The sequence below is a fragment of the Brevibacterium sp. VCM10 genome, from assembly GCF_000583215.1.
GTDB classification, from domain to species: domain Bacteria; phylum Actinomycetota; class Actinomycetes; order Actinomycetales; family Brevibacteriaceae; genus Brevibacterium; species Brevibacterium linens.
The window spans coordinates 1-57,671 of sequence record NZ_JAJB01000038.1 but is presented as its reverse complement, the minus strand read 5'-3'; the positions used below and the strand labels follow the sequence as shown (position 1 = coordinate 57,671).

The following is a 57,671-nucleotide window of genomic DNA, read 5'->3' as shown; positions in this document are numbered from 1 at the left end:
CAGAACAGCCTGGGCGATGATGCCTGCTTCGCCCTCTGCCGCCTCGGCGTCGTCGAGCAGCAGGGTCGCCACCGCACCGCGCTCGACTGCCTTCGCGACTTCGGCGTGGCCTTCGACCGCACGGTCGTGGGCCTTGCTCTCGGCCAGCCGTTCGGAGTTCTCAGCCTCGCGCTCGCCGGCGAGTCTGGTCACGAGTGTTCGGACCGCCACATCGATCGCCTCTTCGGCACCGTCATCGTCATTGCCGCCTTCTGATATCTCGTGCAGCAGCTCTTCGGCCCTCACCGACAGTTCGGCCTTGACGACAGTTCTGCCCTGCACTTCTCCTGCCAGGACGACGGCGTCCGGTGCATGATCGGTGATCAATCGGTCGATGAAGTCGGCGACCGCGCGCGCGTTGTCTTTGATGATCTCATCGACGCGGCGCCGGATCTGGTTGTGTGAGTAAGCTCCTCGCCGCGGCTTGTTGATGTCTTCGTCGTTGTCGCCGGTCACATGGACCGACTCTTTCTCGGCTCGTTCGCGATCCGGGGTCACGCTCAGCTCACGCACGGCCGCTCCATCCTGCCCGGCGATGACGAGAACGACATCGAACTGCCTGCATTCCTGGCGGAGGTAGGCTCCGAGTTCGGGCACGTCTCCGTAGTGCGCCGCGTCGCCATCTCCCAACGCCGCGTCCCAGTGTTCGTCCAGCAGAACTCCTTGGGAGTTCGCAACGATGGTTCGACCGTCTGTGTGCACCTCGGTGGGTTCGTCGGCGAGGATGATCGCATCGATGGACTCGAGGAGCGACTCCTCTGCCCCGCTTTCGGACAGCTGGTCTCGCAGCTCCGACCACCGCAGGCGCAGCTGCGTATCGGCATCGGCTGATGGGGTTCGTCCTTCAAGGTAGACGGTGGCATATGGCCCGCCGCTCTCGACGACCGTGCGCAAGTGATTGTGGTTCATCCCCTGTTCCTCCTCAGCGTCTGTGGCTGTCTGACCCGCCCCCGCGGGGACCCGCCGCGGTGTGCGCGGACTTCCTAGCCTGGCATTGTGCGGAGACCCCTGTAAACAGTCTTGACAATCCGTGCCAGTCCCTTTACTTCTCCAGGACGGCTCCGACGTCTGAAGTGGCACAATGGGGCCATGAACACCGAAACGATGATGCGCGCCGTCAGTCAGCAGACGTTTGGAAGCGCCGACGTCCTCGAAATCACCGAGATCCCACGACCGAAGCCCCGCACCAACGAAATCCTTGTGAAAGTCCACGCTGCGGGTCTCAACCCGACCGATTGGAAGCACCGTTCCGGCCACGGCTTCGTCGACGATCTGCCATTGGTGCTCGGCTGGGACGTCTCCGGAGTGGTCGAAGCCGTCGGCATCGGCGTCGCGACGTTCGCGCCCGGAGACGAGGTGTTCGGCATGCTGTCGTATCCGTTTGGGCTCGGCTCCCACGCCGAATACGTCGCCGCCCCGGCCAGATTCTTCGCGTCGAAACCCCGATCGGTCGATCATGTGCAGGCGGGAGCACTCCCCCTCGTCTCACTGACCGCCTGGCAAGCGCTCGTCGAGAATGCGGACGTGCAGTCGGGACAGCGCGTGCTGATCCACGCGGCCGCAGGCGGCGTCGGGCACATCACTGTGCAGATCGCGAAGGCGCGGGGCGCATACGTGATCGGAACTGCGAGCGCGGAGAAACACGGCTTCCTGCGCGAGCTCGGCGTCGATGAGGTCATCGACTACCGTACGGACGACTTCGCCGATCGAGTGCGAGACGTGGACGCGGTGCTCGACACGATCGGCGGTGACACAGCGATGCGCTCCCTGCACACTCTTCGCAAAGGCGGGTGTCTCGTGTCGCTCATCCCCGTCGGCTCCGCTGATCTCCTTCGCGAAGCAGATCAGCTCGGAGTGCGAGCTCTTCGAATGCTCGTGGACTCCTCGCGCAGCACGCTGGAAATCGTCTCCGGGCTCGTCGACGACGGTGCGCTGCGTGCCACCATCGCCGGGACTTTCCCACTCTCGAAGGCAGCAGAAGCCCATCGAGAGGGCGAGACCAATCGCACCACCGGCAAACTCGTACTCACTATGGACGAGTAGGCCAAGCGCAATCTGGTCAGTTCCTCAGTCGAAGCGGCACTATGCTCACTGCCGCGACGCAGGGCCCGGCACCTGTGCATCGGTGCCGGGCCCTGCGATCACGGAAGTCAGTAGTGTGCTGGCGGATCGCTCGCGGGGAACGACTCTTCCTCCCACTCATCGACCAATACGTCCTCTTTCTCCTTCGACGCGGAATCCGTGCCGGGCTTTTCCGCAACGTCATCCCTGGCTCCCTCGGGGGCCACTTTCGGATCCTTCTCGTCTTCGCTGAAATCGCTCATCACGATCATCCCTTCTCTATCGAGTGTACGAACCTATGCTGACACCGTTTGAGGTAACTCGAAAGGGGTGCCGCTCGGCAGGGGCCCCACGTAGACTGATCACCTATCCGCGCTCTCCAGCGAAAGGTGACCAGAATGTCAACCGACGACAACAGCACCGACAGCAGCACATCAGACAGCATGCGCAAGGCTGCGGAGAACCTCGATCACAGTGCCGGTGCCGCACCCTCGTCGGAGTACCTCGACAAGGTGGGCACCGACGATTTCGGCCGCTCCGACGACACCGTTGATGATGAAAAAGCCGACGAGGAGGACGTATCGACCCCGGCGGCAGATCGCTGATCGCCTTCGTCGTCACTGCGTCGCGGGAAACATGTCCTCAACGATATCGAGCAGAGCCATCGCCTCATCGTAGTCGCCGCGCATCGACCAGTACGGGAGGTCGTGCACCTGGCCGGTTTCGAAGGCAGGGACGCGATCGTACGGCGTTTCGTCCTTGAGGTCGTCGACGCCGATGCTCGCATTGTTGAAGCCGACCACGAAGACCGTCTCGGAGCGGAGGACGTCGAGCAGCACCTCGAGCGATGGCCCGAACATGTCTCCGCCCGCGGTATAGGGTTCGATGTCGTTCTCTTCGAAAAGCGGAGGAGTTGTGAAGCCGAGCGGCTCGAGCTCCGCCAACAGACTCTTGCCCTCGATGAGGATGTAGGGCGTGTCCTTGCTGTCGAGTGTGAGGATGGAGATCTCCCCCTCGGGGATCGAGATGGTGTCCTTCACCTCGGCGACTCGATCCTCATATGCGGATTCGAACTTCTCAAAGTCCGCCTCTCGACCCGGCACTTCGCAGGCGATGAAGGAGAACTGGTCCTGCCATGTCTGCTTGTCTCCGGACACGAGCACCGTGGGCGCAAGTTCAAGCAGCCTGTCGTGGGCATCGGTCGCATGCTTGAGCGGGAACCCGATCCCGGCGATGTTGAGGTCAGGATCGGCCGCGATGATGGCCGCCAAGTCGAATCTGTCGTTGCTCCATGGCAGGAACTCTGTCTTTTGAGCCTCAGCTTCCTCAGACCAGAACGGCGAGAACTCCCCGTCGGACTCAGTCACCTGGGGAGTCGTGGCGACGACCGGCACATCGAGGTCATAGAGGTAGCCGGCGAGGGCGTAGTTGAGCACGACTACCCTCTTTGGATCCTCGGGAACTTCGACCTCTCCCCTGGTCGGTTGCGACCACTCGGGTCTCGCATCCGTTCGCCGAGGGACCATTGCCAGAGGCATCCGAAGGTCCAGCACAGGCGCCGATGAGCAGGAGACTTGCGCCCACAAGGAGCGCACTGGTTCGACGCGCCGATCGACCACCATCCGCCAAACTGCTCTGCTCATCCTCGCCTCGTCCACGAGCTGCGAGGCCGAGCGAGCGCAGGCCACTCAGGGAAGCGCTCGACGCAGAGCTGAGCACCTTCGCCGTCGATGACTTCCCCATCCCGGAACCCCACCACCACTCGGTAAGCGCGATCATGGACGACCCCGTAAGCCTGATGGTGCCGCTGACCGTCGTCGCCGAGCGCCATGCGATGAGCACACGACACGTCGAACGGATCGTCAAAAACGATCTCGGCATATCGTTCGTACAGTGGAGGAGGCGAAGACGACTCAACCTGGCCCTGCGCAGAATCCGCGCGGGGTCCACGGTTGCCTCCGCCGCCCGGTCCGTCGGCTACGAAGGATCAGATGGTCTCATCAAGGCGGCAGCTCGGCTCACTCAGCTCGCCCGGCCGGAGCTCGCGGGTGACCTGGCGGGCGCCGTCAGAGGCTCTCGCAGAAGGTGACCTGAGCGCACGAACTCGAACGCAACAGCAGATCACCGACGGCAGCGCACCGGTGCCCTGCCGCGCTGAGGCCACGGCGTCTCGCAGCAGGCGTCGGGCTGCAGCCACCACACGCAATTCGAGCAGCCGCTGAGCCAGAACGTGAACCGATGCGAGAGTGATAGCGTAGGCGAGCAAATGAGCGTTTACATCATTAACATCACCCACACTCACCCAGTGGCCCGCAAAACTTAGCCGCTGAAGCCGTGGTTGTGATCTCAGCGAAAGGAGAGCGATTTTGGATTCTTCTCCGCAGGCGCTAAGAGTGCTTCTGGTGGCCGACCCGGGCCTGCCCAGTCGACGCGTGACATCGATCCGAGATGACTTCGAAAGCCTGCTTCAGAGGGCATACAGCGTACAGACAACCCTCCGCACGCGTACGAATGCGCTTCGCCTCACGCCAGACCAAGAACTCGACCTCGATGCTGTCACCGAACTTCGCGAGGACTATGAGGACACCGATATCCTGCTCGTGCTCACGGAGATTCCTCGACACACCCAAGGCGATCCCCTGGTCGCCGAAATCCATGCCGACAGCAATCTGGCCATCGTCTCATGCCCAACTCTGGGTGCCTGGGCGACGAAGAAGCGCTTGCTCAAGGTACTTATGTCGTCGATCAACAGACTCGTGCCCTGGGACCCGGCCAACGACTCACGTAAATATCTGCTGAACTGGAGCCATTGGTCGGATCGCAGCGACCAGGATCACCAGACCCTGCATGCGCACACTTTCACCGGTGGGCCCAGAATGCTCCTCGGCATGACAATCGCTAACGATCCCTGGCGGACCGTGCCGAAGCTCTCCGGAGCGCTGGCGGCTGCGTCCGCGACCGGAGCCTTCGGCATCTTCTACAGCTCGATCTGGCAGATGTCGACGTTCCTGTCCACGGCCCGGCTATTGTCGATCGGGCTCGCTGCCATTGTCGTGATGGTCGGATGGTTGATCATCAGCCACAAGCTCTGGGACAAGCCCGTCACTGAGGGCCTCGCCACCGTCATCATGTACTACAATCTGTCGACTGTACTGACACTGCTGATCACGGTCGTGGCCCTGTATGCGACTCTGGTGGCTCTCATTCTCCTTGGCGGCGTCGTCGTCATCGATCCTGAATTCATGACTCAGCAGATTCAGTCCGAGGCTTCATTTGCGAACTACTTGGACATCGCCTGGCTGAGCGCTGCCATGGGTGTCGTGGCCGGCGGCATCGGTGCCAGTTTCGATTCGGATGTTGACGTGAGAAGCCTCACCCATGGTCAGCGCATGCGGCAGCGTGTCTATGCTGAACAGAAGGATGAAGACGACCGGATCGACGACACCTGAGCGATGCTCAGTCGGGGGCTGGGCGCCACCCCATCGCAGACACCCGTCCCACCGCACAGCCCACCCCCTCAGAACTTCGGCACGTCGGCGATCAGCGCCCGCGTGTACTCGTGCGATGGATCCTCGAGCACCTGCGCGGTCGGCCCGTAGTCGACGATCTTGCCCTTGTTGAGCACCGCGAGGTTATCGGCGATGTGCCGGGAGAGCGCGATGTTGTGCGTGACGAAGAGCATCGCCAGCTGCCGCTCCTCCCGCAGGGTCCGCAGCAGCGCGACGATCGAGGCCTGCACGCTGACATCGAGGGCCGAGGTGATCTCATCACAGACCATCACCGACGGTGCGTTGACGAGCGCTCGGGCGATCGCGGCCCTCTGCCGCTCACCGCCGGAGAGGTCACCGGGACGCCGGTGATAGAACGACCGTCCCAGCCGCACGGAATCGAGTGCTTCCTCGACGATGGCTTTCCGGCTCGCGGCCGTCCCCTGACCGCTCATCTCCAAGGGTACCGTCAGCGACTGGCCGATGGACCGCCGCGGATTCAGCGATGAGAACGGCGACTGGAACACGTACTGGATGCCCACGCGCTGCTCGTTCGTGCGTTTGCGCGTCGACCGTGCCAGCTCTGTGCCGCGCAGTCGAACAGACCCCTTGTAGTCGTCGTTGAGCCCGGCCACGCACTGCGACAGGGTCGTCTTACCGGAACCGGATTCGCCGAGCAGCATCGTGCACTCCCCCGGCTCCAGGGTCAGGTTGATCCCGTCGAGGATCTGCGCCTTCCCGTAGGCGAGCGCCACATCCTTGACTTCGAGCAGAGGTGCATTCGCGGCCCCGCCGTCCCCGTCCTCCGCCGAGGCGGCCGCCCCGTCAACACCGGACCGATCCGATTCCGAATCGCCGGGCTTCTCCCCCGTCGACACGAGAATATGTGTCTTCTCGTCGGCCTCGGCGACGGCTTTCGCTTCCGCGGCCCCGTCGCCGATTGTCTTGCGTCCGGCAAGATCGGGCACCGCAGCCATGAGCATCTGCGTGTACTCATGCTGCGGACGTTCGAGCACTGCCGACACCGGGCCCTCTTCGACGAGGTTGCCGCGCAGCATCACGGCGACCCGGTCGGAGATATCCTTGATCACCGCGAGGTCGTGAGTGATGTAGAGACCGGCGACGTTGTTCGCCACCGTCATCTGCCGGATCGTGTCGAGCACGACCGACTGGGTGGACACGTCCAGACCGGTCGTCGGTTCGTCGAGGATGAGCACGTCGGGGTACATGGCGAAGGCCATGGCGATGCCGATGCGCTGCTGCTGTCCGCCGGAGAGCTGATGGGGCCACCGTCGCTGATAGGCCCGATCCCCGGGCAGGCCGACGTCGACGAGCACCTCGGCGACGCGATCGGCTCGCTCACGGTCGGAGGCTCCGAAGCCGTGGATGTCGAGGACTTCCCGGATCTGCTCACCCACGCGCATGGCAGGGTTGAGCGAGAGCGCCGGATCCTGCGGGATGTACGCGATTCGGGATCCGCGCAGGTCTCGCAGGGCCACCTCGTCTAGGTCGCCGACCTCAAGATGGGAAGCATCACCGCGCGGCCAGATGCTCACGGACCCGGATCCGAACTTCAGACCTTCTCGGAAGTGTCCCATGCAGGCCAGGCCGGCCGTGGTCTTACCGGAACCGGATTCGCCGACGAGTCCGAGGATCTCACCGCGGGACAGGGCGAAGTCGACTCCGTGGAGGATTTCGTCCCCCGCGTTCGTCAGCACGCGCAGGTCGGACACACGCAGGACGATCTTCTCGTTCGGTTCGTTCGCATCATCGTGGCGAACGGTCTCTGTCTTCGTGCTCATCATGCCTCCACGGATGTTGATGCGGTGGCTCGGGCGAAGGAGTCCGCGAGCAGGTTGGTGCCGATGGTCAGCAGTGCGATCGCGATGACCGGCAGCAGCACACCCCAGGGTTGGATGGACAGGGCGATGCGGTTTTCGTTGATCATCAGACCCCAGTCAGCCGCGGGCGGCTGCAGGCCGAGTCCGAGGAAGGACAGCGAGGCGATGTAGCCGATCGAGTAGGTCAGGCGCAGGCCTGCCTCCACGCTCAGCGGTCCGGTGATGTTGGGCAGCAGCTCACGGATGAGCACCTTCCACCGGGGCATCGCGTACATCTCCGCTGCCTTGATGTAGTCCTCGGTGATGACGCCCAGGGTCGCGGATCTTGCGACACGTGCGATGCGCGGTGCGTGGGTGAGACCGATGACGGTCACGAGCACCCATCCCTGCGGTCCGAGCACGGTGATCGCCAGGAGGGCGAACACGAGCTGCGGGATGGCGAGGATGACGTCATTGAGCCGCATGATCACGGCGTCGAAGGTTCCTCCGACGTAGGCGGCGAGCATGCCGATGATCGCGCCGACGACCATGCCGAGCGCCGTGGCGAGCACACCGTAGACGATGAGTGTCACACCGCCGGCGAGGAACCGGGAGAGAACATCGCGGCCGAGGTTGTCCGAGCCGAACAGACCATAGGGACTGAACGGCTTCGTGACGAATTCGGTGGCGGTATTGCCCGTCGCCCAGGGCAGCAGCAGCGGTCCGCACAGGGCGAGTGCCACGACGACCACGGTGATGATCAGACCGATCTTCCCCTGTTTCTGCGCGAGCACCCGCTTGTAGAAGGGAACATAGGTGGTCTGGGATTCCTTGGGCACCTCGGCGGCATCGGTGGCCGCGGACTTGAGGTCATCAAGACTGTTGGCGTCGGTGCTCATGCTGCGCTCCTGAGTTTCGGGTTGGTGAGGATGCCGACGACATCGGCCGCCAGATTCACCACGACGTAGACGGCGGCGACGAGCATGGAGATCGCCTGGACGACCTGCACGTCACGGTAGGTCACCGCATCGATGAGTGCTTGGCCGAGTCCCGGATAGCGGAAGAGGAACTCGACGACGACCACACCGCCGGCCAGCCAGGCCAGCTGGATAGCGACGACCTGAGCGACCGGTCCGAGAGCGTGCGGCACGGCGTGGCGTATGATCACGCGTTTCTCCGGGACGCCTTTGAGTCGCGCCATTTCGACGAAGCCGGAGTCGAGGACTTCGATCATCGTCGCTCGCATCATCCGCACGATGTAGGGGGTGACGACGAGAATGAGCGTCAAGGTCGGCAGAATGAGCTGCTGAGGTCGGTTCCAGACGGGTTCGCCCGGCGGTGCCAGGGTCACGGCCGGCAGGATCTGGAACACCGAGGTGGCGAAGATCGCGATGAGTCCGATGCCGATGACGAACTCGGGCATGGCCGCAAGCACCAGGCTGATGCCGGTCATCGCCTGGTCGCGCCGCTTCCCGCGATGTAGGGCCTGAAAGACACCGAGTCCGATGCCCAACGGCACGGAAATGACCGCGGCCAGGCCCATGAGGACGAAGGACGCCCACACACGATCACCGAGGAGTGCGGCCACGGAGCCGCCACTCGCCGAGGAGGTGCCGAAGTCACCGACGAAGAGGCCTCCCAGCCAGGTGAGGTACCGCTGCCAGGCGGGTTGGTCGAGTCCCAGCTGTTCGTTGAGTGCCGCAATGCGCTCCGGCGTGGCCTGCTGGCCGAGGATCGCGCGTGCCGCATCACCGGGCAGCAGCAGGGTGGCGCCGAATACGAGCAGAGACACGGCGATGAGGATGAAGGCGGAGAAGAGCAGCCGCTTTCCGATCACTTTTCCGAACATGTCACACCTCTCCAATCCACACGCGGTCGAATCTCCACCCGCTCAGAGGTCGCCCTGTGGAGTTCGGGACGAGCCCGCCCACGTACTTCTGGAAGGCATCGACTTGGTTGGCGAAGCCCCAGACGATGTATCCGCCCTCGTCGTAGAGCATCTTCTGCAGTTCGTGTTCACGGTCACGTCGGTCATTCGCATCCGGGATGGCCCGGACCTCGTCGAAGACCTTGTTGAATGTCGGATCGTCCCAGTGGGTTTCGTTGAATGGTGATTCCTCGAGCGAACAGGCGATGACCTGCGGCAAGAAGTCACGGGTGTACCAGAAGTCCTGAGCGAAGTCCCATTTGAGGTATTCGTCGCCGAAGAACGTCGTCGCATCGACCTTGCGGATCTTCACCGTGATTCCGGCGTCGGCGGCCTGCTGGGCGAAGACCTGCGCGGCTTCGACGGCTCCGGACTGGATGGGGGCGGTGACGAGTTCGACCTCGAGCCCGTCGGGATAGCCCGCCTCGGCGAGGAGCTTCTTGGCCCTCGGAATGTCGCGTTTGCGTTGCGGGAAGTCCGGGTAGTTCTCGCTCAACGGTCCGAACATGTCGTTGCCCAGGGTGCCGTAGCCGGAGAGCACCTGTTCGATCATCTGTTCGCGGTCGACGACGAGCCGGAAGGCCTGTCGGACCTTGGCATCGTCGAAGGGCTTCTTGTCCACGCGCATCGTGAAGGGCAGCCACATGCCTGTCTTCGAGTTGAGGATGGACATGCGCTCATCGGCGGCGATGACTTCGACCAGGGCAAGTGGGATGCCGGCGATCGCGTCCACCTGGGTGGACAGGAGGGCGTTGATGAGGGCGTCGTCGTCGTTGAAGTTGAGCACCTCCACCTCGTCGAGGTACATCTTGTCGAAGTCGAAATAGTGCTCGTTGGGCACGAGCACCGTCGACTGGGCGGCGGTGAAGGATTTGAGTTTGAACGGTCCCGAGCACACCGGGTTCTCCGGGTCGTAGCCGACGGGGACGATGGCGGCGGTGTATTCGGCGACGGCGTCCTTGAACAGGCCATTGGGTTCGCTGAGTCGGAACTCGACGGTGCGCTCATCCTTGGCGACGACTTTCTCCAGCATGGAGAAGTTCGCGGCCGCAGTCTTCGGATCGTCGGGGTCGTTGATCCGCTCGAAGGTGAAAACGACGTCTTCGGAGGTGATCGGCTTGCCGTCGGAGAATTTGATGCCCTCCTTCAGCGTGCACGTCCACACGGTGGAGTCGGAGTTGGCCTTGATCGATTCGGCCAGCAACGGCACGACCTGGGAGTCGTCGTCCCAGCCGTACAGGGCGTTGTAGAGGTTGACGGCACGGCAGACATCGCCATTGTTGACGGGGATGTGGGCGTCGACGGTGTCCGCGGAGTTGCCGCCGGTGACACCGACGCGCAGGGTCCCGCCCTTGACGGGCTTGCCGGCGTCGGCGGCACCGACTTCCGCGCCGCCGCAGGCGCTCAAGCCCGCCACTCCGGCCACGGCAAGGCCTGCCCCCAGCGCTTGTCTTCGGTTCGGTGTTCTCATGTGCCTTCTTCCTAGGACGTCGGTACGGGTCCGCCGGCTGCGGCGGCTCGTTCTGACTTCGGGGTTCGGGTGTCGGTGAGGATGTGCGCGGCCAAGTAGTTCTCGAGCATGGTCAGCGCTTCGTCATCGGTGATGGGCATGTGTTCGGTCGTGCGTGCGACGCCGAGTCCGTCGATGAAGATCGCCAGTGCCCTGACCATGAGAGCGCTGTCGCCGGTGCGGATCTCGCCCGATCTCTGTCCGGCGTCGATGACCGCCGTGATCATGTCGAGCCATTCGCCGTAGACAGCGGTGAGGTTCGCCCGGGCTCCTTCGTCGGTGGAGGCTCGGGCCCAGCATTGGAGCCAGATCGACCAGACGCGGCGGATCTTCGAGTCGACGCCAGCATGGAGCCGTGCGAAGTGGCGGAGGACAGAAATGGGGTCGGACGCGTCGTTGAGGTGGCGGGTCTCGGCGATGATGTCGAGCGAGTAGCGCAGTGCCGCCTGCAGCAGTTGGTCTTTCGTCCGGAAGTGGTAGTTCACGGCCGAGGCGGTCACCCCGGCCGCGTCCGCGACGTCTTCGGTGCGGACTTTGTCGATGCCGACGTCGGCATAGAGCTCCCATGCGGCGACGATGATCGTCACACGGTTGCGGGTGCCCTTCGACATCCATTCCTTCGTCGGCGCCGGACCGGCGGCCGCTCCCCCGGCAGCCTGTGCGTCTGCGCGCGCGCCGTCATCGACTACGTCCGGTACTTCACGGTGCTGGGCGGGTGCGTCGGTGACCATCACTCGCCGAGGCGGCCCCGCCCTGCGACCGGTCGTGAGCCAGTCGGTGGTGACACCGGTGAGTTCGGCGATGCCTGAGATCTCCTCGACCCGGAACTTGCGGGTCCCGGCCAGGGATTTCGAGAGTTTGGACGCGTCGAGCCCGATCCGTCGGGCGACTTCACTGTGGTTGATTCCCGCGTCTTTGATGGCGTTGCGGACACGGAGCACCAGGGATTTCTGCGTGCTGTCCGCACCTTCGCTTGTCGTGGCCACCTGTACAGTCTGCACACAAGTTGCGATTTTGGCAATACTTACTGGCATATTGGGTAGTTTCAGGACGCAGGAAATTTCGAGGAGAGCCACCAGGAAAAACATTTGTTAGGGTCAGGAATCGGAAGTCCAGCCCACAACGCGGTGAGGGGACCGATCTATGACAAACCAGCGTATTCAACGGGACTCGTGCGTGCAGACTAGCCAGATAGAACTTAGACGAGTAGCGATTTCCTCACTATTCGAGACTGCTATGGAATAGTATGGCTACTTCGTCTACCGAAACTTCGCCGCGCTCATTTTCGACGAGCTGTTCTTTCCTGGACCTCCCGGGGAACGCGCTCGGCAAAGTCGCTGTTGACCTTCGCAATCAGATTCGTCGCCCGTCCGCTGGGCAGATTGATCTTTGGCCACCTCGGCGATCGAGTCGGTCGCAAGTCAACACCCATCATTGCACTGACGAATATCGGCGGGCAGACCGAAATGTTCGGCTGCCTACTAACGCATGAGCAGATCAACGTAGCTCCACCAATCTTCCTAACGCCTTTGCGATTCATATAAGGATTGTCTCTTGGCGGCGAACGGGCACTTCAACGATAGAGCGGCGGGAAGGGGTAAAATTCCCCGTCGACACCTTTGAATCCATCAATGGTCAGGCCATCGACCTGGTCCGTTTACGTCACTTACTCGCTATTGGCGATTCTATGGGGTTTGGTGGTCGCGCGGTGAGAGCAGCGGGCCATCGCAACGAAATGTACGCAGGAGTATGCCTGAACAGCATGGGATAGGCCGGGCTGAACCGATAGTCAACCATAAGCAGGAATACAATCACTGACCGCATTCACTGCCGGGTGTGTAAGCAATCCCGCGCTACTACCGCTACCGGATACTCACAGACCGCTTCGTTGTACGGAAGTGCCCTTCTGTAGCACCTGTGTAACGAAGTGGTCTGTAACCTCACTGCATCGTGGACACTGAGCCTCACCACTTCAGAGACACTCGTTCTCAAAGCTTTGTATGTCCACAGGTACTACCGAAGGGCTCCTCCACAAACTCATTCTTCCACGGTGAAGCTCAAACTAGCTACCCAAATCCGATATTCGCAGCCTCCTAATCGGAAAGAATACGCGCGGAGTTCCTGACGACTTCACTCACCTACGCGAGTGAGGAGAGAAGCAGGGACTTCCGCACTAAGGCAGCAGACCCCCGCGCAATTACCGACGACGAAGCAACGAGGAAAGACTTGACTTCGATCCCTTCAGCTTTTCCCACTGAGCGACTAGCACGACCACATCAATATGATTTACAGGAATATGCGGGATCGCTGAACCTTCGGAGAGAACAGCCTTTTCCCCATCCAGTACTCCGTCGCCAACGTTCGACGCAGCAACAGAACCATCCTTTTTGAGCCAGAACCACCGATTGTCGATTCGGAACCTCAAAGTCCAACCCTTAAACGAATGCTCCGAAAGCTCGAACATGGGAGCCTCGACCACTGTCGTTCCGTCATTCGCATACCTCTTGCCGGAATGAATGTATTCGACGCTTCCGCTAGACAACCGCCGAACTTCGATCTCGTCCGGCTCGCCCTCCGGGAACGTCAACCCCTCTCGCTGTCCAGCGCTATTGAAGTGGATTGAATAGGTTAGTTCACGACGACGGAGCTCATGGGCCGAGGTGTCAGCCTTGCCGCCCTGTTTGAATCGGCTTTCGGCGTCACTAATCGCGTTGAGAATCAGTTCAGTTGACTCTGACTTCAGCTGTTCCAGAATTTGGTACGCCTCGGTGAAGTCGAGATCGACTGAAAACGAATGCACGTCTGAGTCCGGACCAAAACGCTGCGATTCAAGGCCAAAAGTTCTCAAGAAATTGGGCACTTTCTGACCGTTGCGCTGCCCAGCGAAGAAAGGTGTCCCATAAAGGAGCGAAAAGCAACAACCATGAAAAGAGTTCGTGAAGACCGCTTCCGCATTCGCCAAATAGCCAAGCCACTCTTCCATTCCGACGTCATAACGCGAAACATGCTTTACGTCCGGGTCTGTGATCTTACCGTACTTTAACGGGCGATCAGAAAGTTCCACAATAGTAAGATCATGCAATTTAGCGTATTCAACTGCTTTATCAATTGTATCCGAAGCACGTTCCATGACATAGTACAGAGCGACGTACTTTTCTTCCTTTGGCTTCACAGCTATGTTTTCCCAGAACTTCGTATCGTGAAGAAGGACTGGGTCCAATACCAGTGGGGCCTCAAGATTTGAGTTCTTTTCAATGTATTCGCCGAAGTCGCGCTCGCGCACGGTAATCGTGTCGATATCACTCAGATAACGGAAGAAGATCTCTTCCTGCTTCGCGCTGAAGTCCTTAGAAGCTCCGCGACTAGCGGCGTAAGCGATCTTCTGCTTGCCCTCGAAGGCCTTACTGCCCAGCATGAAGCCACGATCGAAATTGTACCGATTGAGTGACTGCCAGATAACATCCGTCACACAGATATAGCAGTCGAAGCCCGGATCCTCGACCTCGAGAAGATCAGAATCGTACTTCTCTTCTGTGAATTTCATACGCTCATCTGCGAACGCTTCAAATTTGTCAAATCGCCGCTCTCGCTCGATTTCCACACTGCGATAGCCGACAGCCAACTCAGCCAGCTTCTGCAAAGTGGCAGTGTCCGCCTTTTTGACTACAGCATCACGATACTTCTTCTCGGCACCCGGCGCAGGATGACGCATGTCAAATTTTCCGTAATAGACGGGGGTGTAATCTAGGAATATGGCGTCGTGTCCATTTTGCGCCAAGAATTGCTGAAAGGCATAGGCGTGCAGATCGCAAGCAAAATTCAAAAACTTGGCATACTTGTTAATTCCGATGAGCCCAATTCTCATTACAAGACCTCCGTATTGGCCGAAGAATTATAACATCGGCTGAAAATCAACATTTTATCATGCGCTCTGATTGCTTCGTGAGTTGCTCTCCGCGGTTGCCTGCGTTCGCTTCAGGCTCTTCCGGCAATAAGAGGTCCCTCTTCAAATGATTGAACACACCGTGAAACACCGGCTTCAATACCCGTGGCTGCGCTCCACCCGAGCGCAGTTAGCTTAGCAGCGTCCAGACCGAGTGACGCCACCGGAGAAAACGATCGACCGTCCTCCGGGTTGACGAAGTTCAACTCGAGTTTCATCTCTGGCCGAGCCGCGGCGAATGTCTGGGCCAACTCACGAATACTGATGTTCCCGGAAGGATCGGCCACGTTATAGACCTGTTCCTCACCGCACAGATGGGCGAAGAATAGCCCTTCCACCGCGTCAGCGACATAAGTGTAGGTCCGGGTTGCGGCACCCGCGCTCATCATCCGCACATTGCGACCGCGGACGACGTCGGCGAGGAAGTCCGCTTGGACCCGTCCGTCGTCGAGAGCCATTCCCGGGCCATAGATGTGCCCAAAACGCAGACTGAGCCCTTTGATACCGAACTCGTCTGCATATGCTGCCAGCGCGGTCTCGGCGATTCGCTTGCCTTCCGAATAGCTGGCCCGCGGCGCGAAATGCTGCAGAGTCCCTTCGTCATCTTCGCCGATGAGTTCACTGCCCTGGACCGCGCCGTAAACCTCCGACGAGGACAGGAGGACAAATGACTTCCCGCCGGCTTCGACAAGCGCGTCGAGGAGGTTGATCGTCCCGAGGGTGTTCGCCTTCAGTGTCGTGACAGGTGACGACTTATGCAGACTCGGCCGAGCTGGCGAGGCGCCGTGGAAGATCGTCGAGAAGTCCTGTTCGAAACTCTTCGTGTCGATGACATCACCCGCCAGCAGAGTGAAATCTGAGCGTTTGAGCGCGGAGCCGAATCTCTGTTCGGCCTTTTCCCGGTTGCGCACCATTCCCGTGACATGAAGTCCGAGGTCGTAGGCATCGTTCACTGCCAGCAGCGAACCGACTATGTACATCGGAATCATGCCGGAGGCACCGGTAACGAGAATCTCCGCATTCCGATATTGTTCCCATGGCAGCCGAGCCGCAGCGATGCGTGCGACGTCCTCGGAGAACACCGGCGTATCGAAGAGAACGACGTCAGTGGCTTCCGAAACTGAGTCGACTGACCGGTCCTCATTCGCCACCGAAGGCCTCCCGATCTTCGATGAGAGTCAGGAATGTGCGGCAGACGTAGTAGTCCGAGGCAGTGGTGATCTTGATGTTCGTCCGTGGACCCTCGACCCGATGAACCTGATACCCGAAGCCGTTCATCAGAGTGCACGTGTCAATGGAATCGTTCTCGCCTTCGGCAACCGCACGATCATAGCCTGCCAAGACATCTTTGAGCGGGAACGTCTGAGGAGCCTGAGCTGTCCACAGCGGGTCACGGGGAATGACTTCCTTGATTCCCGATCCTTCTTCGACGACAACCGTCTCAGTCATCTTTGTGCAGGTGACTGCCGAACCGAATTCACGAGCACTCTCGATGTTCCGCGAGACGAGGTCGGCATCGATTAAGGGACGGACACCGTCGTGGATGAGCACGATGCTGTCCGGGTCGTTGTGTTCGGCAACGACTTTGAGCGCGTTATGCCGTGACTCCTGTCCGGTGGATCCGCCGTCGACGATCCATTTCACCTTGGTCAGTTCGTATCGTTTCACGAGCCTCTCGAGGTGCTCCCGATACTGAGGCAGGATGGCCACAGCGATGGCATCGATCTCCGGGTGCTGCTCGAATACGTCGAGAGTGTGCACGATCACCGGACGGCCGTGGATCTCAAGGAACTGCTTGGGGCGGGAACTGTGCGCCATTCGGGCGCCGACGCCCCCGGCGAAGACTACTGCGATGTTTGCCATTGGTTCTCCTCGTCCTCTGCTTCGTTCTTATCGCCGCTGTCGGTGTAGTCGTCTGTGGGCTCGTTGAGCTGATCCTCTTGACCGGGTGCTCCAGGATCTTCCTCACCCACGCGGTTGGAGAGCTCGTCACCGACCTCTGAGTCTGCCGATTCGAATCCGCTGACGGGCTCGCTGAGGATCAGCGAGTCGATGACTCGATCCGAGTTGTGAGTATCGACATAGTCGAAGTTCTCTTTGACGAATTCCTTCGTCATCGCATTGCTCAACTCAGGCATGCGGATGAGTTCGACCAGCTGATCGAAGGTCGTGGCAATGCTTCCTGGTGCGGCTTCCCGATAGTCCTTGTGCATTCCGCGAGTCGCCGAATACGTATCGAGGTCATAGGCGAAGAAGATCATCGGACGCTCAAGAAGCGCGTATTCGTAGATGACAGAGGAATAGTCCGTGATGAGCACATCGGAGATCAACATCAGATCGTTGGTATCCGGGTACGACGCGACATCGATCAGTCGATCTGCGAACTTCGGGGGAATCGGGGCAGGATCCGGAACGAAGTGATGCTGGCGGAACAGGATGACCGTATCGGGTCCACATGATTCGTAGAGTTCACGGAAATCGATCTGGTCGTAGTCGTAGCGTGCATCCCCAGAACCGCGCCCGCGGAACGTAGGGGCGAAGAGGATCTTCCGCTTGCCTTTCGCCAGGGGGAACTGCTCGTCGAAGTCGACGAGCACCTCCTCTGCACGGCCATCACGCAAGAACCCATCGATACGTGGAAGGCCCGTGGCGATGACGGCTTCCCGCTCGATTCCGAAGGCTTCGCTGTAGACGTCTCGCAGATGCTGAGAACCGCAGATCGCATACGAGTACAGGCGGTGAGCGTTGCGAAGATTCGGCGAGCCGTACTGACCGAAACGGCTGTACCCCACGGACTTGAAGCCGCTGCCGGCGTGCCAGAGCTGGATGATCTTCTGCTCGTCTCGGTTCCCCAGGTCTTTGAGAATGGCGAAGTAGTCGTCGATGAGGATGGTGTTCGCCTTGCCCATCTCCCAGGCGAGGGCGAATGCGCTTTGACGACTGCTCGTCCGACCCGTGCGGAACGAGTAGCCGAAGTTGAAGTCGGAATCGAGTCCGCGTTCGAGCATGCGGTCGTGGACTGCTTTGAGGTTGCCCTGCATGTTCGGACGAGCTTCAGACGCGAAGAGGATATTGCTGCCATCGGTGGGCCGCCGGAACGATGACAGGGCGAAGACGCTCCGCAGTGCCCTGCGCTTGGTCGACGTCCACTTCTTTTTGGCTTTCGACTTCAATCGTGCCACTGTCGACGACGGCTTCTTTCCCGAGCGCCCGAAGGAGTAGGTGCGCATAAGAAAGAATGGCGCGGCTTCGTCATCGGAGACGCCGAAGGTGACGGTGTAGGCGGAGAAATTCTTGTTGTAGACGAACGCGCGTGAGGCGTCGCCCAGCTCGTCGGCCCGTCCAAGCGGATATGAGGCCGGGTAGACAACCTCCCCGCGTCGAGCGACGAGATAGTAGGTCCCGTTCGGAACCTGGGCCCGACGGTTGAACTGCGTGACGTTGATGGTGAGTCGAAAACGCTCATCGCCCAGCGGCTCAGCACGAATGGGCAGCTCGACCTCATACGGCCTGGAGTTGGGGGTCAGAAAGAACGAGTCGGGAGCACCGCCGGGAAACCTGACGACAAATGTCAGAATCACACGTTCCCACGAGATTCCTTCAATTGTCAGATCGTCTACCACAGATTCCCCTTACCGAACCGGCTACACACAACCGACATTTCTCATCTACCTTTGGTTAACGTAGTTAGCCTAGCAGTTGTCATTGGAGCCGCTGAAACTCTCCGACACGGCGGCTGTCAAGCAGACGGAAGCAGAGAACCTGAGCTCGATGTTGAGGCCGAGGGGCTATTCTTACTCGGGAGCGTGGGCCGTGCCCAAGGTGTCCCACCAACACTTCCGAGACCATGAGACCACGAGGAGTTCGACCCGTGATGAACCCCGTCCGTTCAATCGCTCGCAGCGCACTGCAATCAAGGGCCTGGAAGAACACAAGCAAGTGGATCAGGGGCACCGAAAGGTGGAACCGACTCGAGGACGAATACGACGGCAGCTACGTGAAGGCCGAGGTGGTGGTCTACTTTGGCGATCGGAGCTCGAAGTTCTATCAGCTTGAGCAGTGGATTCCCGTGCTCGAAGAACTCCACAAAACCCATAGGGTCGTCTTGGTCATGCGTAAAGGCTCTGCCCTGCTTCGCACGCTCGAGACCACGCGTCTGCCAGTGGTGTTCAAACGTCGATTCGACCCTTTGCACACCTTCTATCATGCCAACAACTTCAAATTGGCTCTCTACGTCAACAACGGGATGACGAACTTCCAATCGCTGGCATTCGCACCGATGGTGCACGTGCACGTCAATCACGGCGAGTCAGACAAACTGAGCATGGTCTCAAACCAGGCCAAGTCCTATGACAAAGTGTTCGTCGCCGGTGATGCCGCAATTGAACGGCACCGCAGAGCGCTCATCGATTTCGACGAGACCTCTCTCGTCAAGATCGGACGGCCTCAGCTCGACATCGAGCGCCCTCTGGAACTCGAACCCTCTGCTGCACGGACCTTCATGTATGCGCCCACGTGGGAAGGTGAGAACGAGTCCAACAACTACACGTCGGTTGACCTCTTCGGACCGCAGATCGTCGAAGCCGTGCTGCAGATTCCCAATACCCGAGTGATCTACAAACCGCACCCGCGTGTAGAGACATCCAACGATCCGGCGATGACCGAAGCGAACTCTCAGATCCTCGCTCTCCTCGAGGCGGCCAATGAATCGATCACGGACGAATCCAAACAGCATCAGGTGCTGATGCAGGGCGACATCCTCGCCATGTTCGATACTGTCGACCTGCTCATCACCGATATCTCCAGTGTCGGGCTCGACTTCCTCTACCTGCATCCGGAGAAGCCGCTCGTGCTGACTGATCGCCGAAACGACTCGGCTGCTCTCAACGCAGACGCACCGATCAGCCGTGCCACTCCGATCATCGACCGTTCCACGATCGGCAGCTTGGAGCAGATGTTCCAGGAGATGCTGTCCGAGGATTCAGCAGCCGAAGCTCGGCTCGACCTTCGTCGACACTACTTCGGTGAGGGAGGAAAGGGGACGTCGACAGTCCTCTTCACCGACGCGGTCTCGAACCTGATCTCCGCTCGTGCCGCCGATCTGGAGCACTTCCATTCCGACGACAGCATCAATGCCGAATCCGAGGACGAATCCGACCGCGAGTGATCATCCGGTCCAGGACGTCACCCGTTGGTGATGTCCTGGACTCAGTCACCGGCCCTACGGAGTTGTCAGGGGACGGACCGAGAGGTTCCCATACTTCGTGGAATACCATTCCCAGTTCCCGGTCTGCATGGCACGGCGCATCCGCGGGAGGCGAATCCTCCGCTTCGTCGTCCACAGATCGCGAGGCAGTCGCAGGTAGACATCGAAGGTCTCATCGGGAGACTCGGAGAAGCGCTCAAAGTCCACGTCGAAAGTCGCCACATGTCGCCGGCCAAACCGATGGGATGAGGTCGATGAGTTTCCGCAGACGAAGAATGTATTGACCCCGCGCGCGGAGACGACCAGCTCCAGTCTTTCGATGACCTCTCTGTGGAGATGAGCGAATTCGAGTTTGATGCGGCACCCATCCGGCAAAGCCTCGCACTTGGCGCGTTTCACCTCGACAGGGGCACCCGATGTCTCGATGCGGTCATCATGCACGTGTGCGGCAGGCAGTTCCTCGATGGCCGACTTCCAGCGCCGGTATCCGGCCTCCGGCAGATAGTGCTCAACCGTGTCCAAGGCAGAACTGCGCATCGCCGCAACGGTTTCTGCGCTCAGAGAGAGAAACTCCTCGATCTGATCGGCCAGTGCGTCGACATCGTTCCGCGAAGTGATGAATCCGTTCTGTCCCTGTTTGATCAGATCGCGCGGGCCATATGTGATGTCGTAGACGATCGGAATGCAGCCGGCACCCATCGATTCCATCATCGACAACGGCAGTCCTTCGCTGGTGCTCGTCAGCATGGAGAATGAGGCCGATTTCAACCTGTCTGAGACGTCATTGACATAGCCGGGCAGCTCCACTCGATCACGAACGTCAAGAGCGTCGATGAGCTTCTCCAGTTTGGGCCGTTCGGGCCCCTCCCCCAGGACCGTCAGAGAGACGTCAACGCCGCGGTCCCGCAGTTTCGCCACTGCCCGAATCGGATGGTCCACGCGTTTGAGCTCAATGAGGTTGGCGATCATCACGGCCTTACCCATCGACCGTTCCTCCGCACCCTCAGTCAGCACCGATCCCGCCGGCAGCTCTCCGGTCAGAAGCCTGATGTTGTCTTCAGTGAATCCGCGAGCTCGAACGGCCTCCGCCTGCTGACCTGTCTGCACACCGACCACGTCGAAGCGGTCCAAATTGCGTACGGTGTTTAGTCTGCGGGGCAGCACCTGGCCGTGGTTGCCATTCCACGGATAGCGTAGGTGAGTCCCGTGGAAGAACAAGATGAGTGCGAACCTCCGAGCCGAGATCTCGTGGATGAACTCGCTGACCTTTTTGTCATCGACGATGACGACAGCGGGTTCCTGATTCACAGCTGCCTTGATCCAGGCGTTGTAGAAATCTCGCGGACGTCGCCATTCCGCCATCGGCGTTCCGTTCGGAGAATGGAGGATGAATCTTCTGCCCAGTTTCGGATCCCGGACGTCCGCGACCAGCAGGCTGCCGTCTTCCCGGAAATAGTTGCGGCGGATGATCTTGCCGCTGCGCGCATTGCGGACGACATCATAGAAGGCTGTGATGTTCTCGATTTCACCGTCGATGTCCGGAATCGGGTTCCGCGGCCGTTCGCCTTCGAGCTGCGCGAGTTCGTGCTCAGGTCTTTTCCGCAGGTCCTGCCAGATGTTCACCAGCTCGACGTCGTCACTCATTCGTCCCGACGAGACCAAACGATCTCGAACCTCGTCTGTGTCCATTCGAGGGCTGAACGTCAGGATGGTCTGCGACAGCGGCCTGCCAAATTTCTGAAAGCTCCGAATCCGGCGGAGTGCCGCAGTCGTCATTCCGCCCATCGATTCGGGGATCCACCACAGGACGTTGTAGACGTGCACTTCATCGGTCCCGAGTTTCTGGTCGGGCTCGTTCTGGACCTGAGTCTTGTCGTTGACGTCATGCGTACGTCGAGCCATGAAACTCACTGGTGGCATCCTTCTCAGCTCTTCTCGTGCGGCGGTCTCAGCGGCGCTGATCAACGTGTCAGTGTCATGCGACCGAAGTAGCGTGTCTGGCGCCGCCAGTTGACGATCTTGGGGCTGTCCGACGTCTCCCACTGGGCTCGGACGTTCCATTCGTCGCCGATGTCGGAGTACCGTCCGCCGACGATCGTCTGCATTGCGTCAACGTAACTGAGTTTGAGCTCCTGCATCAGACCGATGATCTTGTTGACAAGGCCTTCGCTGCGTATTCCGCTGAGGTTGAGGACAGCAGTCTGCGGGTCGAAGGGAACGAAGTCCTCGGTGAGGTCGGCATGACTTGCGAAGACGAAGTTGAGTGCGCCGACATGATCGTCGCCGAATGAGCTCGCGATCCTCCTCATCAGCGTGAGACCGCTGGAGCGGTTCTTCCTCACATCATGTTTCGCGGCGAGCAATGTGCTCCCGAGTTCGGCCCTCGAAAGCTCGACTATGTCGGCTGAGAACTCACCGGCTGCGGGAACGACGACGAGGCGCTCATGGTCGGGGAACAGCACCGGAAGCAGCGCCTGCACCAGGTCATTCTCGTTCGCGATGTCAGCATAGGACACCGGTCCCAATCTCACGACTGTGCCGCGCGACAGCTGTGCCTGGATCTCATCGGCGGCCTCCGCATTCACTGCTCCGGACGGCAGCCAGACGCGATACCGACCGGAGGCGTGGGCGTCGATGGACGTGACGGCCGTTGCAACCAGAGACTCTTCGCCCTTCTCAACAGTCATGAAGACGTCTGTGACATGTTCTTCTGGAACCGGTCGGTCGGTCGTGTTCACGGCGGCGGAAATGGTTGTGCTCTCTGCGCTCGGCAACGTGGCAGTCGCGAGATACTCATCGGCCGCAGCCATGTCATCGGCAGTGATCTCGACCCACTTCGAGTAGATCTCGTCGTCGGTTGCACCCGTCGCGATGAGCGGCAGGAGCACTGAGAGTTTGTCTAAGATCCCGTCTCGAATGGCGTCGAACTCGGTTTCATCGATGCCGATCAGCCCGCCGAATCGTGAATCCGATTTGTTCTTCGGTTCGAATTCGACCTCGGCGCCCACCGACCGCGCGGGCAGGTTCGCATGCAGTCGCGAGGTGAGAACTCGCTTGTACTTGTAGGCGTAGTCGGCGACCCAGTTGCGGGCCAGTTCCAGGTTCTCCGGGAAGGTCTTGTCGCGGATCGCGGTGACCGTCTGTTTCTTCTTCGGCCCTTTTCCGCCCTTGGTCCAGTCGATTCGCACCGTGCCGGACCGCCGGTCAGCCGACGGAGCAGGAAACAGGGTATCGACCGTCGTGGTGAGGCACCCGGAAAAGAATGCCGGAACACCGACGGCTCTGAGCACGGCGACCGACTGCCAGTCACGGCACCCGACCGGACCGTACTTCTTCAGGTAGGCGATGGCATCGGGGGTGAGCATCTCCGGGTAGCGGACGAAGACGGAGAGCAGAATCGGCCGCAGGTTCGGGTGGAACGGAATGTTGAACGACTTGCCGAAGATGTCGTGCATGTACCACCCGAAGGCGATGTACCAGGTGTCTTCCGGAATGTCCTGATAGACGTTGCCGTCCCTGTAGACCTCGACGAGGTTGAGTTCAGCCTCAGGGCCTGCGTACTTTCGTTCGTCTTTGACCGTCGTGCGGAGCTTTGTGAACAGTTCGGTCAGGCCCGCGTCGCCCGAGAAGCTGAGGTTCTCGTAGCGCAGCAGGTGGCCGATGGAGGCAATCGTCTGGATGTAGTCGCCGATGTTGCGGGACCGGATCCCCGGCTGGTCATAACTGAGCACACCGAAGTTGCGTTTGCCCGGTGTGGTCGGAAGAGGCTCGAGGTGCTTTCCACCTGGAAGCCAATCGAGCATGCGGTTGAGCTCGTAGCGCACCGCCGTATCGATCTGGTCCAACGGCCTCTCGAGGCGTGATTCGATGAGGGTGCGCACATGGTCGAAGGCTCCGATGCAGAAGGCCGATTCAGAGGTGCGCAGCACTGCCTTGTCGCTCCAACGGTCGGTTTCGCCTGCGTCATTCGAGCGGTCGAGCAGCGGCAGGGCTTCCTGCCCGAGGGTGTCGATTGCAGTAGGGAAGTACTCTTCGGCGGCGGCGACGATGATGTCGCGGTCGTCGATCTTCGCAAATTCTGCCCACGACACTTCCGGGTCCGATGACCGCTGATATGCCATTCCGAGGATCACCCTGCCGGCTTCTTCGGTCGACGCACGGCCGCGGAGATTCAGACCGATGGACGCAGCCTCCGCCAGGTGTCCTTCTGCAACGAGAACCCGTGCCGCGTCGACCGCCGATTCCCCGAGAGCTTCACCCTGTGCCAGAGCTTCCGAGAGCGTCGCATGAGCCTTCACCCGCGACAACTGGCGCGATTTTGCGTCGACTTCTCGAGTCGAGGGCGCAACCGTCCAGCCGTCTGTGTCTTCGGCTGTCTTGCCTTTGAGCCCTGAGGCCAGCTTTCGATACGCGCGAGCGGTGTCCGTCGCGATCTTCTTCGCCGATCCGGCGGGCTTCCCAGCTCCGGGCCCTCCGGCGGCTCGTTCGCGCACGTACTTCGTCCCGGACGCTCGTTCCACCACAGGCAGGGCACGTCGGGCGATTCCGTGGACGACGGGTTTGACCAGTTCTCGTCCCTTGCTGAAGTATCGGTCGGCGGCGTTTCGTCCAGTGGTCACTCGCTCAGTCCTTTGCAGAGGTATCGGTCGTTCGTAGCAGTCGGCGGTCAGGGCAATCAGGCACACGGTATCCGACTTGACTGTCAGTTCGATGAACCGCAGCAGTCTCAGTCGAAGGTGCCGAGTCCTGTTCTGCGCAGGCTCGCGTCGAATTGCGGGGCAAGTGTCTGCGCATAGGTCGCGGTGATATGGGCGGTATCGAAATAGGTGATGACTCCGCCGATGACTGACTCGCAGCGCCCCTCAGGGCAGAACCAGTCCTGCGGGTAGATGATCGACAGCCGCTTCGAGTCCATACTCCTCGCCGAGGCGGCCAGCGGGTCCATCCAATGCCACGACTCCGGGGTTCCGGAGCACTGCTCGAGGTCGTCTTCGTGCTTGGCGACGCAATCCGGCACGGTGATATCGGCTCCACCGGGGTATGGGGTGTCCCGAATGACCACAACGTCCAAATCAGCATCGACCCAGCGCTGCAGGATCTCATGGTGCCCGGCGGGTGCCTTCTTCTCGGTCTCTTCCCAGTCCATGCCTTCCAGCGGAGTGGATTGCCGTTCCGAGGTGATCACTGCGTCGAAGCCGCCTTCGGTCGTTCTCTTCGAGACCCAATCGGCGTAATCCTGACATCCCTTTGTTTCCTCCGGCGTCGACAGGTCCTGAGGCAGGGTCGAAATGCTGCAGTTCGAGGCGAGGAACGTGGTGATCGTCAGATCATGCTCGTCGGCCAATCTCTCGAGCGTCGGCAGCCAATGTCCGGCATGCGAGTTTCCGACGAGTGCGACATGCTTCGACCCGTCTCCGTACGTGCATTCCGGTTTGCTCGCATATGGTGCGCTGGCCCAACAGCCATCAGCATAGGCTTTGGACTTGTCCTTCTTCGCCGCAGCGGGTTCCATCTGCAGCGAATCCTTGTCTTCGCAGTTCGGGTTGTCCTTCGCGTTGGGAAGAAGAATCCCGGCACCGAGACAGGAATCGGGGTCATCCAGCTGGGCCTGCAGCTTGTCCTCGTTCTGCTCGACGATGGTGTTGGCGACGACCATCTGGCTGAGCCCCAGAGCCGCGACGAGAGCCATGGCAAGTGCCGCAAACGCAAAGGTCTTCTTCGAACTGCTGAAGAACGACGACTTGCGGAACCGGTTCTCGACCCAGGTCGTCGACGCCCACGCGGCAATGATCGAGACCAGAATGATCGCGATATTGTCCAGTACGCCGAGGCTCTCCGAGCGTCCAAGCTTGGCCGAAAGGTAGGGCACGAGAACGATGAGGGGCCAATGCCAGAGATAGACGGAGTACGAGATATCGCCGAGGAAACGAACGGGCCGCAATGACAGCAGCGCAAGCACGGAGGTCGGGCCGCGCGAGTCAGCGAGGATGACGAGTGCCGTCGAGAGGACCGGGACCAGCGCAATGTAGCCGGGGAACGGCATGTCTGCGCGGATGAGGAAGGTGGCTGCCACAATTCCGGCGAGTCCGACCCACCCGAGCAGAGAGCTGAACGGAAGGCGCTCAGGTCGAACGTAGATGACGAAGACGGCAACCAGCCCGCCCATGGCCAGCTCCCACATCCTGGTCGGGGTGATGAAGTAGGCCATCGCCGGTTCGTTGGCCGTGTAGACGATGGAGAAGATGAGTGAGGCGAGGAAGATTCCGAGAACGGTGAAACCGACGATCTTCTTGGATCGGCCGAGCTTCGCCCCGACCAGGAACGCCAGACCGATGATCATCGGCCAGACGAAGTAGAACTGTTCCTCGACGGACAGTGACCAGAAATGCTGCACCGGCGACGGAGCATTGTCCGCAGCCAGGTAGTCGACGCTGGATACGGCGAAGTCCCAGTTGACGACGTAGAGCCCTGCGGAGAGGATCTGGCGTCCGGTATCGGCCCAGACAGATTGTGGAGCAACGAGGAAGGTTGCGATTCCGACGAGGAAGAGGACGAGCAGTGACGCCGGCAGCAGCCGCCGGACTCGTCGCGCCCAGAACTTTGCCACATCGCCCCAGCTGCGCGGAGGGGACTTGATGAGGTGGCTGGTGATGAGGAAGCCGGAGATGACGAAGAAGACGTCCACTCCGACGAACCCGCCGACGAAGCGGTCGGGCCACAGGTGGTAGAGGAGCACGATGCCCACAGCCAGAGCTCGCAGCCCCTGGATATCGGAACGAAAACCCGAGGGTTGGGGAGGAGGAGTACTTCGCTGGGAGTTCTCAGCAACGGTTGCTGTCGACTGCATCAAAAGGCTCCACTTGGTTTCTCAGTCGGTTGGTTCGGACCCGACTGCTGTCGCTGTCATTGCTCATTTCCGTCGTGCGCAGCCGACAGCATGCTCTCCGGAGACTCCCCGGTCTGATTTCTGCTGTCATGACGCACATCGTTCGCCATGGCGGCGTGACGTCACACGATCGGCGGCCGGCCGTGCCGGGACATTCGAAGAACGCCCCTCCTCGACAGTTTCTGCCTGTCTTCGTCTTGACCCCACGGGTCGAGACGCCATCCGGCGCGCCACCCTTCCATCCACGCTTTGAGCTGGTGAGGCTTGTTGGCCCACTTGATGAACTGCATCAATGTCCAGGAGCCCACATAGGCCCAGCTGAAGGGCCAGGGCAGGTTGCGCCTGGCCAGCCAGACACGGTTCCTCGCGTTCATGTAGAAGTATTCGTCATGGCGTCTCGGGTCGATCACCGGGTGGGCGACGGCGAGGTCGCCCATATACCAGACGATGTAGCCGGCGTCCCAGACCCGCCAGGCGAGTTCGATGCCCTCATGCGCGTACCAGAACGGTGCCGGCCATCCACCGCACTCGTCGAATGCCCGGCGTTGCATGCAGACTGCGCCCTCCCACACGGAGAACACATTCGATGAGTGGTCGGCGCTTCCCTTCTTGAGTCTGGGAATCCACCGTTTCGGCGCGTCCGGCCCGCCAGGTTCTTCGACCCTCGGCTGAATCAGACCGATCTGCGGCTTCGTGCGCATCAGCTGGGCCATACGCATGAGCGAAGTGTCATCAGGCAGCCATGCGTCATCGTCGAGGAAGAACAGGAACTCACCGTCGACATGGGGGACGCCTGCATTGCGCCCGGCCGGAATGCCGAGATTCTCAGGCAGTCCCAATTTCTTGACCTGGCCCGGGATGCCTTCCGGCTCCCACCCGTTGCCCACACAGACGATGTCGAGGTCGACGCCCTTCTGTGCGAGCAGCGACTCGAATCCGCGGTTGAGGTCCTCCAACCGCTTTCCCTGGCTGAGAACCACAACGCCGAACGTGTAGCGTCGATTGTCGTCGAAGTGCTGAGAGAGTATGCGCGAGGATTCGCTCATGACAGCCTCCTCGACGCCATGATCGACAGGAAGTGGCCGATGACCGATAGCAGGCACAGCGGTGCCATGATGAGGATGAGCCAGCGCTCCCCGAACAGCGGGTCGGCTCCTGCCGATACGGCAATCGCAGTGACGATGCTCGAGGCCAATGCCATCAGAGACATCTCGACCGAGTGGAAGATGCGGTGGAACGGAACGAACCGAGCGATGCGCTTGAGGGTAGAAATGACTCCGGGATTGAGTGCTGTCGCTTCCTTCGAGTCCGCGAGCTTGTCGAGTCCGTTGAAGGCACGGGAGACGTGGACCATGTCGTTGAGTGCTTTGTTCAGCAGCACCAATCCGGCCAGAACGGTCCCGGCAAGCAGGAACGGATACGAACCCGCAGGGTCGTCGATGAGGGCATTCCACTCCCCCACGGCCCGCACGCCGAGCGCGACCGCCACCAGACCTTCAGTCGTGTAGTGACCGACTTTGTCGAGGAATACGCCTTTCGCTCCGCTGGTTCCCCGCCACCGTGCGACCTCACCGTCGCAGCAGTCGATGTACATCTGCACCTGTGAGAAGAACACGGCGAGGACCGCTCCCCAGATTCCGGGGATGAGCAGACTCGCGGCGATGCACCATCCTGCCAGGATCATCAGGCCGGTGACTCCATTGGCGCTGATCCTCGTGCGCACGAGGAGCATCGTGAAGTAGATCGAGATATGGCGGAGATAGAGCTGCGCCGTCCAGTGCTCGGCATTCTTGCGGCTGCGGACCTCCGGCGGCTGTGCCTTGGCCCGAAGCTCCGACAGCGTCGGATGTTTTGCCGAAGGCTTTCCGGGCACGTCCGTTCCTCTCAGATCCATGATGATGTCCAGTCACGATAGCGCGGGGGCCGCGCCAGTGCAGTCAGGACTTGCCCAGCTCGCTCTTGATCCGCGTCGTCGAGATCTCAGGAGTCCGCGGCAGGTAGACGACTTCGCACTTGTCCTTGAGGAAGTCGAATTCCCCTGTCCAGTCATCGCCCATGACAAAGGTGTCGATGTGGTACTTGTCGACGTCAGTCGACTTCTGCTCCCAGTTGTCTTCGGGAACGACGAGATCGACGTAGCGGATGGCTTCGAGCATGTGCTTGCGCTCTTCGTAGGAGAAGTACGACTTCTTTCCCTTGCCGGCGTTGAATTCGTCGCTCGAGAGCGCAACGACCAGGTAGTCTCCCTGGTCTTTGCAGCGTTGGAGCAGTCGAATATGCCCGTAATGGAGCAGGTCGAATGTTCCGTACGTGATGACTCGTTTCATGACTGATTCCGTTCAGAGGTCGAAGCTCACCTCGTGAGCCGCAGAATAAGTTCCGCGTTAGTTTATCATTTTGTTACTTCCGGTTAAGGAAGTGTTACACGGCTCACTCGTGGTGCTTCAAGCGGCGTTCTTCGGACCGGTTGCTGATCACTTGTTCGCTCGATCGGATGAAGCGAGCGGTCTGCGCTCCCGCCGCGGTGTCGCCCAGATAGAACTGAGCCAGTTCGGCGACCGAGCCGGTTCGAGAGACGGCTTCGTCGATGAGGTCGACGACGCTTTCCCGACTCGCCGGATCCACGGCCGGACACCGGTCGAGCAGACCTCCCTCGAGCACTTCTGCTTCCGGCTGCTGGGGCTTGACCATCACCAGCGGTTTGCCGGACGCAAGCCAGTCGAATGCCACCGATGTCATCTCGACCACGGCCAGGTCGGCCTCATCCAGCTGCCACGACACGTCCGGACTCTCATCGAGGAATCCTCGTGGATCGGCCTCGACGATCTCCGCGACGTTCTCCGCTGCCTTTTCGAACTCGTGGCGCATCACCCCCGTCCGCGGATGGGGTCGGAAGATCACACAGTACCCGGCGTCGAGCAGGGAGGTGACGATCTCCTCCCCGTTGTAGGCGATGGTTCCATATGCCATCGACGGAGAGTCGCCTTCCCACGTCGGGGCGTAGAAGACCGCCTTGCCGTCGGTGTTTTCGGCCTTGAACTCTTCCCACTCGGGCGGAACCGATCGCGGTCGATCCAGTTGGGGCCGCCCTACGTCGAACATGCGATCATCGCTCATGCCGTACAGAGTCTGCTCGATCCGCTCTCGTGCCGCCTGCCCGGCCGTGAATACGTAGTCGTAGCCCTTGAGCTGATTGGAGATCATCGAGATCTTCTCACTCTCACCATGGCTGAGGTGCACATGAGCCGGTTCGGGATAGCGCAGGGCCTGAAAGTTGCTCGTGCCCTGGTTGACATAGAATACGGCCCGCAGACTCGGTGCCTGCATGAACTCGTCGAGTCCCTTCGTCAGGCGTGAGAAGCGGACGGGAAAAGAGGTGACGCCCTTGAGGTGTCTGGCGACGAGCGAGTTCCGGACGATGATGCCGAAGGGACGATCCCCGTAGCCGAGGTCGTTCAGTCGGGACTCGAGCTGCTCGAACGGCCACAGCCACTGTTCGAGTTGGTAGACCGAGCTGAGGTCCCCGGCGAAGTACGCGGCCACGACGAACGCGTCGTCGTCCTGCGGGTTGAAGTCATCGGGCAGCCGAGACTCACGAACGCGTTCACGCAGTCGTCGCGCGGCGAGCTTGGCGACTGACTGCGCAAAGGAGGCACCACGAACTGCGGTATGCGGCAGATCTGCCGGTAGGAAGGTCATGGAGACTATTGTGCATGCCTATCTGTGTTCGACCTGAACTCGACCTCCGTTCCCAATGAACTGCGTTCCGGTGCGCAATCGCTGCGCCCGGCTGCAATCGGCTAGTTTTGGGTGAGATTCTGCGAAAGGGAGCACATGTCATCACACAGCCGGCAGCGGTTCGATCGACCGTCATTGCGAAAGCGCACGATGGGAGCGTCCGCAGCGACCGCCCCTCGCGTGTCATCGGTGTTCAGCCGCAGGATCGTCGACAGCGAGCCTCAGCAGCTGCAGGTCACGGAGGCTTTCAGCGACGCCCTGAGCGCGCACGCCGCCGATCGCTCCGAAACTCAGGCGACGGGATCGATCACACAGGTGGTGATTCCGCATTCGACACCCGAAGTCCTCGCGGAAGTCGCCTCGGCGTGGGACCTGCATCCGGTTCTCGTCGATGACCTCTTCCACGCGAACCAGCGGGCCAAGGTCGAACGCTACGGTGATGTGCTCTTCGTCGTCCTCAAATCGGCGGTCTACATCGACGCGAAGGAGGAAGTCGAATTCAACGAGTTCCACCTGCTGATGAAGGACGACGCGCTCGTCATCATCTGCCAGGGAGACCGGTTCATCGACGGCACTCCGATTCCACCGGACACAGATGGAATCCAGGAGTACTTCTCGAACGAGAAGCGCAGCTGGACGAAAGACCGCGACCTGCTCGCCCTCGGCCCCGAGGCTCTCATCTACCGCCTCCTCGATACCGCCGTCGATGGCTACTTCCCCGTCCTCGACGGACTGCAGGATGACAAGGACGGGATCGAACGTCAGGTGTTCAGCGGGGACACCGCCGCAGCCGAGCGCATCTATCTCCTCAGCCAAGAGGTCATCGATGTCCTCCACAATTCGACCCACCTCAATCGCCTGACGCAGGCACTGGGCAATGGTGCAGCCAAGTACGCGATCCCCGATGAGCTGCGGGCCTACCTCGATGACGTCACCGACCACCTCACTCGGGTTCTCGCCGAGGCGGGCGAGCTGCGTGAGTCCCTGTCGCAGATCCTCAACGTCAACTCCACCCTCGTCGCTCAGCGGCAGAACGAGGACATGAAGAAGATCTCCGGGTGGGCGGCGATCCTCTTCGCGCCCACCCTCGTCGGAGCGATCTACGGCATGAACTTCGACGATATGCCCGAACTCCATTGGGCCTTCGGCTACCCGATGGCGTTGGGGCTCATGCTCGGGCTGGGCATCGTGCTCTATGTGGTCTTCCGGGTCAAGAAGTGGATGTGAGTTCGGGCGCGTTCGCGGCCGAGTCCGCCTCGGCGTCGAGCACGTGGCCGCTGAGATTGCCGTGCTTGGTCGTGTACAGCCGAATCCGATCAGTGTTGTTGCCGATGGCGTCATCCCGGCTGGAGATGCGTGCCCGTCCGAAGCCGCGACCGCCGGCGACGTCGACCGAGAGATCCAGATAGCCGGTGACTCCACCGCCCCATGCTTCCGGCGGGATCGTGGCCGAGGCAGTGCGCTCATCCGAGTTCGCTCGCACTCTCCCATAGTGACTTCCCACTCGAGACGTCCATGACACGTACACATCGACCGGTGCGATGGTTCCCATCCCTGACAGTGCCACGGACAGGTCGATGCCTTCGCCCGTCACCCGGGCGTCCAGCAGTTCCGCGCGCAGCTCGGAGAATTCGCGTATGGGAGTGAAACGCTGTCTGCTCAGCACCTGCCCCCATCTGTCGACGATCGCGGGCGCAGCGAAGTCGGCCGCACGATCGATCGCGTTCCGTCGCATCGCCTTCACCTCGGCTTCCGGCATGGTCAGGAACGTCGCAATGGTGTCCGACAGTGCCGCGACATCGCCGGCCGGAACGAGGAATCCGTTGACGCCGTGGTCGATGATGTCGGCCGGTCCGTATTCCACCGCGTAGCAGATGGGGATGCATCCGGCCGACATGCTTTCGAGTACGACCAGCCCTTGGCCTTCGTAGCGGCTGGTGAGCACGCTGAATGAGCTCGTGTGGAAAGCCGATTTTGCGCCGGAGACGTGACCGCGGAGGCGGACACGCTCGGCGAGGTCCCGGTCAGCGATGAGGCCGGTCAGCATCGCGCGGTCCTCACCCTCGCCGTAGACGTCCAGAGTCACCGCGGACTCGGCGTCCGAGATCCCTGCGATCGCCTCGATGGCGTCTTCGACCCTCTTCTGGGGCACGAGTCGAGCGATCATCGCGCCTGTGCCGCGAGGCCGGGATGCTGCCGGATCGCCGTTGAGCTGGTGTGTGAGGTTCGATACCGTACTGATCTTGCCGGCCGACAGCTCCAGCTCGTTCATATCGTGCCTCTGAACGTCGGTGAGCGTCGTGACCAGATCGAAGGCATCGAGGCTCCGGAGGAAACCGAACTTCTCTGCCGAGAGCTCACCGTCACCGTCGACGTGCGGCGAATTGAGATGGTGATTGTGCACGACTTGGCAGAGGATGATGTTCTCGCGGCGATATCCGTGGATGAGATTTCCGACGAATGCTGAGTCACAGATGAGGTATGACGGTTTCGTCCCGATCACCACGTCGAGCCAGGCCTGGTAGAACTCCCGGGCTGTCGCCCACTGTGCAATGATCGTCTGCTCACGATCGAACAGAGTGATCAGACGTCCGCCTCGGCGGCCTCGCTTCTTCACGTCCTGGCGGTCGACGACGAGCAGGTGCCCACGATCATGGTAGCGATCGACTTGGAGCAGCCGACCGTCAGGATCGTTCCTCTGCTCAGACCATTCCCGCCCGGTCCGCTTCAGCGCATCGTCGGCGGCCGCAGGGTCGGGGTCGAGCGTGCCGACCATGCGTCGCAGCTTTCGGTCGGACCACGCGGTGAGGTCCTGCCACAGGTTGCTCACCTTCACACGACGGTCGATGCGGTCGGCCACGCGGAGTTCCCGTTGTCGGTCGCGCCCTTTGAGCTCGGGGCTCAGGGTGAGGATCTCGACGGTTCTGTTGTCGAGGCGGGCGAAGGCCGAGCTGCGTTCGAGGGACACCGTGGTCATACCGCCGAAGTCGTCGGTGATGCCCCAGGTCAGGGTGTAATAGCGGCCTTCGGGAAGGATGCCGCGGTGGGGAAAGCGGTGGGGATGAGGGTGCGCGGGCTTCGCTGTGGGGATGACGTTCACTACAGAAATATAGGCCGAAAGCGCCGGCGGCGTTCGCCGACACGCCACTGCGGCACGTTCCTCAGCTCGATGCCCGCGAAGCGGGGGTACGGCAGTTCACGGCCGCCTCGGCGAGGTTTTTCATTTCCCACCCGTTCGTCCACTGGGCCGATGACGTTCACGGCGGCTTCGCCACACGATCACCTGCCCTCCATAGCGTCGAGGGCGTGATTACACAGAGAGCAGCATCCAAGCGCACCCGTCCATTCACCATCCTCGCCACCGCGGCGCTCACCGCCTCCGCCACCTTCGGCGCAGGCCTCGCCCCAGCGGCAGCCGCCGGGCTCGGCTCCGCCAGCGACGCACCAGGGCTCGGCTCCCCCAGCGATTTCACCGCCCCGGACAAGGTCGCCGACATCGAATTCCCGACCACGATCTCCCACCGAGGCGGCGCCGACGTCTACCCAGAAGAATCCATGGAAGGATTCACCGCCTCAGCGAAGGACGGCTTCCTCCCCGAAATGGACATCCAGTTCCTCGAAGACGGCACCCCCGTCCTCATCCACGACGACACCGCCGACCGCACTCTCAACGGTGCCACCGGACCCATCCGCGACCTCAGCCGGGAGGAATGGGACGCCGCCACGATCAAGCATCCCGCCGGCGGAGAAGACGCCGAAACCGTCACCCTCGACGAACTCCTCGACGAGATGGGAGGCGAGGTCGTCCTCGTGCCCGAGATCAAGCCCGGAGCCACCCCAGAGGAGGTCGACCGAGTCCTCGACGAATTCGACGAACGCGGACTGAAAGATTCCCTCGTCGTCCAGTCCTTCGACTTCGAAGCTGCGAAGACGATCGCCGAACGCGGATACACCTCGCTCTACCTCATGGGGTCGACCATGCCGAAGGAATCACCGGCAGAGATCAAGGACGCCGGCATCGAATGGGTGGGACCGAGCAAGAACCTGCCGACGAACAAGATGCGCGAGCTCGACAAGGCCGGCTTCCACGTCGCCCCGTACACGCTGGCGACCGCGAAGGACGGGAGCCGACTGCCCGGGTTCATCGACGGCTACTTCACCGACGACGCCTGGACGGACTGAGCAGACTGCACGGATTCCGTTTGATTTCGTGCCCGGACGGCTTCGGTCGTCCGGGCACGGTCGTGTCTGAGTGCATGATCGAGTCTGGATCGGCGCTCCGGCGGGCTGTCAGTTCTGAGGCCGCCAGAGCAGGACCTTCAGACCCCAAGCAAGGGCACCGGAGAGTGCTCCGACCAACACTCCGGTCAGAAGGCTCGAGCCGACTGCGAAGGTGCGGAATACCAGTGCCTGCGCCCCCGGGTCGAGGGCAGCGAGATTTCCTCCGAGCTCCGGCGGGTTGTCGCCCATCGAATGGTTCCACAGGATCTGGTGACCGAGCGCCAGGAAGACTCCATAGCAGAGGCCGACGGCCAGGAGCGTGGTGAGAGGGCTCGGGACCCTCGCCACCAGGGCGGTGACGATCCAGATGATCGGCGGCAGAAAGACGAACAGGGCGTTGGCGAATGTGCCCTCATGGATGATGTCGAGGTCGTGGAAGACCACTCGTGGTGCCGCGAGAAGCGCGAGCCCCACGATCACGACGAGCGGCAGGCCGAGCCGACGTCGCATCGGGGTGGAGCGGGGCTCCTCGTCGGGGGAAGTGGCGGGATGGTTCATGGTTCGTATCCTGTTCCTCGCGGTCTCGGTCTCGACACGTGGCCACTGCCCGATGGTGAGGGGCAGCTGCGAGGCTGTGCCGTCGTTGTCGTCGTCCACGATACGAAGCACCGCGCGGATCGTCATCGGTCCGGTATCGACACCTGAGTCGCTTTGCGTCTCATTCCCCGTACTTCAGAAGGCGACGGGCGGCAGCACGGTCACCACTGTGTCGTGAGGAAGTATTCGATGGCGATCGCGGACGCCAACTGCGTCGCCAGCAGAGGGCGATGCCACCGCAGCGGCAGCAGCGACGGCAGCAGCAGCACCCAGATCGTGAACGGCAGCCAGATGCGTTCGACCTCCGCCTTGCTCATGCTCGACAGGGTCGCCAGAAGGATCGTGGACAACCCGGCGCTTCCCAGCACAGCGACGGCCCGCCGATTCCTCTCGCCGCGCCGCCACGCTTCGGCGATGCCGCGGGGAATGGCCGCCCAGACTGCCAGACCGATGGTGAAGGTCCAGGCGCCGATGTTCGCCCACACCCAGTAGCCGTACTGCCGTTTGGATTGGATTCCGTCGTAGTACCGGGTGACCAGGACGGGGAAGCCCTCCCACCAGCGGAATCCGGCCAGTGTGAATGCCGCGGCGACGAGCAGCGCACCACCGAGCGCCCACCACAGCGCCTCCCACCGGCCGCCCAGCCAGATCACGGCGATCGCGAGGACGCCCAACAGCACCAGGCCGTAGGAGAAATAGACGCACAGTCCGAGCAGCAGCCCGGCCGGAATCCCGCAGCCGATCAGTCGCGTTCGGCGGGTCGCCGTCGCAGCCAGCGCCAACAGCGCCAACCCCCAGGCGGCCGTGGCCGTGAACATCGCATCCGCCGACACGCCCATCCAGATCGCCGAGGGGGTCGCCACGATCCAGGGGGCGACACGGCGCGCGTAGGTCTCCGAACTCAGGGTGCGCACCGTGAGCAGAACCGCGACGACTGCCGTGCTGCCGATGGTGAGGACGATGATGCCCGCCGTGTACGGGTCCGAGATGCCAAGGCGGTCGAGCACGATGAAGAACAGCGTTGCGCCCGGAGGGTGACCGGCGATGTGAATCGGCCAATGTCCCTTCGCATCCAGGGGCACTCGTTCGATGAACCCGGTCAGGAACCCGGAGATCGACGGCACCTCCTTGGCACCGACGAAGTACTCGCTCGGACGGGCGAACACCTTGCTGATGCTCTCTGCGCCCCGGACATGGCCCAGCGCAGCCGTCCACAGCCAGGATGCGGCGAAGACCGCGACCAGGAAAGGGCCCCACCTCAGGGCGGAGATCATTCGCCGCCACACCAAGAACCCGGTCAGCGCCACCAGCACGGGAAGCAGCAGTGTGGGGGTGAAGCCCGGAGTCCATCTCGCCTTCAGCGGGGGCCAGTAGATGAAGACATCGGTTCCGGTGACTCGCGGCCAGGCAATGGCGACGGCGACGACGATCGCACCGATGAGTGTGCTGACGACTGCTGCGACCCAGACCTTGCGCGCAGGGAAGGAGGCTTGTGTGGGCACTTTCACATTCTAACACTGGTAGTGTCGCCCTATGCCCGATCCCTTCGCACGTGAGCCGCTTGCCTGCACCGTTGTGATTCCCTGCCGCGACGAGGCACCAGCCCTGCCGGGAGTGTTCAGCACGATCCCCGAGCGCATGCAGGTGATCGTCGTCGACAACGGGTCGGTCGACGACACCGCCGACGTCGCCCGCCGCCTCGGTGCCGACGTGGTCCGTGAAGAGGTCGCCGGCTACGGCGCCGCTGTGCACACCGGAATCCTCGCCGCTACGACCCCCTTGGTCGCAGTGCTCGACGGCGACGGGTCCATGGATGCCGCCGACCTGGCCGACCTGGTGTCGGCGGTGAACAGCGGAACGGCCACGATGGCGATCGGACGCCGCCGCCCGGAGACCAGAGACAGCTGGCCGTGGCACGCACGGGCCGGAACCGCGTTGCTCGCCTGGTGGATTCGGCACAGCAGCGGCTTCGCGGTGCACGACCTGGCCCCGATGCGGGTCTGCCGTCGGGACGATCTGCTGGCCTTGGATATCAGAGACCGCCGGTTCGGCTATCCGCTGGAGCTGATGATCCGGGCGTCTCGAGCCGGTTGGACCGTGCATGAGAAGGACATCGTCTACCGTCGGCGCGCGCAGGGAACGAAATCCAAGGTCTCCGGGACGGTGCTGGGGACGTGGCGGACCATCGTCGATTTCGCCGGGGTGCTCAAGTGAGCGCGGCGCCGACGGTGCTGGTGGTCGCCAAGGCACCCGTTCCCGGTCAGGCCAAGACCCGTTTGGCGGCGACCATCGGCGACGAGGCGGCCTCGCGGATCGCCGCCGCCGCGCTGCTGGACACGCTCGAGGTCGTGAACGGCCTGGGCCGGCCCGTGGTCATCGCGATGACCGGTGACCTCGATCAGGCGACGCGAGGAGGCGACATCGCCTCGGCGTGCGCCGGGCACCGGGTCATCGCCCAACGCGGCGACTCGTTCGCCTCCCGGCTCATCGCCGCGCACCACGATGCCGACTCCGGGCACGGTGTCATCCAGATCGGCATGGACACGCCGCAGGTCACCACCACCGACCTCGAGGCAGCGGCAACGGCCTTGGACAGCCATGACGCCGCGCTCGGTCTGGCCGAGGACGGGGGGTGGTGGGTGCTGGCGGTGCGCAGGCCCGCCTGGTCGTCCTGCCTGTCCGCGGTGCCGATGTCGCGACCCGACACCGGTGTGCGCACCGAGGAGGCGCTCCTGCGCGAGGGCGCTCGGGTCGCCGCCGTTCCCGTCCTGGCCGATGTCGATCGGTGGGAGGACGCACACGCGGTCGCCTCCCTCATCCCGCACAGCCGTTTCGCCGCCGAGGTCGCCGACGCCGCCGACCGTGAACAGATCGGAATCCAACCATGACCGACACCATCGACTTCGCACCGCTCGACGCCTTGAACGCCGCGATGTCGGGCCACGACTGCGACGTGGTCAGGGCGGACGGCACGACGATCCGGTTGGATGTCCAACAGTGGATCGGCGCCCCCGATGCCGCCGACCATGCGCTGTTCCTCGACCGCTGCACCGGCCCGACGCTCGACGTCGGCTGCGGTGCGGGGCGCCTCGCCGGAGCCCTGGCCGCTCGCGGCGGCACGGCTCTGGGGATTGATGTCTCCCCCGTCGCGGTGAGACTGGCCCAGGAACGCGGCGCGACCGCCGTCCACGGCAGCATCTTCGATGCCGTCCTCGAGGAAGACAGCTGGCAGTACGCTCTGCTGGCGGACGGAAACGTGGGCATCGGCGGAGATCCGGTCCGGCTGCTGCAGCGGATACGCGAGCTGATGCGCCCGGCAGGATCCGTCCTCGTCGAGGTCGACGCGCCCGGCACGGGACTGGCCCACGAGAGGATCCGACTCCGCGTGCGAGGACAGCTCACCGGCGCATTCGCCTGGTCACGCGTCGGCGCCGACGCCATCGTCGACGTGGCCGCAGCCGCAGGTCTGCACGGCTGCCGACTGCACAGCCATGGAGGCCGTCACGTCGCCGAACTCACCCGTGACGGGCAGGCCTGAACGATGCGCTGGCGCAGCCCCCTGCGCGGACAGTGGCTGACCTCGGTCTTCGGCGCCGTACTCCTGGTCGCACTGCCGATCGTCGCACTGACCGGTCTGCTGTCCTACCTCGCCTATGCACCGCAGCTGGGACAGGCCCTCCCCGGGAATGTGGGCTGGCTGCGGCCCCCGCCCATCGAATGGCCGACCTCTCCCTCCTGGGCCTACCAGCTCAACCAGGGCACCCACGTCGTGCTCGGCATGGCGGTCATTCCGCTCGTGCTCGCCAAACTGTGGTCGGTGACGCCGAAGCTCTTCGCCTGGCCGCCGGTGCGCTCGATTGCGCACGCCCTCGAGCGGCTGTCGCTGCTCCTGCTCGTCGGCAGCACCCTGTTCGAACTCGTCACCGGCGTGCTGAACATCCAATACGACTACCTCTTCGGGTTCAGCTTCTACGTCGCCCACTACTACGGGGCGTGGGTCTTCATCGCCGCCTTCGTCGCTCATGTGTGCCTCAAACTTCCGACGATGGTCTCGTCCCTGCGTTCCCGGTCGTTTCGCACCGTGCTGCGCACACCGCTTGCTGAGACTCGCCCGGAACCGGCCGATGCCGACGGACTGGTGGCCGCTCGCCCCGACCCGCCGACGATGAGTCGTCGCGGTGCGCTGGCCATGGTCGGCGGAGGATCCGCGCTGATTGCGCTGCTGACCATCGGCCAGTCGATCGGCGGCGCATTCCGGCCGCTGTCCGTGCTGCTGCCCCGAGGCCGCGTCCTCGGCGACGGGCCCAACGACTTCCAGGTGAATCGGACGGCCGCCGCCGCCCGGATCAACCCCGATGACACCGGCGACGCATGGCGTCTGCGGCTCAGCGGCGGACCCGACGATATCGTCATCGACCGCGCACAGCTGCTGGCGATGCCCGAGCACACCGCCGACCTGCCGATCGCGTGCGTCGAGGGATGGTCGACGACGCAGACCTGGACCGGTGTGCGCCTGGCCGACCTGGCGGACCTGGCCGGTGTCGGTGAACCATCCTCGGCGCGCGTCGAATCGCTGCAGGAGTCGGGGACGTTCCGGGCCGCCTCGCTGCAGCGCAATCAGGTGCTCGCACCCGACTCGCTGCTGGCGCTGCGCGTCAACGGCGCAGACCTGTCTGACGATCATGGCTTCCCGGCCCGGATCATCGTCCCGGCCATGCCCGGTGTGCACAACACCAAATGGGTGCGTTCGATCGAGTTCAGGAGCTGATGTGCCGAACTCTCACGGACGATTCCGCAGGTTCTACGGAGCCGGTCTGCCGCACCTGCTGGTGCTCACGGGGTGTTTCCTCATCGCCGGCTGGGCGCTGACTGCCCTGGGTCCAGACCGGCTGTTCGGAGCCGAAGTGTGGTGGCAGTCGGTCGCCGTGTGGTTCGTGGGTGCGGCGGTCGTCGTCGATCTCGTCCTGCTTCCCCTGTGCGCCGCGGCGAACCGGGCGCTCGTCGCCGCCCTCGGCTCCCCGCGGACGAATCCGCGCACCGGTCCCCGAATTCCGGTGATCAACCACATCCGGGTGCCGGTACTCGCCGGCGGACTGCTGCTCGTCGTGTTCCTGCCCGGCATCATCGAACAGGGTGCGCGCACCCACCTGGCCGCCACCGGGCACGCCCATGCGCCGTTCCTCGAACGCTGGCTATGGCTGACGTTCCTGTTCTGCTGTCTCAGCGCCCTGGCCTACGCAGTCCGATACTGCGTGCGCCGGGGACGACGAACACCATCAACCGAAGGAGAACGTGATGACTGAATCACCCGACGTCGCCATCATCGGCGGCTCCGGCTTCTACACCTTCCTCGAGGATCCCGAGGAGATCGAGGTCGAGACGCCGTTCGGCGCACCATCGGCGCCCGTCGCGATCGGCAGCATCGCCCATGCGGGCACGAACCGGACCGTGGCCTTCCTGCCCCGACACGGTCAGGGCCACGAATACCCGGCTCACCGTGTGAACTACCGCGCCAACATGTGGGCCCTGCGCAGCCTCGGAGTCCGGCAGGTGCTGGCGCCGTGCGCTGTCGGCGGCCTCAACCCCGAACTCGGGCCCGGCTCGCTGATGGTCCCCGATCAGCTGGCCGACCGGACATACGGTCGGAAGCAGACGTACTTCGACGAAGGCGCCTGCCATGTCTCCTTCGCCGACCCGTACTGTCCACGGCTGCGCACCGCTCTGCTCGACGGTCTCGCCGCCGATCGCGAACCGCCGATCGACGGGGGAACCATGGTGGTCATCGAGGGTCCGAGATTCTCCACCCGGGCCGAGTCCCAGTGGTACGCCGCACAGGGTTGGGACATCGTGAACATGACCGGCCAGCCCGAGGCGATCCTGGCCCGGGAACTCGAGCTGTGCTATGCCACCGCAGCATTGGTCACCGACCTCGACGCGGGCATCGACGCCTCACACGCCGTCGCTCAGTCGGAGGTCTTCGAAGTCTTCGCCGCGCACACCGAGCGGTTGAAATCGAGCCTGCGCACCGTGATCGCCTCCCTGTCGACCGAGCGGCCGTGCGACTGCTCCAATGCGTTGGACGGAATGACCCTGCCGCTGGAGCTGCCATGAAGGTGCTGCTGACAGGCGCCGCCGGATTCATCGGACGCCACATCCATGAGGCCGCGACCGCCGCGGGCCACGAGGTCACCGGCGTCGACCTCATGCTTCCGCAAGCCCACGGGACCACCGCCGAGGCGCCTGCCGGGGTGGTGCCCGGCGACATCCGAGATCCGCACCTCCTCGACGAGCTGCTCGCCGACGTCGACGTCGTCTGCCATCAGGCCGCCACCGTCGGCAACGGCGTCGATGCCCAGGACCTGCCCGGCTACGCCGCCCACAACGACCTCGGCACCGCCACCCTGCTGGCGGCGATGGCCCGGACCCGGACGACCCGCCTGGTCCTGGCATCGTCCATGGTCGTTTACGGCGAAGGACGATACACCTGCCCTGTCGACGGCGATGTGCCGCCGGCACCACGGCAGGACAGGCGACTGCGGTTGGGCCGCTTCGACCCGCTGTGCCCACGCTGCGGAGGCGAGGTCGAGCCCCACCTGATCGGCGAAGAGGCCCCCTTTGCTCCGCGCACGGCCTATGCCGCGTCGAAGATCGCTCAGGAGAACTATGCCGCCGCCTGGTGCACCTTGGAATCGGGCCGCGCCATCGCTCTGCGCTACCACAACGCCTATGGGCCGGGCATGCCGGCGGACACTCCCTATTCCGGGGTCGCAGCCATCTTCCGCTCGGCGCTCGAACACGGAGAACCGCCGCAGGTCTTCGAGGACGGCAACCAGCTGCGGGACTTCGTCCACGTCACCGACCTCGCCCGTGCGAACGTCGCCGCGATCGACGCGGTGGGCAACCATCCTCTCGGAGTGAGCGCCTACAACATCTGCTCGGGGCAGACCTATACGATCGGCGATATGGCCCGACGACTGGCGACGGTGATGAACGGCCCGGCACCGGTGATCAACGGCCGGTACCGGTCCTTCGACGTCCGACACGTCGCCGCCTCCCCGCAGGCGGCTGCCGACGGCCTGGGCTTTGCGGCCAGGATCGGTCCCGACGAGGGCATCGCCGAACTCGCAACGGCACCGCTGCGCCACCGTTGACGGGTCTCAGGTTCGTCGCTTCCCGCCGCAGGAGAGGCCGCGATCGAACAGCCTCGGCGACACTGTCCCTCACAAGTCGACACCGCCGCATCCGACCGCCACAATAGGGTCACCGACCCCGGTGACGACGTCTGGCCCCGATGGTCGCCGATTCAGGACAGTCCGCCGAAAGCGAGAACACCGATGCATGGCAATCAGGTCGAAGCCACCGACGACCATCCCACCGAGCCCTCCCCTGCTGAGGGCGCCGATTACGATGCCGACTCGCCGGCACTGACTGCGGAGATCGGAGAATGGGCGCGCTCCATGGCCCAGGAGTCCGACGACCTCGTCCTGGAGATGATGGTCCAGGAGGCCCTGCGAGTGATTCCGGGAGTCGACTATGCCTCCCTGTCCATCGTCGGCCGTGACCGCCGGATCCGGTCATGCGCGCCCTCGCATCCGATCCCGGAACGTTTGGATGCTGTGCAGTCCGAGCTCCAGGAGGGCCCGTGCCTCGAATCGATTCGTCAGGAGCGGATCGTGCGCGCACCCGTCTTCGACGAGTCGTCGCCGTGGCCGGGATTCGCCGCCCGTGCCCTCGACGAAGGAGTGCGGAGCATGCTCGCCTTCCAGCTCTTCGTCGAGGTCGACAGCCTCGGTGCGCTCAACCTCTATTCCGTCGAACCCCGCGCGTTCACCCGCGACTCCGAGGAGATCGGATCGGCGCTGGCGGCACATGCATCGTTGGCGCTGGCCTATTCGCAGAGGCAGGGACAGCTGTTCGAAGCGGTATCATCCCGCGATCTCATCGGTCAGGCGAAGGGGATCCTCATGGAGCGCCACAAGATCGGCGAACACGATGCCTTCCGCGTGCTCGCCGCGGCCAGCTCCCGGTCGAACAGGAAGCTCCACAGCATCGCCGAGGAACTCGTCACCACGGGCATCCTGCCGGGAGCGGCCGCCGGGTGAGCGCCGCGGAGGTCCGGCCGCGATGCCCTCTCGTTCGAGGTTTGGCGACGGTGGGGAGCTTCGCTAGACTTCAGTCAGGTCAAACAGTCGGCCTGCCTTCTTTAGGAGACCGCTGTGTACACCCTTCTCAACAATCGTGCGGCTGCGAAGTTCGATCTGTATCTGCCGGGCCGCCTCGTCGCCTCGCTGCACTATACGATCTCGCCGCAGGAGATCATGTTCGTCTACTGTGAGGCCATCGACTCCACCGATGCCGATCAGCACTGCCGGGAGCTCATGCGCCTGGTCATCGAAGACACCCGCAACCGTCGCATGCCGATCACCGTCTCCTGCCCGATCGCATGGAAGTCCATCGATGACGATGCCGCCCTCCGATCGGGCCTCCACGCTCTGAAGTCCAGCTTCGGACGCAAATCCCACCAGCCGGCTCCGCAGTGACGGGGAACCCTCCCCGACGCTGCTGAGCGGCCGTCGGCACCGAATCCACGGCACCGACGGAACAGCAATGCACACAGTGGCTCCGCCACCGATCAAGAAAAGAGAGTCCGCAATGGCATTCGTCCTCTGGATAATCGCAGCTCTGCTCGTCATCTCCGGGATCTTCGCGATCTTCCGCAAACAGCTCCTCTGGGGCATCGTCCTCATCGTCGTCGGATGCCTGGTCGGCCCCGGAGGCGTGAGCCTCTTCACCTGAGTTCCCCGGGAGCACTGTCCCCGCGGGAAGCCCGATGCTCGAATTGTGGTCGCTATCGGATACTTCTGAGCGGGAAATAGGTCGCTATCGGATACTTTCGTGCGCTGAAAACTATCCGATAGCGACCTATTTTTTGGTACAGCGAGTCAGTCCCCAGGGCGACACTGATCGCATCCTGCCGCGACAGTCACCCTGCGAATCGAAAGGTTCACCATGACCGATGATCGATCTTCCCACCGCCGGTCTGAGACCGGCCGGGCGGCGTTGGACGCGGCGCTCGGGCACATCAAACGCCCGGAGTTCGCCACCGATCTGCTCCAGATCGCCAAGGGCGTGCTCGCCGCGACCGGCGCCTGGTGGCTGTCCAGCACGGTCTTCGACAGTCGGATGCCGTTCCTCGCTCCGTGGACGGCGCTGCTGACCGTCCACGCCACGGTCTACAGGTCGCTGTCGCGAGGGGTGCAGACGACCATCGCCTCGGCCATCGGCGTCGGCATCTCCTTCCTCATCGGCAGCTACCTCGGTGTCAGTCTCTGGACCTTCGCTCTGGCGATGTTCGTCGGTCTGGCCGGAGCCAGACTCTCCTGGATCCGTGACGAAGGGGTCGCGATCGCCACGACCGCGATCTTCATCCTCGGTGCCGGTTTCGATTCGCAGCAGCCGCTGCTTGCCGACCGCCTCCTCGAGCTCGCCCTCGGCGTGGGCGTCGGCATCGCCGTCAATCTCATTGCGCTGCCGCCCTTGCGCGACCGTCAGGCGGAGCGCTATATCGACAGCGTGAATCGGCAGATGGGTGAGGTGCTCATCGACATGTCCGACCAGTTCACCCATTCGTGGGACACGGAATCTGCCGAGACCTGGTTCGAGAGGACCGAGGCGATGAGCCGAGAGCTCAACTCAGCCTGGCAGACCGTGCGATTCGCCCGCGAGAGCCGCCGTGTCAACCCGCGAACGGCGATCGGGGTGAGGAGGCAGCGCCGGTCCCCCACCGCCGACTCGACCGAGAAGGAGGGCTTTGAGAGCATCCTGCTCAGGGCCGACGAAGGCGTCTCGCATCTGCGCAATCTCGCTCGAACGCTGCGCGAGGCCTCAGCGTCGGAACGCGATTGGGACGACGCCTTCCGCACGGAATGGGCGGCGATCGTCGCCGATGCCGGCCGGTCGATCGCCGACCCGGATGCCGAAGTCAGTCCGATCTACGATCGCCTCGAACAGCTGTCGACCGGCATCTCTGAGGACAGGAGACTGTCGACGACCTCGTGGCCCATCTACGGTGCCCTCATCACGAGTCTGCGCCATATCGTCGTCATCGTCGATGATGTGGCCTCGGCTCGCAGTGCACGCGAGACCACATGAGCCACTCAGGCGGGCACGCCGCCCAGCATGCTGGCGATCAGCCCGAGAACTGCCAAGGCTGCCACGACGAATACGATCACACGTTTGCGCATGGTCCGGATTCTACCGTGGCACACCGGGCCGCAGTCGAGTCCCGGCGCCGCTCCGGCGTCACCACGGGTTGGCCTCCTGCCAGCGGGTGAACCAATAGCGGTCGCCCTGATAATGCGACTTCTCCGGCGTGCACCCTGTCAGATCCGAATGCTCCCCCAGCCACGTCCGCACAAGCGGCATGACCTCGTCCAGACGCTCGACCCAGTCGTCGAGCGGCAGCAGCAGAACCGAACCGTCGTCGGAGGTCAGGCGGCACGAATAGTTCGGCAGACCCTCGGTGATCTGCGAATGCGTATACCTGATCTGATCACAGCCGGTGGTGAGGTAGAAGCGGATGAACTCACCGCAGACATAGGAGCACAGCGTTTTGAAGTTCCGGTAGCGGACCATCCACGCCGGAGGATCATATTCAGACATGTGTTCTATTGTAGGGGAAAGGCGCTCGGGACGACGCCCCTCGCTCTGGCTGAACGATGGGTCGACTGTGGTCGACTGCTTCTCAGCTGCGGCGGGAGCTTGAGCGGATGAGGATGAGCGCGAGGATCACGCACAGCACGTAAGTGATGCCGACGGTGATCCAGCCGAGGACGAAGCCGCCGGGTGAGCCGACGATGATGCCCATGATCAGCGGGCCCAAGGCGAAGCCGAAGAACATTCCGGCCGTGACCATGCCGCTGGCCGAGACCATCGACGATGCCGGAATCGCGCGCATGAGCGCGGCCATGAGCACCACCGAGACGCCGAGCGCGGAGATGCCGTGGAAGGCCACCGCCACCCAGACGAGCAGAGCCCACCCGGCCGCGTCGGCGAGGAGGAACAGCACCGCACCGGCCAGGGCGATGAGGGCCAGGACCAGCAGCAGGCGAGGGCCCGAAGCGCCCTTGGCCATGCGCCTTGCCCAGGTGACTCGGGCGATGACGCCGATGACGCCGGCCAGTGCGGCAGTGGCGCCGCCGAGGACGAGGGAGAAGCCCATCTCGCGCACGGCGAAGAGCGGTATGTACACGTTCGTCGCCTGCACACCGATGCCGTTGATGAGCCCGAACAGCGCCAGGGCCCACACCATGCCGGGGTGCTTGGCCGGACGGGCGGGTCCCGGTTCGGGATCACGGCGGCCCGCCTCGACGGGCGTGTCGGTCGGTGCGGTTGGGGTGGGGTCGGCCGCCTCGGCGGGGGTGTCAGTTGCGGGTTCAGGGGCGTCGGTCGAGGGTTTCGGAGCGGTCAACAGCGGGGTGGTGCGCAGGGAATACCAGGTCATCGCGAGCAGGATGAGCGGGATGATCGCAACGGTGAGTGCGGCGCCGCGCCACCCGATGCCGAGTGCGAGGACGGGGAAGGCGACGCTGGCGACGAGCTGGCTGACCTGGACTCCGGACTGTTTGATGCCGACCCAGCCGATGCGTTTGGTGTCGGGCACGCGTTCGAGGAGGATCCGGTTGGTCACGCCGTTGGGAAAGGATTGGGCGATGCCGGACAGGGCGGCGGCCACCAGCAGCAGCCAGAATCCGTCGGGCACGGCCACGAGCAGAAGGGCGAGTGCGGCGAGGACGAAGATGAACGCCATGAGCGAGAGGTCGGAATGCCGGTCGGCGAGGCGGCCCAGGGTGGCGTTGCCGATCGCGGCGGCGCCGAAGCAGGTGGTGGCGAGCAGACCGAAGTGGGCTTCGGAGATGCCGAGCTCGGCGATGATCGAATCGCTCGTGGCGCTCAGCCCATAGAGCATGATCGGCCCGGCGGCGACGGCGCCGAGGAGGACGGTGAGCAGACCGATGCCAGGGGTCTTCTGATCCGGGTTCCGGCCGTGGTCGGCCATTGCTCACCTCCTGTCGCCGGCATGCGTCAACTCAGCATGCTAGCCGGAGGCGGACGGCGGTTGGTGGGGTGTCTCAGGTGCGGCGATGCAACCGCGGTGGCACGGCGCTACGGGGGCAGAACGGGCGCGGGTCCGACTCAGCCTTTCGACCGGCGCACCGAGGACCGGTAGGCCAAGGCGATGTCGATGGCGAGGATGCCGGCGCCTCCGACGAGGACGGCGAGCGCCACCGCCACCGGGTGCGGTTCGTTCCAGGCCAGCAGTCCACTCAGCACGGAGGCGAAGATGATGATGAGCGCCCCGTTCCGGAGGCGCCTGACCAGGTTGGCCTTCTCATCCGAGTTCTCAATGGCCTGCAGCGTGTAGGTCATCGTCACTCCATCTCGGTCTCGGCATCCCCGCTGTCTACGTTCGTACGTTCGAGCGGATGTGATGCGCACTCGGCTGTCAGTCGTGCCGTCCTTTGGCGCACCGTTAAAGCGCGCGCCGGAATGGCACCGTCAGCCACACTAGCCCCGAGTTCGCGTCGAAAAGGCCACATGAAGAAATTGTTGAATGTTGCAAAACTTTGGCAATCACCGTCCTGCCGCGCGGACTCGCGGTAGGCGATCGGTGGCTCGCTGCTAACGGGCGGCTGATCGTTATGGCTGCGTTATCGAATTTGACAACGAAACTACGGGGCCGCCTCGGCGAGGTCAGGCCACGCGCTCGGGGTACGAGTACGCGTTGAACTTGCCCTTGCGGTTGAAGCCGATGACACTCACTCCGACGTCCTTGCCGTAGTCGACGGCCATCGCCGAGGGGGCGCTGACGGCGGACATCATCGGGATGCCGGCCATCGCGCACTTCTGAACGAGCTCGAACGATGCCCGCGCGGACACCTGCAGCACGGTCTGGCGCAGCGGCAGGCCCCGGTTGGCCATGGCCCAGCCGATGACCTTGTCGACGGCATTGTGCCGGCCGACATCCTCACGACCGACGAGCAGCTCGGGTTCGACGTTCGGATCGTCACCGACGGCGAAGAGCGCAGCGGCATGGACCCCACCGGTCTTGTCGAAGATCTCCTGCGTCTGCCGCAGTCGATCGGGCAGCTCACCGATCCGAGCCGCGGAGAGCAGCTGCGGGAACTCGTACTCCCCCTGGTCCTCGACATGAAAGGCAGCGGGGATGAGAGGGAACGCGGAGGTCTTCGTCACGGCATCGGCGGCCGCAGTTCCACAGATTCCACACGAGGATGAGGTGTAGACGTTGCGGGCCGGCGCCGTCTCGGGATTCCAGATCCCAGGAGCCAGACGCACCTGGGCCACGTTGTAGTTCCGGCTGCCGTCGGGGGCGAGTCCGGCGGAGAAGTTGATCTCTTCGATATCGTCCATCGAGGTCACGACCGCTTCGGAGAGCAGGTAGCCGGCGATGAGTTCCACGTCGTGCCCGGCGGTGCGCATGGTCACGGTGTACTGCTCACCGTTGAGTTGGATCTCCAGCGGCTCCTCCCCTGCCAGGGAATCCGGGCCGGCCGAGACCTCACCAGTGGCGTCGAACTTATAGACCCGTGCCCGCACGGCCTTGCGCATCTGCATGATCTCGTTCCTCTCTCAGACCCGCGGACCGTGGTCGGTGGTGTCCTCGACGGAGGTCTGAATGTGCTCGAGGAGGTCGTCGATGACGGTGATTCCGTCCTTGACCCCGCCCTTCGAACCGGGGAAGTTGATGACGAAGCTGCGTCCCCGCACTCCCGCGACTCCGCGGCTCATCACCGCCGAGGATGTTGATTCGAGACCCTTGCGCCACATCGCATAGATGAGGCCCGGGGACTGGCGTTCGAGGAGTTCGGCAGTGAACTCCGGAGTGCGATCGTCGGGAGCGAGCCCGGTACCGCCGCTGGTGACGATGATGCGAGGGCGGTCGGCTTCCGGAGTGTCGACGAGGAGTTGCTTGAGTGCGTCACCGACGGGTTCGCCGTCGCGGACGACGATGGCATCGGGCGTCTCATAACCGCGGCCGCGCAGCCAATCGACGAGGATCGGACCAGTCGTGTCCGCGGCCTCTCCCCTGGCCGCCGAGGTGGAGGCGATGATGACCGCAGCCTTGCGTCCCACTCCGAGGAGTTCGCTGTTCTCTCCGCTCACCTATCTGCCTTCTTCCCAGTTCAAGTCCAATTGCGCCCGTGGGCCGCGCATCCGGTACGTGCGCCCGCTCGCGGTCTCTGCGCTCACCCGCGAGGCACAGTCTTTGCCTCTATTGTCCCACTCCGGTCGGGGATGGCCAGAGACGGCACGACCCCGGGCGGCTTTCCGAGACGACGTCCGTTTCACCCATCTGGTGCCACTTGTTCAACCACTACAGACATTCACCTTCAAGACTGCCCACATCTCACCCCGTGCAGCCCGGGTAATGTGAGGGCGAAACACGTCGCCCACAACGTCAGCGGCCACTACGCAGTCAGGAGAAGGAGAAGCCGTGGAAGACCTGAGCCTGAGCACGCTCATCTGGCTGCGCATGGCTCGCTTCGTCCAGAACAGCAACCAGCTCTCGAACCAGCACCTGCGCCAATTCGGGCTCACCGTCGCTCAGTTCGAAGCCCTTGCCCATATCCGGAATTTCGAACCCATCACCCAGTCCGAACTCGCCGCAGGACTGACCGTCAGCGGCGGGGGGATCTCCCGCATGCTCGCCCGCCTCGAGTCCGAGGGCCTGATCGCCCGCGAACAGGACTGGAAGACCAAACACATCTCGCTCACGGCCAAGGGTCGCGACCTCCTCGAGCGCGCGTTCCCCTCGCAGCAGAAACAGCAGGCGTCTCTGTTCGACGATTCATTGAGCGAGGACGAGAAGGTGCAGCTGCACGCGCTCATGAAGAAGCTCTACGACACCAGCCGGAAGCGCGGCGAGAACTCGCGGGAATAATCCCGCCACCGTCTCAGTTGACATGGCAAATGACATTTCCGTCGCCGTCGCGAGGAGACACCTTGAGCGAGTCCGCCCAGCAGCACAACGCCCCACCGCAGCACTCCGGAACAACTGAATCCCAGCCATCACAGCAGCCGAACTATATGCACGAATTCGGTCTCGACCGAGGCCAGGGACTGCAGTTCGGGATCTACAGCCTCGGCGATCATCTGCCCGACCCGCACGACGGATCACGTGTCGACGCGGGCCAGCGCATCCACGAGTTCATCGGCTACGCCCAAGCCGCCGAGGCAGCCGGGCTCGACTTCGTCAGCCTCGGCGAGAGCCATCAGGAGTTCTTCGCCTCGCAGGCCCATGCCGTCATCCTCGGCGCCATCGCCCAAGCCACGGACACCATCCGGATCGGCAGCTCCTCGACGATCCTGTCGACCTCGGACCCGGTCCGCGTGTTCGAGAACTTCGCGACGATCGACCTCATCTCCGGCGGCCGCGCCGAACTCGTCGCCGGTCGCGCCTCCCGGGTCGGCCTGTTCGAACTCCTAGGCTACGACCTGCGCGACTACGAAGAGCTGTATGAAGAGAAGCTCGATCTGCTGCTCACAATCAACCGCGAGAAGCGAGTGACCTGGTCCGGTCAGTTCCGGGCACCGCTCAACGATGCCGAGGTCCTCCCCCGCCCCACCGGGCAGGCGCTGCGCATCTGGCGTGCCGTCGGCGGAGCGCCGGCGAGCGCGGTGAAGGCAGGACTGGCCGGGGTTCCCATGGTCATGGCCCACCTCGGCGGGACCACCTCGGTGTTCAAGGGCACCGTCGATGCCTACCGTCGCGCGGCCGCTCATGCCGGATTCGATCCGGCGACCCTGCCGATCGCCACGGCCGGATTCTTCCACGCGGCCGAGACCTCGCAGGAGGCGCTGCGGGGAATGTATCCGCACATCAACGAGGGGATGAAGCGCACGAACGGACAGGGCATGCCCAAGCAGCACTTCGCGCAGAGCGTCGACCCGGCGTCCATCGCGAACATCGGCAGCCCGCAGCAGATCATCGAGAAGATCCTCCACCAGCATGAGGTCTTCGGCCATCAGCGCTACCTCGCGCAGGTCGACTTCGGCGGGATGCCGTACGCGGAGGTGATGAAGCAGATCGAGATCATCGGCACCGAGATCCTGCCCGCCGTGAAGAAGTACACCGCCACCGCGCCCGCGGATTCGCAGACCGAATCCGCCGGCTCTGCTTTCGACTCCGCCGAGGAGGCCCTGTCATGAAGCTGGTTCTGCTGTCCGGGTCGAACGTCGGAACGAAGACCCGGACCGTGATCGATCACCTCGCCGAGGCGGTCGCCGCCTACGACCCCACCATCGACGTGAGCGTCATCGACCTCGCCGAGGTGGACATGGTCTTCGCCGACGGTCGGAACTTCACCGAATACTCCGGTGATACGGGGCGGGTGGCCAGGGAACTCATGGCCGCTGATGCGATGATCATCGGCACCCCGATCTTCCAGGCGTCGATCCCGGCGGCGCTGAAGAACGTCTTCGATCTGCTGCCGACGAGCGCCTTCCTCGACAAGGTCGTCGGCGTCATCGCCACGGCCGGTTCGTCGAAGCACTATCTCATTCCGGCCCAGCACCTGCTGCCGATACTGACCTACATGAAGGCGCAGGTCGTCCAGCCGTACGTGTTCGTCGGCGAGAGCGACCTCCATCGCGGCGAGATCGTCAGCCACGACGTCCTGCAGCGCCTCGACCGCCTCGTCGAGGACACGATCGTTCTCACCCGCACCTTCGCCTCGATCCGAGAGGAGCGGGACGCCGCCTACGGGTTCTGATTTCGGGTTCTGAAGCGCCAGCCCTTCTTGAAGTGACCGCACCCGGCCAAAACGGCACCGTTTAAGTTGAATAGCACGGTTTCAAATATGGGCTATCCAACTCAAACTGTGCCGTTGCGGCCGGTGCCCCAGATCACCGGATTTGCCGGGCCAGGCGGGCCTGGATAACCTGAAATCGGAAGGAACCAGTCGGGACGACCCGGCTGAGTGAGACTCACGATGAGGACGGCCTCAGAGACAGGAAGACCTTTCATGACCGCCGCCCTCCGTTCAATCATCACGCCGACCGCAATCCTGCGACTCGTCCTCGGCTGGGGCGTATTCATCGCCCTGCAATTCATGGGTTCCCTGCTTGCCCCGCCGGTCCCCCTGCCGCTGCTCGTGACCGCACTCGTGGTCATCATCGCGGTCATCCTCATCTGCGCCTTCGGAGTCGTCACCGAAGCCGAACACTTAGCGGACCGCCTCGGCGATCCCTACGGCTCGCTCGTCCTGACGATCTCGATCTGCCTCATCGAGGTCATCCTCATCGCCGCGGTCCTGCTGGGTCCGGGCGATCACGCGACGATAGCCCGTGATTCTGTGATGGCGGTGTCGATGATCATCCTCGGCGCGGTCGTCGGCCTGTGCCTGCTCATCGGCGGACTCCGCCACGGTGCCCTCACCCACAACCGCACCGGCGCCTCGAACTACCTCGTCATGATCGTCGTCTTCGCTGCCCTCGCTTTCGCCGTGCCCGCCCTCATCGGCACCCCAGACGGCGCCTACGAGCTCTGGCAGGAGATCCCGATCATCGTGGTCACCGTCGGTGCCTACGTCTTCTTCCTCTGCCGACAGATGGGACCGCAGGCCCACGAGTTCACCGAGGTGGCCCCCGTCGGTGTCGCATCGGCGCGCGCCTCATCGACTGCCGGAACGTCGCACTCATCCGTCGCCGAGGCGGCCGACCAGTCCGAATTACGCCGTCCCCAGGAAGCCGGCCAGTCCGAATCACGCCGACCGGAGGCAGCCGACCAAGCTGACGACCCGTCTCAGGGAATCGTCGCGATCATCTCGACCCACCGTGTGGAGATCGCCGTCCGCCTGGCCCTCCTCGTGGCCATGGTGCTGCCGATCGTGCTGCTCTCCCATGACATGGCCTCGTTGCTCGATGACGGCTTGGGCCGCCTCGGCGCTCCGGCGGCACTGTCAGGAGTGGTCATTGCGATGATAGTGTTCCTGCCGGAGACGCTCACCTCTCTGCGCGCGGCGTGGAACGGGGAGATCCAGCGCGTGAGCAACCTCTGCCATGGAGCACAGGTCTCCACGGTGGGGTTGACGATTCCGACGGTGCTGGTCATCGGCATGCTCACCGATCAGCAGATCGTGCTCGCCGAGTCGCCGATCAACCTCGCGCTGCTGGCGATCACCCTGCTGGTCTCGATCATTGCGTTCGCGGGCAGACGCGTCACTGCCGTCCACGGAGTCGCGCTGCTCGTCGTCTTCGCGGTATTCGGACTCGCCCTGTTCGCATGAGCCGCCGGTACCATGCCGGAGATGGCCGTCGAGAAGTAGGCGCGGGCATCACGTCCACTTCGCGCACGGAGTCGGCGGAGCGCCTCAGCTTCCGGCCATCTCCCGCAGGGCGTTCTTGCGGATCTTGCCGGTCGACGTCGTCGGCAGCTCGTCGACGAATTCGACTCCGGCCGGTGCCTTGTAAGAGGCGATGCGGGTCTTGACGAACGCGATGAGGTCGGCTTCGGCCACCTCGGTGCCGGGTTTGAGAACGACGTAGGCCAACGGTCGCTGTCCCCACTTCTCGTCGGGCATTCCGACCACGGCCGCTTCGGCGACGGATTCGTGGGCAACGATGGCCTGCTCGACCTCGATGGTGGAGATGTTCTCGCCCCCGGAGATGACGATGTCCTTGGCGCGGTCGAGGATCTGGACGTACCCGTCCTCGTGCATCACGGCGAGGTCGCCGGTGTGGAACCAGCCGCCGCGGAATGCCTCGGCGGTGGCTTCGGGAGCGTTGAGGTAGCCCTTCATGACGTTGTTGCCGCGCATGACGATCTCACCCATCGTCACCCCATCGCGGGGCACGTCGGTGAGCACATCATCGGCGCGCAGTTCGACCACGCGCATGCGTTCGGAGCTGATCATGCCGATCCCCTGCCGGGATTTCAGCTTCGCGCGCTCCTCCACCGGCAGGCCGGTCCATTCGGGCTGCGGTTCGCACGAGGAGTACGGGCCATAGGATTCGGTGAGTCCGTAGACATGGATGACCTCGATGCCGAGGCCTTCGAGGAGGGCGATCGTCGTCGGCGACGGCGGGGCGCCGGCCGTGGTGATCGACAGCGATCCACCCAGGTCGTGGGCTTCCTCGGCCCCGGCGATCGTGTTGAGCACGACGGGAGCACCGGCCATCCGCGTGACCTTCTCCTCGTCGATGAGTCGCCACGCCTCGGGTCCGCGCACGGCGCGGATGCATACGTGCGTGCCCGACACCGCGGTCAGTGCCCAGGTCGTGCACCAGCCGTTGCAGTGGAACATCGGCAGCGTCCACAGGTACTTCGTCAGGGCCGCGAAGTTCTGCGTGACGACCTCGCCGAGCGAGTTCAGATACGCCCCGCGGTGGGTGTACATGACACCCTTCGGCCGCCCCGTCGTGCCCGAGGTGTAGTTGACGGTGATCGTCGCAGTCTCGTCCTCGACTTCGTAAGCCCGGGGTGTTTCCGGCGCCGAGGCGGTCCAGTCGGCATACGCTTCCACGTTGAGATCCGTCGCGGTGACCTTGCCAGGGGTTCCGTCTTCGTCGGGGTGGACGACGATGGTTTCGACCGCGTTCGCGGCTCCGGCGTCGATGACCGGCTGGAGGAGTCCGGCATCGCCGAAGAGGAACTTCGCCTCGCTGTGGCCGAGGATGTATTCGACCTCGGGCGGAGCCAGTCGGGTGTTGAGCATGACGAGCACGCCGCCGGCCAGCGGGACCGCGTAGTGGGCGATGAGCGCCTCGGCGCTGTTGGGGGCGAGCACCGCAACCGTGTCCCCGGCTTTGAGGCCGCGCTTGACCAGCCCTTCGGCGAGGTTCTGCACGGTCTCGGCCATCTGCCTGTAGGTGAAGCGACGGGGGCCGTCGACGATCGCCTCCCGGTTCGGGTGAGCCTCGAGCGAACGCTCGAGGAAGCGCAGCGGAGTCAGGGCGGTATCGAGTCCGGACATGGCAGGTCTCCTCATCGTCGATGATCGTGGCAGCCGTCGCCAGTAACAGCTGCGACGGTGTTCGACTTCAGACTACCGAGCGAGTGTGACCGCGTGCACACCACCCCCGCCGAGGCGGCCGAACGTCAGTGCGACCGATCCCTGTCCACGCTTCGGTTCCATGCGAACGTGAGCGTGAGCCCTCCGCTATTCGCAGCCGATTCCGTCACCATCCCGGTCGAGGTGCGAGCCGTACCCGGGGACACCTTCGCGAACGGGGGCTGCACCAGCTTCACGGGCGGCCGTGCAGTTCTCGAAGAACGTCGACGAGTTCGATGAGCCACCTGATGATCCGCTCGACGAACTGCCTGATGAGCCACTCGAAGTTCCGCTCGACGACGATCCCGAGCTCGAGGACTTCTGACCAGCAGGGCGGGTCTCTTCCTTCGTGGTGACGTTGTCACCGTCGCCGGGACCGGGCCAGTCCGCATCCTCGGTGAATGCGGGCTGGTCGTCGCATTTGCCGAGGACGCGTTGCATGGCATCCTTCTCGGCCGGGACCACCCAAAGATCGTATTTGTGTTTCACTGCGATCTGCCGGGCGACGTATTCGCAGCGATAGCTCTTGTTCGGCGGCAGCCAGGTCGCGGCGTCGCCGTCGCCCTTCTGTCGGTTGAGGCTCGAGCTCACGGCAAGCAGGTTGAGGGGATCGTTGCCGAACTCCTTGAACGTCTCCTCGTCGAAGTTGAAAGCGCCCGACTGCCACGCGTTCGAGCGGGCGACGACGTGGTCGATGTCGACGGCGTTCGCGCTGCGGTCGAAGTCGTAGGTCTCGCCGGCGTAGGGGTCGTCAAGTGTCCCAGCCAGGACGATGCAGCCGTGAGTTCTGGCCTTGACAGTGACGTCCGTGAGGTCGCGGCGGAGTACGTCGTTGCGGGTGTCGCAGCCGTTGTGGTCGGTGTCCGATCGCCATTTGAACAGGTCACCGTCGTAGCCGGTCTTCGGGGCCCGGCCCTTGACCGTGAGTTCGTCCAACATCGCCGAGGCGGTCCCCGTCGCTGCGCTGCCCGCATGGCCCTCACTTCCCCCGCTTTCGCCGTCGTCGCCGGCGCCGTCGCTGTCGGATGATGCCGGCGCAGGTGCTTCGGCGGATGACGTCGAGGCGTCACGGGTCGGTTTCGGGTCGGCTGTGCTCGATGAGGCGGTGTCGACGGTCGGCTGGGCATCCTCGGCGCATCCGGAGAAGAGGCCGAGGGAAAGGACTGCTGCGAGTGCCGCAAGTGTACGGCGTGAGGAAGGGAGCAAGTGCGTGGGCTTTCGGGCGTGCAGGCTCGCCGGCTCGGCGAGATGGTTCAGACGTGGTCGTGGACCGAGCCGGCGAAGCCGCTGCTCGATCCACTCAGATCAGTGTAGAGCCGGCGGTGCGACGATGACATACGGTCGGCAGGAACGTGTCCCTTTCGTTAGGTACGCGGCAGTCCCACCGGCGGGTGGGTGCATGATGGGAGGGAACGGTGAGCCGCCTCGGCGAGGAGGATTTTCGATGCGACATGATGAGGAGCGGCCGCGCACCAGCGGGTTCCTGGCAGACGGGACGGTGCCGGGGCACTGGACGCAGGTGCTCGGGTCGATGCGGGCGAATTCGTTCACCCACCTCTCGCTGGATGAGGTGCGCTCCGAGGCGACCCGACTGCTCATCACCGCACCCTCCCCCGAGGTGGCCCGTGCCTGCTTCGGGGAGATGCTCGATGCCTGCGGGGGCTCGGTTGAGATCGTCGGGCTCGACGATCTTGTGCCCGATCGCGTCCTCGCGGGGACGTGGGTGTTTCTGCCGCACAGACAGGACGGGTGGACGGATCTCGAGGACGCCTCGGCGACGCTGCGGGCGGCGCTGGTCAACGAGAACTCGTCGCGGGAGGCCGGCAACAAGCTCGTCCTCATGGAGTACGGGATCAACCTGTGGATGTGGGCCGAGCCACCGTCGAGCGGAGGCGACCCCGTCTGCCACGCCGGCGAGCTCATCAGCTGGGAGAGCGCGTGGGCGCTGGGCGCGAGCGAAGGCGAAGATGACACCGGGGGCGCAGAGCATGAACCGGGAAACAAAATGGACGCTGACAACAGCTCAGCAGCAATGCCGTTACCGCTGACTGCATCGGCCCGCCCGCCGATCTACTTCGGCCTGCCGCCCGTCCTCCGCAGGCGCCGCTGGGACAACTGAGCATATTCTCTGGCATACTCCTCGCCGACCGCTCACCTTAGCGT

Annotated in this window: 52 protein-coding genes (1 of these 52 running past the window's edge); 23 read left to right on the top strand and 29 right to left on the bottom strand. The window is 63.1% G+C overall.

All coding sequences use genetic code 11. The features are described from left to right. Positions 1 to 948, bottom strand: partial view of a baeRF2 domain-containing protein gene (locus AD89_RS0112195; RefSeq protein WP_025779253.1) — the 5' portion only. Its footprint begins 93 nt before the window's first position; only the first 948 of its 1,041 coding nucleotides appear in the window; its start codon is at positions 946 to 948; its stop codon lies beyond the left edge, outside the window. Between the two features lie 180 nt (positions 949 to 1,128). Between AD89_RS0112195 and AD89_RS0112190 the strand changes: the two genes are divergently transcribed. After that, a complete protein-coding gene (locus tag AD89_RS0112190; RefSeq protein ID WP_025779252.1) occupies positions 1,129 to 2,082 on the top strand; it encodes an NADP-dependent oxidoreductase in 954 nt (317 codons plus the stop codon). Between the two features lie 107 nt (positions 2,083 to 2,189). Here the strand turns inward: AD89_RS0112190 and AD89_RS20175 are convergent, their stop codons facing one another. Beyond that, positions 2,190 to 2,363: a hypothetical protein gene (locus AD89_RS20175; protein ID WP_197021758.1), complete on the bottom strand. Its 174-nt coding sequence runs from the start codon at positions 2,361 to 2,363 to the stop codon at positions 2,190 to 2,192. Between the two features lie 135 nt (positions 2,364 to 2,498). Here AD89_RS20175 and AD89_RS0112180 point away from each other — a divergent pair, with 135 nt between their 5' ends. Continuing rightward, a complete protein-coding gene (locus AD89_RS0112180; RefSeq protein WP_025779249.1) occupies positions 2,499 to 2,705 on the top strand; it encodes a hypothetical protein in 207 nt (68 codons plus the stop codon). 12 nt (positions 2,706 to 2,717) lie between these two features. Here AD89_RS0112180 and AD89_RS18585 read toward each other — a convergent pair whose 3' ends face one another. Then, a complete protein-coding gene (locus AD89_RS18585) occupies positions 2,718 to 3,536 on the bottom strand; it encodes a ferric enterobactin (enterochelin)-binding protein (RefSeq protein ID WP_231488637.1) in 819 nt (272 codons plus the stop codon). Between the two features lie 341 nt (positions 3,537 to 3,877). On the opposite strand from AD89_RS18585, the gene AD89_RS20170 reads away from it, so the two are divergent. Next, a complete protein-coding gene (locus tag AD89_RS20170) occupies positions 3,878 to 4,189 on the top strand; it encodes a helix-turn-helix domain-containing protein (RefSeq protein WP_197021757.1) in 312 nt (103 codons plus the stop codon). A 277-nt stretch (positions 4,190 to 4,466) separates the two neighbouring features. After that, positions 4,467 to 5,549 carry a hypothetical protein gene (locus AD89_RS0112165; RefSeq protein WP_231488635.1) on the top strand — a complete coding sequence of 361 codons (1,083 nt, stop codon included), beginning with the start codon at positions 4,467 to 4,469 and terminating at the stop codon, positions 5,547 to 5,549. 68 nt (positions 5,550 to 5,617) lie between these two features. Here the strand turns inward: AD89_RS0112165 and AD89_RS0112160 are convergent, their stop codons facing one another. From AD89_RS0112160 to AD89_RS0112120, 9 genes are all read right to left on the bottom strand, one after another. After that, positions 5,618 to 7,390: an ABC transporter ATP-binding protein gene (locus tag AD89_RS0112160; protein ID WP_025779244.1), complete on the bottom strand. Its 1,773-nt coding sequence runs from the start codon at positions 7,388 to 7,390 to the stop codon at positions 5,618 to 5,620. Then, on the bottom strand, positions 7,390 to 8,307 hold the full coding sequence (locus AD89_RS0112155) for an ABC transporter permease (RefSeq protein WP_025779242.1): 918 nt from the start codon (positions 8,305 to 8,307) through the stop codon (positions 7,390 to 7,392). Before AD89_RS0112155 ends, AD89_RS0112160 begins: the two co-directional genes overlap by 1 nt. Next, positions 8,304 to 9,257 (bottom strand): ABC transporter permease, encoded by a 954-nt coding sequence (locus AD89_RS0112150; RefSeq protein WP_025779240.1) that lies wholly within the window; start codon positions 9,255 to 9,257, stop codon positions 8,304 to 8,306. Before AD89_RS0112150 ends, AD89_RS0112155 begins: the two co-directional genes overlap by 4 nt. A 1-nt stretch (position 9,258) precedes the next feature. Beyond that, on the bottom strand, positions 9,259 to 10,806 hold the full coding sequence (locus tag AD89_RS0112145; protein ID WP_025779238.1) for an ABC transporter substrate-binding protein: 1,548 nt from the start codon (positions 10,804 to 10,806) through the stop codon (positions 9,259 to 9,261). Positions 10,807 to 10,817: 11 nt separating this feature from the next. Beyond that, a complete protein-coding gene (locus tag AD89_RS0112140; protein WP_025779236.1) occupies positions 10,818 to 11,831 on the bottom strand; it encodes a TetR family transcriptional regulator C-terminal domain-containing protein in 1,014 nt (337 codons plus the stop codon). Between the two features lie 1,211 nt (positions 11,832 to 13,042). Continuing rightward, positions 13,043 to 14,710, bottom strand: coding sequence for a polysaccharide pyruvyl transferase family protein (locus tag AD89_RS0112135; protein WP_025779234.1), 1,668 nt, complete (start codon positions 14,708 to 14,710; stop codon positions 13,043 to 13,045). Between the two features lie 110 nt (positions 14,711 to 14,820). Continuing rightward, a complete protein-coding gene (locus tag AD89_RS0112130; RefSeq protein WP_025779232.1) occupies positions 14,821 to 15,939 on the bottom strand; it encodes an NAD-dependent epimerase/dehydratase family protein in 1,119 nt (372 codons plus the stop codon). After that, a complete protein-coding gene (locus AD89_RS0112125; protein WP_025779230.1) occupies positions 15,929 to 16,651 on the bottom strand; it encodes an IspD/TarI family cytidylyltransferase in 723 nt (240 codons plus the stop codon). Before AD89_RS0112125 ends, AD89_RS0112130 begins: the two co-directional genes overlap by 11 nt. Then, positions 16,633 to 18,369 (bottom strand): CDP-glycerol glycerophosphotransferase family protein, encoded by a 1,737-nt coding sequence (locus AD89_RS0112120; RefSeq protein WP_231488633.1) that lies wholly within the window; start codon positions 18,367 to 18,369, stop codon positions 16,633 to 16,635. Before AD89_RS0112120 ends, AD89_RS0112125 begins: the two co-directional genes overlap by 19 nt. Before the next feature lie 293 nt (positions 18,370 to 18,662). On the opposite strand from AD89_RS0112120, the gene AD89_RS0112115 reads away from it, so the two are divergent. Then, positions 18,663 to 19,955, top strand: a complete 1,293-nt coding sequence (locus tag AD89_RS0112115) for a CDP-glycerol glycerophosphotransferase family protein (RefSeq protein ID WP_231488631.1) — start codon at positions 18,663 to 18,665, stop codon at positions 19,953 to 19,955. Positions 19,956 to 20,009: 54 nt separating this feature from the next. Here the strand turns inward: AD89_RS0112115 and AD89_RS0112110 are convergent, their stop codons facing one another. The 7 genes from AD89_RS0112110 to AD89_RS0112080 form a co-directional block, all read right to left on the bottom strand. Continuing rightward, positions 20,010 to 21,896 (bottom strand): glycosyltransferase, encoded by a 1,887-nt coding sequence (locus AD89_RS0112110; RefSeq protein WP_025779225.1) that lies wholly within the window; start codon positions 21,894 to 21,896, stop codon positions 20,010 to 20,012. Between the two features lie 59 nt (positions 21,897 to 21,955). Beyond that, positions 21,956 to 24,613, bottom strand: coding sequence for a polysaccharide pyruvyl transferase family protein (locus tag AD89_RS0112105; protein ID WP_025779224.1), 2,658 nt, complete (start codon positions 24,611 to 24,613; stop codon positions 21,956 to 21,958). Positions 24,614 to 24,720: 107 nt separating this feature from the next. After that, positions 24,721 to 26,841 carry an acyltransferase family protein gene (locus tag AD89_RS0112100; RefSeq protein WP_081770458.1) on the bottom strand — a complete coding sequence of 707 codons (2,121 nt, stop codon included), beginning with the start codon at positions 26,839 to 26,841 and terminating at the stop codon, positions 24,721 to 24,723. Between the two features lie 161 nt (positions 26,842 to 27,002). Next, entirely contained in the window at positions 27,003 to 27,926 is a 924-nt protein-coding gene (locus AD89_RS0112095) for a glycosyltransferase family 2 protein (RefSeq protein ID WP_025779220.1), read from the bottom strand. Then, positions 27,923 to 28,753 carry a CDP-alcohol phosphatidyltransferase family protein gene (locus AD89_RS0112090; protein ID WP_025779218.1) on the bottom strand — a complete coding sequence of 277 codons (831 nt, stop codon included), beginning with the start codon at positions 28,751 to 28,753 and terminating at the stop codon, positions 27,923 to 27,925. Before AD89_RS0112090 ends, AD89_RS0112095 begins: the two co-directional genes overlap by 4 nt. 64 nt (positions 28,754 to 28,817) lie before the next feature. Further along, positions 28,818 to 29,207, bottom strand: coding sequence for a glycerol-3-phosphate cytidylyltransferase (tagD, locus tag AD89_RS0112085; protein ID WP_025779216.1), 390 nt, complete (start codon positions 29,205 to 29,207; stop codon positions 28,818 to 28,820). Positions 29,208 to 29,310: 103 nt separating this feature from the next. Then, positions 29,311 to 30,579 (bottom strand): CDP-glycerol glycerophosphotransferase family protein, encoded by a 1,269-nt coding sequence (locus AD89_RS0112080; protein ID WP_025779213.1) that lies wholly within the window; start codon positions 30,577 to 30,579, stop codon positions 29,311 to 29,313. A 135-nt stretch (positions 30,580 to 30,714) separates the two neighbouring features. Between AD89_RS0112080 and AD89_RS0112070 the strand changes: the two genes are divergently transcribed. Beyond that, a complete protein-coding gene (locus AD89_RS0112070; RefSeq protein ID WP_025779211.1) occupies positions 30,715 to 31,845 on the top strand; it encodes a magnesium and cobalt transport protein CorA in 1,131 nt (376 codons plus the stop codon). Here AD89_RS0112070 and AD89_RS0112065 read toward each other — a convergent pair. Further along, complete coding sequence (locus AD89_RS0112065; RefSeq protein ID WP_025779209.1) at positions 31,829 to 33,718, bottom strand: glycosyltransferase; 1,890 nt, start codon at positions 33,716 to 33,718, stop codon at positions 31,829 to 31,831. The two genes, AD89_RS0112070 and AD89_RS0112065, sit on opposite strands and share 17 nt — an antisense overlap. A 206-nt stretch (positions 33,719 to 33,924) precedes the next feature. On the opposite strand from AD89_RS0112065, the gene AD89_RS0112060 reads away from it, so the two are divergent. After that, positions 33,925 to 34,800: a glycerophosphodiester phosphodiesterase gene (locus AD89_RS0112060; protein ID WP_025779207.1), complete on the top strand. Its 876-nt coding sequence runs from the start codon at positions 33,925 to 33,927 to the stop codon at positions 34,798 to 34,800. A 108-nt stretch (positions 34,801 to 34,908) separates the two neighbouring features. On the opposite strand, the gene AD89_RS18575 is transcribed toward AD89_RS0112060, so the two are convergent. Next, positions 34,909 to 35,397 (bottom strand): hypothetical protein, encoded by a 489-nt coding sequence (locus tag AD89_RS18575; protein WP_231488629.1) that lies wholly within the window; start codon positions 35,395 to 35,397, stop codon positions 34,909 to 34,911. A gap of 200 nt (positions 35,398 to 35,597) precedes the next feature. Then, on the bottom strand, positions 35,598 to 36,938 hold the full coding sequence (locus AD89_RS20165) for a hypothetical protein (RefSeq protein ID WP_025779203.1): 1,341 nt from the start codon (positions 36,936 to 36,938) through the stop codon (positions 35,598 to 35,600). Positions 36,939 to 36,969: 31 nt separating this feature from the next. Between AD89_RS20165 and AD89_RS0112045 the strand changes: the two genes are divergently transcribed. The 11 genes from AD89_RS0112045 to AD89_RS0112000 all read left to right on the top strand — a co-directional run bounded on the left by AD89_RS0112045 (position 36,970) and on the right by AD89_RS0112000 (position 45,588). Continuing rightward, positions 36,970 to 37,650, top strand: a complete 681-nt coding sequence (locus AD89_RS0112045; protein ID WP_025779201.1) for a glycosyltransferase family 2 protein — start codon at positions 36,970 to 36,972, stop codon at positions 37,648 to 37,650. Then, positions 37,647 to 38,324 carry a TIGR04282 family arsenosugar biosynthesis glycosyltransferase gene (locus tag AD89_RS0112040; protein WP_025779199.1) on the top strand — a complete coding sequence of 226 codons (678 nt, stop codon included), beginning with the start codon at positions 37,647 to 37,649 and terminating at the stop codon, positions 38,322 to 38,324. The genes AD89_RS0112045 and AD89_RS0112040 overlap by 4 nt, the downstream gene beginning before the upstream one ends. Then, positions 38,321 to 38,974 carry a methyltransferase domain-containing protein gene (locus AD89_RS19965; protein WP_155807426.1) on the top strand — a complete coding sequence of 218 codons (654 nt, stop codon included), beginning with the start codon at positions 38,321 to 38,323 and terminating at the stop codon, positions 38,972 to 38,974. The genes AD89_RS0112040 and AD89_RS19965 overlap by 4 nt, the downstream gene beginning before the upstream one ends. A 3-nt stretch (positions 38,975 to 38,977) precedes the next feature. After that, positions 38,978 to 40,204 (top strand): molybdopterin-dependent oxidoreductase, encoded by a 1,227-nt coding sequence (locus AD89_RS18565; RefSeq protein WP_035320658.1) that lies wholly within the window; start codon positions 38,978 to 38,980, stop codon positions 40,202 to 40,204. Position 40,205: 1 nt separating this feature from the next. Then, positions 40,206 to 40,739: a hypothetical protein gene (locus tag AD89_RS0112030; RefSeq protein ID WP_025779197.1), complete on the top strand. Its 534-nt coding sequence runs from the start codon at positions 40,206 to 40,208 to the stop codon at positions 40,737 to 40,739. Further along, the gene (locus AD89_RS0112025) at positions 40,732 to 41,547 is read left to right on the top strand and encodes an S-methyl-5'-thioadenosine phosphorylase (RefSeq protein WP_025779196.1); all 816 of its coding nucleotides are present in this window, start codon (positions 40,732 to 40,734) and stop codon (positions 41,545 to 41,547) included. Before AD89_RS0112030 ends, AD89_RS0112025 begins: the two co-directional genes overlap by 8 nt. Further along, a complete protein-coding gene (locus tag AD89_RS0112020; RefSeq protein WP_025779194.1) occupies positions 41,544 to 42,587 on the top strand; it encodes an NAD-dependent epimerase/dehydratase family protein in 1,044 nt (347 codons plus the stop codon). Before AD89_RS0112025 ends, AD89_RS0112020 begins: the two co-directional genes overlap by 4 nt. 183 nt (positions 42,588 to 42,770) lie before the next feature. Beyond that, positions 42,771 to 43,538: an ANTAR domain-containing protein gene (locus tag AD89_RS0112015; protein WP_025779192.1), complete on the top strand. Its 768-nt coding sequence runs from the start codon at positions 42,771 to 42,773 to the stop codon at positions 43,536 to 43,538. A 114-nt stretch (positions 43,539 to 43,652) separates the two neighbouring features. After that, positions 43,653 to 43,976, top strand: a complete 324-nt coding sequence (locus AD89_RS0112010) for a hypothetical protein (RefSeq protein WP_025779190.1) — start codon at positions 43,653 to 43,655, stop codon at positions 43,974 to 43,976. A gap of 112 nt (positions 43,977 to 44,088) precedes the next feature. Next, on the top strand, positions 44,089 to 44,232 hold the full coding sequence (locus tag AD89_RS20160) for a GPGG-motif small membrane protein (protein WP_197021755.1): 144 nt from the start codon (positions 44,089 to 44,091) through the stop codon (positions 44,230 to 44,232). Between the two features lie 213 nt (positions 44,233 to 44,445). Next, positions 44,446 to 45,588, top strand: a complete 1,143-nt coding sequence (locus AD89_RS0112000; protein WP_025779187.1) for an FUSC family protein — start codon at positions 44,446 to 44,448, stop codon at positions 45,586 to 45,588. Positions 45,589 to 45,738: 150 nt separating this feature from the next. On the opposite strand, the gene AD89_RS0111990 is transcribed toward AD89_RS0112000, so the two are convergent. The 5 genes from AD89_RS0111990 to AD89_RS0111970 form a co-directional block, all read right to left on the bottom strand. Further along, the gene (locus AD89_RS0111990; protein ID WP_025779185.1) at positions 45,739 to 46,098 is read right to left on the bottom strand and encodes a hypothetical protein; all 360 of its coding nucleotides are present in this window, start codon (positions 46,096 to 46,098) and stop codon (positions 45,739 to 45,741) included. Positions 46,099 to 46,180: 82 nt separating this feature from the next. Beyond that, on the bottom strand, positions 46,181 to 47,494 hold the full coding sequence (locus tag AD89_RS0111985; protein ID WP_025779183.1) for an MFS transporter: 1,314 nt from the start codon (positions 47,492 to 47,494) through the stop codon (positions 46,181 to 46,183). A 137-nt stretch (positions 47,495 to 47,631) separates the two neighbouring features. After that, entirely contained in the window at positions 47,632 to 47,865 is a 234-nt protein-coding gene (locus AD89_RS0111980) for a hypothetical protein (RefSeq protein ID WP_025779181.1), read from the bottom strand. 324 nt (positions 47,866 to 48,189) lie between these two features. Beyond that, a complete protein-coding gene (gene fdhD, locus AD89_RS0111975; protein WP_025779180.1) occupies positions 48,190 to 49,071 on the bottom strand; it encodes a formate dehydrogenase accessory sulfurtransferase FdhD in 882 nt (293 codons plus the stop codon). Between the two features lie 15 nt (positions 49,072 to 49,086). Continuing rightward, positions 49,087 to 49,620, bottom strand: coding sequence for a MogA/MoaB family molybdenum cofactor biosynthesis protein (locus AD89_RS0111970; RefSeq protein WP_051505237.1), 534 nt, complete (start codon positions 49,618 to 49,620; stop codon positions 49,087 to 49,089). Positions 49,621 to 49,951: 331 nt separating this feature from the next. On the opposite strand from AD89_RS0111970, the gene AD89_RS0111965 reads away from it, so the two are divergent. The 4 genes from AD89_RS0111965 to AD89_RS0111950 all read left to right on the top strand — a co-directional run bounded on the left by AD89_RS0111965 (position 49,952) and on the right by AD89_RS0111950 (position 53,744). Continuing rightward, on the top strand, positions 49,952 to 50,398 hold the full coding sequence (locus AD89_RS0111965) for a MarR family winged helix-turn-helix transcriptional regulator (RefSeq protein WP_025779175.1): 447 nt from the start codon (positions 49,952 to 49,954) through the stop codon (positions 50,396 to 50,398). Between the two features lie 62 nt (positions 50,399 to 50,460). Further along, the gene (locus AD89_RS0111960; RefSeq protein WP_197021754.1) at positions 50,461 to 51,666 is read left to right on the top strand and encodes an LLM class flavin-dependent oxidoreductase; all 1,206 of its coding nucleotides are present in this window, start codon (positions 50,461 to 50,463) and stop codon (positions 51,664 to 51,666) included. Continuing rightward, positions 51,663 to 52,229 (top strand): NADPH-dependent FMN reductase, encoded by a 567-nt coding sequence (locus tag AD89_RS0111955; protein WP_025779172.1) that lies wholly within the window; start codon positions 51,663 to 51,665, stop codon positions 52,227 to 52,229. Before AD89_RS0111960 ends, AD89_RS0111955 begins: the two co-directional genes overlap by 4 nt. Before the next feature lie 252 nt (positions 52,230 to 52,481). After that, positions 52,482 to 53,744, top strand: coding sequence for a calcium:proton antiporter (locus tag AD89_RS0111950; protein ID WP_025779170.1), 1,263 nt, complete (start codon positions 52,482 to 52,484; stop codon positions 53,742 to 53,744). An 84-nt stretch (positions 53,745 to 53,828) separates the two neighbouring features. Here the strand turns inward: AD89_RS0111950 and AD89_RS0111945 are convergent, their stop codons facing one another. Then, complete coding sequence (locus tag AD89_RS0111945) at positions 53,829 to 55,430, bottom strand: AMP-binding protein (RefSeq protein ID WP_197021753.1); 1,602 nt, start codon at positions 55,428 to 55,430, stop codon at positions 53,829 to 53,831. 186 nt (positions 55,431 to 55,616) lie between these two features. Next, entirely contained in the window at positions 55,617 to 56,714 is a 1,098-nt protein-coding gene (locus AD89_RS0111940; protein WP_025779167.1) for a GmrSD restriction endonuclease domain-containing protein, read from the bottom strand. A gap of 238 nt (positions 56,715 to 56,952) precedes the next feature. Here AD89_RS0111940 and AD89_RS0111935 point away from each other — a divergent pair, with 238 nt between their 5' ends. After that, entirely contained in the window at positions 56,953 to 57,627 is a 675-nt protein-coding gene (locus tag AD89_RS0111935; protein ID WP_025779165.1) for a hypothetical protein, read from the top strand. Positions 57,628 to 57,671 lie beyond the last annotated feature (44 nt).

Coding starts and splice junctions, on each gene's coding strand:
- AD89_RS0111950 (WP_025779170.1), top strand. CDS start 52,482: ATGACCGCCGCCCTCCGTTCAATCATCACGCCGACCGCAATCCTGCGA.
- AD89_RS0111990 (WP_025779185.1), bottom strand. CDS start 46,098: ATGTCTGAATATGATCCTCCGGCGTGGATGGTCCGCTACCGGAACTTC.
- AD89_RS0112190 (WP_025779252.1), top strand. CDS start 1,129: ATGAACACCGAAACGATGATGCGCGCCGTCAGTCAGCAGACGTTTGGA.
- AD89_RS0112110 (WP_025779225.1), bottom strand. CDS start 21,896: ATGGCTCGACGTACGCATGACGTCAACGACAAGACTCAGGTCCAGAAC.
- AD89_RS0112080 (WP_025779213.1), bottom strand. CDS start 30,579: ATGACCTTCCTACCGGCAGATCTGCCGCATACCGCAGTTCGTGGTGCC.
- AD89_RS0111935 (WP_025779165.1), top strand. CDS start 56,953: ATGCGACATGATGAGGAGCGGCCGCGCACCAGCGGGTTCCTGGCAGAC.
- AD89_RS20175 (WP_197021758.1), bottom strand. CDS start 2,363: ATGAGCGATTTCAGCGAAGACGAGAAGGATCCGAAAGTGGCCCCCGAG.
- AD89_RS0111980 (WP_025779181.1), bottom strand. CDS start 47,865: ATGACCTACACGCTGCAGGCCATTGAGAACTCGGATGAGAAGGCCAAC.
- AD89_RS0112095 (WP_025779220.1), bottom strand. CDS start 27,926: ATGAGCGAATCCTCGCGCATACTCTCTCAGCACTTCGACGACAATCGA.
- fdhD (WP_025779180.1), bottom strand. CDS start 49,071: ATGCAGATGCGCAAGGCCGTGCGGGCACGGGTCTATAAGTTCGACGCC.
- AD89_RS0111945 (WP_197021753.1), bottom strand. CDS start 55,430: ATGTCCGGACTCGATACCGCCCTGACTCCGCTGCGCTTCCTCGAGCGT.
- AD89_RS19965 (WP_155807426.1), top strand. CDS start 38,321: ATGACCGACACCATCGACTTCGCACCGCTCGACGCCTTGAACGCCGCG.
- AD89_RS18565 (WP_035320658.1), top strand. CDS start 38,978: ATGCGCTGGCGCAGCCCCCTGCGCGGACAGTGGCTGACCTCGGTCTTC.
- AD89_RS0111985 (WP_025779183.1), bottom strand. CDS start 47,494: ATGGCCGACCACGGCCGGAACCCGGATCAGAAGACCCCTGGCATCGGT.
- AD89_RS0112150 (WP_025779240.1), bottom strand. CDS start 9,257: ATGTTCGGAAAAGTGATCGGAAAGCGGCTGCTCTTCTCCGCCTTCATC.
- AD89_RS0112070 (WP_025779211.1), top strand. CDS start 30,715: ATGTCATCACACAGCCGGCAGCGGTTCGATCGACCGTCATTGCGAAAG.
- AD89_RS20160 (WP_197021755.1), top strand. CDS start 44,089: ATGGCATTCGTCCTCTGGATAATCGCAGCTCTGCTCGTCATCTCCGGG.
- AD89_RS0112155 (WP_025779242.1), bottom strand. CDS start 8,307: ATGAGCACCGACGCCAACAGTCTTGATGACCTCAAGTCCGCGGCCACC.
- AD89_RS0112135 (WP_025779234.1), bottom strand. CDS start 14,710: ATGAGAATTGGGCTCATCGGAATTAACAAGTATGCCAAGTTTTTGAAT.
- AD89_RS0112045 (WP_025779201.1), top strand. CDS start 36,970: ATGCCCGATCCCTTCGCACGTGAGCCGCTTGCCTGCACCGTTGTGATT.
- AD89_RS0112025 (WP_025779196.1), top strand. CDS start 40,732: ATGACTGAATCACCCGACGTCGCCATCATCGGCGGCTCCGGCTTCTAC.
- AD89_RS0112125 (WP_025779230.1), bottom strand. CDS start 16,651: ATGGCAAACATCGCAGTAGTCTTCGCCGGGGGCGTCGGCGCCCGAATG.
- AD89_RS0112015 (WP_025779192.1), top strand. CDS start 42,771: ATGCATGGCAATCAGGTCGAAGCCACCGACGACCATCCCACCGAGCCC.
- AD89_RS0112000 (WP_025779187.1), top strand. CDS start 44,446: ATGACCGATGATCGATCTTCCCACCGCCGGTCTGAGACCGGCCGGGCG.
- AD89_RS0112020 (WP_025779194.1), top strand. CDS start 41,544: ATGAAGGTGCTGCTGACAGGCGCCGCCGGATTCATCGGACGCCACATC.
- AD89_RS0112115 (WP_231488631.1), top strand. CDS start 18,663: ATGAACCCCGTCCGTTCAATCGCTCGCAGCGCACTGCAATCAAGGGCC.
- AD89_RS0112145 (WP_025779238.1), bottom strand. CDS start 10,806: ATGAGAACACCGAACCGAAGACAAGCGCTGGGGGCAGGCCTTGCCGTG.
- AD89_RS0111955 (WP_025779172.1), top strand. CDS start 51,663: ATGAAGCTGGTTCTGCTGTCCGGGTCGAACGTCGGAACGAAGACCCGG.
- AD89_RS0112100 (WP_081770458.1), bottom strand. CDS start 26,841: ATGCAGTCGACAGCAACCGTTGCTGAGAACTCCCAGCGAAGTACTCCT.
- AD89_RS20170 (WP_197021757.1), top strand. CDS start 3,878: ATGGACGACCCCGTAAGCCTGATGGTGCCGCTGACCGTCGTCGCCGAG.
- AD89_RS18575 (WP_231488629.1), bottom strand. CDS start 35,397: ATGAACCATCCCGCCACTTCCCCCGACGAGGAGCCCCGCTCCACCCCG.
- AD89_RS0112180 (WP_025779249.1), top strand. CDS start 2,499: ATGTCAACCGACGACAACAGCACCGACAGCAGCACATCAGACAGCATG.
- AD89_RS0112160 (WP_025779244.1), bottom strand. CDS start 7,390: ATGAGCACGAAGACAGAGACCGTTCGCCACGATGATGCGAACGAACCG.
- tagD (WP_025779216.1), bottom strand. CDS start 29,207: ATGAAACGAGTCATCACGTACGGAACATTCGACCTGCTCCATTACGGG.